Origin of the sequence: Micropruina sp., from assembly GCF_047606665.1 — a bacterium.
In the GTDB taxonomy this organism is placed as follows: Bacteria; Actinomycetota; Actinomycetes; order Propionibacteriales; family Propionibacteriaceae; genus Micropruina.
In genome coordinates this window covers 1-57,671 of record NZ_JASGEF010000010.1, presented here as the reverse complement: position 1 = coordinate 57,671, position 57,671 = coordinate 1, and the positions used below count along the sequence as shown (strand labels likewise).

General features: G+C 69.6%; 51 protein-coding genes and 1 pseudogene (1 of these 52 running past the window's edge). 38 read left to right on the top strand and 14 right to left on the bottom strand.

The features are described from left to right. From QM619_RS02755 to QM619_RS02745, 3 genes are all read right to left on the bottom strand, one after another. Positions 1-1,545: the 5' portion of a CHAT domain-containing protein gene (locus tag QM619_RS02755; RefSeq protein WP_415104073.1), read on the bottom strand. 492 nt of this gene lie to the left of the window's left edge; the window shows 1,545 of its 2,037 coding nt (coding positions 1-1,545); the start codon lies at positions 1,543-1,545; its stop codon lies beyond the left edge, outside the window. A 55-nt stretch (positions 1,546-1,600) separates the two neighbouring features. Then, a complete protein-coding gene (locus QM619_RS02750; RefSeq protein ID WP_415104071.1) occupies positions 1,601-2,101 on the bottom strand; it encodes an Hcp family type VI secretion system effector in 501 nt (166 codons plus the stop codon). A gap of 72 nt (positions 2,102-2,173) precedes the next feature. Then, positions 2,174-3,949 carry a sugar-binding protein gene (locus QM619_RS02745; protein WP_415104069.1) on the bottom strand — a complete coding sequence of 592 codons (1,776 nt, stop codon included), beginning with the start codon at positions 3,947-3,949 and terminating at the stop codon, positions 2,174-2,176. 107 nt (positions 3,950-4,056) lie between these two features. Between QM619_RS02745 and QM619_RS02740 the strand changes: the two genes are divergently transcribed. From QM619_RS02740 to QM619_RS02655, 18 genes are all read left to right on the top strand, one after another. Next, entirely contained in the window at positions 4,057-4,809 is a 753-nt protein-coding gene (locus QM619_RS02740; RefSeq protein WP_415104067.1) for a DUF4255 domain-containing protein, read from the top strand. Next, complete coding sequence (locus QM619_RS02735; protein ID WP_415104065.1) at positions 4,806-6,836, top strand: ATP-binding protein; 2,031 nt, start codon at positions 4,806-4,808, stop codon at positions 6,834-6,836. The genes QM619_RS02740 and QM619_RS02735 overlap by 4 nt, the downstream gene beginning before the upstream one ends. A gap of 123 nt (positions 6,837-6,959) precedes the next feature. After that, complete coding sequence (locus QM619_RS02730; RefSeq protein WP_415104063.1) at positions 6,960-7,706, top strand: DUF4157 domain-containing protein; 747 nt, start codon at positions 6,960-6,962, stop codon at positions 7,704-7,706. A 21-nt stretch (positions 7,707-7,727) separates the two neighbouring features. Further along, positions 7,728-11,756, top strand: a complete 4,029-nt coding sequence (locus tag QM619_RS02725) for a phage tail protein (RefSeq protein ID WP_415104061.1) — start codon at positions 7,728-7,730, stop codon at positions 11,754-11,756. Further along, a complete protein-coding gene (locus tag QM619_RS02720; RefSeq protein WP_415104059.1) occupies positions 11,756-12,106 on the top strand; it encodes a hypothetical protein in 351 nt (116 codons plus the stop codon). The genes QM619_RS02725 and QM619_RS02720 overlap by 1 nt, the downstream gene beginning before the upstream one ends. Positions 12,107-12,234: 128 nt before the next feature. Beyond that, a complete protein-coding gene (locus tag QM619_RS02715; protein ID WP_415104057.1) occupies positions 12,235-13,785 on the top strand; it encodes a phage tail sheath family protein in 1,551 nt (516 codons plus the stop codon). A gap of 29 nt (positions 13,786-13,814) precedes the next feature. After that, positions 13,815-14,258 (top strand): phage tail protein, encoded by a 444-nt coding sequence (locus tag QM619_RS02710; RefSeq protein WP_415104055.1) that lies wholly within the window; start codon positions 13,815-13,817, stop codon positions 14,256-14,258. Further along, the gene (locus tag QM619_RS02705; RefSeq protein WP_415104053.1) at positions 14,258-14,704 is read left to right on the top strand and encodes a hypothetical protein; all 447 of its coding nucleotides are present in this window, start codon (positions 14,258-14,260) and stop codon (positions 14,702-14,704) included. The genes QM619_RS02710 and QM619_RS02705 overlap by 1 nt, the downstream gene beginning before the upstream one ends. Continuing rightward, entirely contained in the window at positions 14,701-14,859 is a 159-nt protein-coding gene (locus QM619_RS02700) for a DUF6760 family protein (RefSeq protein ID WP_415083605.1), read from the top strand. Before QM619_RS02705 ends, QM619_RS02700 begins: the two co-directional genes overlap by 4 nt. An 82-nt stretch (positions 14,860-14,941) precedes the next feature. Continuing rightward, complete coding sequence (locus tag QM619_RS02695; protein ID WP_415104051.1) at positions 14,942-16,768, top strand: hypothetical protein; 1,827 nt, start codon at positions 14,942-14,944, stop codon at positions 16,766-16,768. Positions 16,769-16,773: 5 nt separating this feature from the next. After that, positions 16,774-17,208: a phage tail protein gene (locus QM619_RS02690; protein ID WP_415104049.1), complete on the top strand. Its 435-nt coding sequence runs from the start codon at positions 16,774-16,776 to the stop codon at positions 17,206-17,208. A 21-nt stretch (positions 17,209-17,229) separates the two neighbouring features. After that, positions 17,230-18,045 (top strand): peptidase M23, encoded by an 816-nt coding sequence (locus QM619_RS02685; protein ID WP_415104047.1) that lies wholly within the window; start codon positions 17,230-17,232, stop codon positions 18,043-18,045. Further along, on the top strand, positions 18,042-19,853 hold the full coding sequence (locus QM619_RS02680; protein ID WP_415104045.1) for a VgrG-related protein: 1,812 nt from the start codon (positions 18,042-18,044) through the stop codon (positions 19,851-19,853). Before QM619_RS02685 ends, QM619_RS02680 begins: the two co-directional genes overlap by 4 nt. 31 nt (positions 19,854-19,884) lie before the next feature. Beyond that, positions 19,885-20,166: a PAAR domain-containing protein gene (locus tag QM619_RS02675; protein WP_415104043.1), complete on the top strand. Its 282-nt coding sequence runs from the start codon at positions 19,885-19,887 to the stop codon at positions 20,164-20,166. 1 nt (position 20,167) lies between these two features. Continuing rightward, positions 20,168-20,596, top strand: a complete 429-nt coding sequence (locus QM619_RS02670; RefSeq protein WP_415104041.1) for a GPW/gp25 family protein — start codon at positions 20,168-20,170, stop codon at positions 20,594-20,596. Beyond that, positions 20,596-22,536, top strand: a complete 1,941-nt coding sequence (locus tag QM619_RS02665) for a putative baseplate assembly protein (protein ID WP_415104039.1) — start codon at positions 20,596-20,598, stop codon at positions 22,534-22,536. Before QM619_RS02670 ends, QM619_RS02665 begins: the two co-directional genes overlap by 1 nt. Next, positions 22,536-23,072, top strand: coding sequence for a phage tail protein (locus QM619_RS02660; RefSeq protein ID WP_415104037.1), 537 nt, complete (start codon positions 22,536-22,538; stop codon positions 23,070-23,072). Before QM619_RS02665 ends, QM619_RS02660 begins: the two co-directional genes overlap by 1 nt. A gap of 31 nt (positions 23,073-23,103) precedes the next feature. Further along, positions 23,104-25,635 (top strand): Hsp70 family protein, encoded by a 2,532-nt coding sequence (locus QM619_RS02655; protein WP_415104035.1) that lies wholly within the window; start codon positions 23,104-23,106, stop codon positions 25,633-25,635. 21 nt (positions 25,636-25,656) lie between these two features. Here the strand turns inward: QM619_RS02655 and QM619_RS02650 are convergent, their stop codons facing one another. Continuing rightward, positions 25,657-28,356 carry a BTAD domain-containing putative transcriptional regulator gene (locus QM619_RS02650; protein ID WP_415104033.1) on the bottom strand — a complete coding sequence of 900 codons (2,700 nt, stop codon included), beginning with the start codon at positions 28,354-28,356 and terminating at the stop codon, positions 25,657-25,659. Positions 28,357-28,552: 196 nt separating this feature from the next. On the opposite strand from QM619_RS02650, the gene QM619_RS02645 reads away from it, so the two are divergent. From QM619_RS02645 to QM619_RS02635, 3 genes are all read left to right on the top strand, one after another. After that, complete coding sequence (locus QM619_RS02645; RefSeq protein WP_415104031.1) at positions 28,553-29,176, top strand: helix-turn-helix transcriptional regulator; 624 nt, start codon at positions 28,553-28,555, stop codon at positions 29,174-29,176. Positions 29,177-29,222: 46 nt separating this feature from the next. Next, positions 29,223-30,203: a zinc ribbon domain-containing protein gene (locus QM619_RS02640; protein ID WP_415104029.1), complete on the top strand. Its 981-nt coding sequence runs from the start codon at positions 29,223-29,225 to the stop codon at positions 30,201-30,203. Positions 30,204-30,271: 68 nt separating this feature from the next. Beyond that, complete coding sequence (locus tag QM619_RS02635; RefSeq protein WP_415104027.1) at positions 30,272-31,360, top strand: branched-chain amino acid aminotransferase; 1,089 nt, start codon at positions 30,272-30,274, stop codon at positions 31,358-31,360. Here the strand turns inward: QM619_RS02635 and QM619_RS02630 are convergent. Then, positions 31,357-32,559, bottom strand: coding sequence for an arginine deiminase (locus QM619_RS02630; RefSeq protein WP_415104025.1), 1,203 nt, complete (start codon positions 32,557-32,559; stop codon positions 31,357-31,359). The two genes, QM619_RS02635 and QM619_RS02630, sit on opposite strands and share 4 nt — an antisense overlap. Positions 32,560-32,592: 33 nt before the next feature. On the opposite strand from QM619_RS02630, the gene QM619_RS02625 reads away from it, so the two are divergent. After that, positions 32,593-33,471, top strand: a complete 879-nt coding sequence (locus tag QM619_RS02625; RefSeq protein WP_415104023.1) for an SDR family oxidoreductase — start codon at positions 32,593-32,595, stop codon at positions 33,469-33,471. Between the two features lie 769 nt (positions 33,472-34,240). Here QM619_RS02625 and typA read toward each other — a convergent pair. Continuing rightward, positions 34,241-36,103 carry a translational GTPase TypA gene (typA, locus tag QM619_RS02620; RefSeq protein ID WP_415104021.1) on the bottom strand — a complete coding sequence of 621 codons (1,863 nt, stop codon included), beginning with the start codon at positions 36,101-36,103 and terminating at the stop codon, positions 34,241-34,243. Between the two features lie 220 nt (positions 36,104-36,323). Between typA and QM619_RS02615 the strand changes: the two genes are divergently transcribed. From QM619_RS02615 to QM619_RS02605, 3 genes are all read left to right on the top strand, one after another. Beyond that, positions 36,324-36,773 carry a hypothetical protein gene (locus QM619_RS02615; RefSeq protein ID WP_415104019.1) on the top strand — a complete coding sequence of 150 codons (450 nt, stop codon included), beginning with the start codon at positions 36,324-36,326 and terminating at the stop codon, positions 36,771-36,773. 114 nt (positions 36,774-36,887) lie between these two features. Further along, positions 36,888-37,121, top strand: a complete 234-nt coding sequence (locus tag QM619_RS02610) for a type II toxin-antitoxin system Phd/YefM family antitoxin (protein ID WP_415104017.1) — start codon at positions 36,888-36,890, stop codon at positions 37,119-37,121. Next, positions 37,118-37,534 (top strand): type II toxin-antitoxin system VapC family toxin, encoded by a 417-nt coding sequence (locus QM619_RS02605; RefSeq protein WP_415104013.1) that lies wholly within the window; start codon positions 37,118-37,120, stop codon positions 37,532-37,534. The genes QM619_RS02610 and QM619_RS02605 overlap by 4 nt, the downstream gene beginning before the upstream one ends. A gap of 452 nt (positions 37,535-37,986) precedes the next feature. Here QM619_RS02605 and QM619_RS02600 read toward each other — a convergent pair whose 3' ends face one another. Further along, a complete protein-coding gene (locus QM619_RS02600) occupies positions 37,987-38,415 on the bottom strand; it encodes a hypothetical protein (protein ID WP_415104011.1) in 429 nt (142 codons plus the stop codon). A 63-nt stretch (positions 38,416-38,478) separates the two neighbouring features. Between QM619_RS02600 and QM619_RS02595 the strand changes: the two genes are divergently transcribed. Beyond that, positions 38,479-40,239: a DEAD/DEAH box helicase gene (locus tag QM619_RS02595; protein WP_415104009.1), complete on the top strand. Its 1,761-nt coding sequence runs from the start codon at positions 38,479-38,481 to the stop codon at positions 40,237-40,239. A 9-nt stretch (positions 40,240-40,248) separates the two neighbouring features. Here the strand turns inward: QM619_RS02595 and QM619_RS02590 are convergent, their stop codons facing one another. The 4 genes and pseudogenes from QM619_RS02590 to QM619_RS02575 all read right to left on the bottom strand — a co-directional run bounded on the left by QM619_RS02590 (position 40,249) and on the right by QM619_RS02575 (position 43,235). Continuing rightward, complete coding sequence (locus QM619_RS02590; RefSeq protein ID WP_415104007.1) at positions 40,249-40,656, bottom strand: hypothetical protein; 408 nt, start codon at positions 40,654-40,656, stop codon at positions 40,249-40,251. 264 nt (positions 40,657-40,920) lie between these two features. Further along, on the bottom strand, positions 40,921-41,214 hold the full coding sequence (locus QM619_RS02585; protein ID WP_415104005.1) for a hypothetical protein: 294 nt from the start codon (positions 41,212-41,214) through the stop codon (positions 40,921-40,923). 170 nt (positions 41,215-41,384) lie between these two features. Beyond that, positions 41,385-41,585, bottom strand: a pseudogene (locus tag QM619_RS02580) (alpha-amylase family glycosyl hydrolase); the annotation flags it as partial. Between the two features lie 90 nt (positions 41,586-41,675). Beyond that, the gene (locus tag QM619_RS02575) at positions 41,676-43,235 is read right to left on the bottom strand and encodes an amino acid permease (RefSeq protein WP_415104003.1); all 1,560 of its coding nucleotides are present in this window, start codon (positions 43,233-43,235) and stop codon (positions 41,676-41,678) included. Between the two features lie 79 nt (positions 43,236-43,314). Here QM619_RS02575 and QM619_RS02570 point away from each other — a divergent pair, with 79 nt between their 5' ends. From QM619_RS02570 to QM619_RS02540, 7 genes are all read left to right on the top strand, one after another. After that, positions 43,315-44,439, top strand: coding sequence for a GTPase family protein (locus tag QM619_RS02570; RefSeq protein WP_415104001.1), 1,125 nt, complete (start codon positions 43,315-43,317; stop codon positions 44,437-44,439). A 35-nt stretch (positions 44,440-44,474) separates the two neighbouring features. After that, positions 44,475-45,839, top strand: coding sequence for an L-serine ammonia-lyase (locus QM619_RS02565; RefSeq protein ID WP_415103999.1), 1,365 nt, complete (start codon positions 44,475-44,477; stop codon positions 45,837-45,839). A 74-nt stretch (positions 45,840-45,913) separates the two neighbouring features. Next, positions 45,914-47,410: a methylmalonyl-CoA carboxytransferase subunit 5S gene (locus QM619_RS02560; protein WP_415103997.1), complete on the top strand. Its 1,497-nt coding sequence runs from the start codon at positions 45,914-45,916 to the stop codon at positions 47,408-47,410. Positions 47,411-47,436: 26 nt separating this feature from the next. Next, a complete protein-coding gene (locus QM619_RS02555) occupies positions 47,437-48,975 on the top strand; it encodes an acyl-CoA carboxylase subunit beta (protein ID WP_415103995.1) in 1,539 nt (512 codons plus the stop codon). Between the two features lie 10 nt (positions 48,976-48,985). Next, positions 48,986-49,246, top strand: coding sequence for a hypothetical protein (locus tag QM619_RS02550; protein ID WP_415103993.1), 261 nt, complete (start codon positions 48,986-48,988; stop codon positions 49,244-49,246). A 17-nt stretch (positions 49,247-49,263) separates the two neighbouring features. Then, the gene (locus QM619_RS02545) at positions 49,264-49,626 is read left to right on the top strand and encodes a biotin/lipoyl-containing protein (RefSeq protein ID WP_415103991.1); all 363 of its coding nucleotides are present in this window, start codon (positions 49,264-49,266) and stop codon (positions 49,624-49,626) included. Between the two features lie 30 nt (positions 49,627-49,656). Beyond that, positions 49,657-49,863 (top strand): hypothetical protein, encoded by a 207-nt coding sequence (locus QM619_RS02540; protein ID WP_415103989.1) that lies wholly within the window; start codon positions 49,657-49,659, stop codon positions 49,861-49,863. A gap of 162 nt (positions 49,864-50,025) precedes the next feature. On the opposite strand, the gene QM619_RS02535 is transcribed toward QM619_RS02540, so the two are convergent. Beyond that, positions 50,026-50,769 carry an SDR family NAD(P)-dependent oxidoreductase gene (locus tag QM619_RS02535; protein ID WP_415103987.1) on the bottom strand — a complete coding sequence of 248 codons (744 nt, stop codon included), beginning with the start codon at positions 50,767-50,769 and terminating at the stop codon, positions 50,026-50,028. Between the two features lie 33 nt (positions 50,770-50,802). Between QM619_RS02535 and QM619_RS02530 the strand changes: the two genes are divergently transcribed. The 3 genes from QM619_RS02530 (at position 50,803) to QM619_RS02520 (ending at position 53,957) form a co-directional block, all read left to right on the top strand. Then, positions 50,803-51,687 carry an NAD(P)-dependent oxidoreductase gene (locus QM619_RS02530; RefSeq protein ID WP_415103985.1) on the top strand — a complete coding sequence of 295 codons (885 nt, stop codon included), beginning with the start codon at positions 50,803-50,805 and terminating at the stop codon, positions 51,685-51,687. Positions 51,688-51,764: 77 nt separating this feature from the next. Next, positions 51,765-52,514 carry a phosphoglyceromutase gene (locus tag QM619_RS02525; protein ID WP_415091828.1) on the top strand — a complete coding sequence of 250 codons (750 nt, stop codon included), beginning with the start codon at positions 51,765-51,767 and terminating at the stop codon, positions 52,512-52,514. A 432-nt stretch (positions 52,515-52,946) separates the two neighbouring features. After that, a complete protein-coding gene (locus QM619_RS02520) occupies positions 52,947-53,957 on the top strand; it encodes a Fic family protein (protein ID WP_415103983.1) in 1,011 nt (336 codons plus the stop codon). A gap of 115 nt (positions 53,958-54,072) precedes the next feature. Here QM619_RS02520 and QM619_RS02515 read toward each other — a convergent pair whose 3' ends face one another. Next, positions 54,073-54,333, bottom strand: coding sequence for a 5-fold beta-flower protein (locus QM619_RS02515; protein WP_415103981.1), 261 nt, complete (start codon positions 54,331-54,333; stop codon positions 54,073-54,075). A gap of 552 nt (positions 54,334-54,885) precedes the next feature. Further along, entirely contained in the window at positions 54,886-55,551 is a 666-nt protein-coding gene (gene phoU / locus QM619_RS02510; protein ID WP_415103979.1) for a phosphate signaling complex protein PhoU, read from the bottom strand. Positions 55,552-55,702: 151 nt separating this feature from the next. Here phoU and QM619_RS02505 point away from each other — a divergent pair, with 151 nt between their 5' ends. Continuing rightward, positions 55,703-56,854, top strand: a complete 1,152-nt coding sequence (locus QM619_RS02505; protein ID WP_415103977.1) for a sensor histidine kinase — start codon at positions 55,703-55,705, stop codon at positions 56,852-56,854. Then, complete coding sequence (locus QM619_RS02500) at positions 56,851-57,528, top strand: response regulator (protein WP_415103975.1); 678 nt, start codon at positions 56,851-56,853, stop codon at positions 57,526-57,528. The genes QM619_RS02505 and QM619_RS02500 overlap by 4 nt, the downstream gene beginning before the upstream one ends. Positions 57,529-57,671 lie beyond the last annotated feature (143 nt).

Here is a 57,671-nt window from a genome sequence, read left to right as displayed (position 1 = left end):
GCCCTTCAGCAGCATGGCGACCTCGGAGTCGATGGCCTTGACCCATACCGACGGCTTGTAGGTGTCGGTCAGTGCCACGCCCTCTTCCTTCGCCTCCTTCAGCGACTTCATTCCCGAACTAGGCCCGAACTCGCCGACCACCACGGCCAGCCCCTTGACCGTCATCGACTCCACCGGGGTGGCGGACGGTCGGCGCACCTTGGACGGCGTCTCCGGGCCGGCCGGACGCCAGCGTCCGACGATCACCTGAGCGCCGAGCAGTTGTGGCGCGGTCGGGTCGACGAGGCTGCGGTCGACGATGTATTCGTCGTCGGTGGCGGCGAGCTCCCAGGGCACCAGCGACTCCTGGGACACCAACAGCACGGTGGGCAGCCGGCCGGCGTCCTTGGCGATCCGCCAGACCTCGGCCAGCAGCGGCCAGAACGGCGGCCCCATGTTGTCGGCGATCTGGGTGGCGATGCCGTCGAGCTTCAACTCGGCGGTCTCGCTGCCGTCGACCTGCGCCATCTCGCGGATGGTGTGCAGCGCGAAGCTCTCGGCGGTCTTCCCCTCGATCCGGGTGATCACCTGCTCGTTGGGCAACTCGACCGGATGGTGGCTGACGAACGACCACAGGAAGGTGCTGTCGTCCTCGCCGCGGCTGATCGACACGGTCAGGTCGATCGGGACGCTCTGGTCGAGGTTCACCGCGACCTCGCCGCCGGACGTCGAGGTCGGCGCCTCGGCGGGGGCATCGGGGGTGACCAGCAGTTCGCGCCAGGCGGTGCCGACCAGCAGGCCGTTGAAGCTGTATTCGACCTCGATCCGGCCCTGCCACGGCCTGCTGACGTCGGGTGCGGTGAGGTGGAAGGTGACGAGATTGGCCGTGACGTCGTCCGGATCGAACGGAAGATCCTGGCGGACCTGGTCGACGGTGAAGCTCTCCGCCTTGATCTGCACCGTCAAGTGGCTGGTGGCCGGGTCGCGGGGGAGGTTCATGATCGCGCCCTGGACGCCGAGCTGCGCCTCTTTCGCTAGCCCGACGACGACCGGGAAGGCGGTCTTCGGGGCCACCGCCTCGGGCACGTCCACGCGCGGGTAGGCCTCGACCGTGGGAGCGGCGAGGGGCGCGGGCGTGAGGGGGGCGGCGGCCGGTGGCGGCGCGGCGGGCGGAGCCATCCGAGACACGTGCGACTCGACGTCGAAATCGACGCCGCGGGTGGGGCCGGCCTGCGGGTTGCTCACCATCCAGCCGACGGCGCGGCCGCCGTCCACCACCAGACCGGACCACTGTCCGCCGGCCACCTCGGGGTCGGTGAGCTGCCGGACCTCGCTGGCACCGTGTTCGTGCAAATCGAGCGATTCGCCCAACGGCATCTCCGGATCGAGGCCGGGTGCCATCACCCGCTCGCGATCCCATTCCTCCAGCGGGTACCAGAGAATGGCGCCGGTGGCGCGCGGGTCGCGGCGGCGCACCACAACCATCTCGGTGGGGCCGACCAGGTCGAGGGCCGCGCGTGCGGCGGCCAGCGTCATGGTGGCATCGAGTACAACGACCGGGTCCATCGACGACTCCTCTCTCGGGCGGATAGAGGCGGCGCAGCCGCGTGGTGATACGCGATCAGCGCGGACGCCAGACGCCTCCGCTGGCCGGGGTGGGCACCGGGGAGCCGACGGACGGCTGGATGGTGGTGACCGGCTCGCCGTCCCGGCCGTCCGGACGCGGCACGCGCACGGTGAAGGCGATGGACGCGAAGCTCAGCCGGAACTCGTCGAGGACGGCGTCCGCGGTGCCGGCGACGGTGTAGCTGCCGACCCGGACGTCGGTGAGCCGCACCTCGACGGCCGCACCCGATTCGCCCTGGCCTCGTTCCTGTGTGAGGACCGCCTCGGGAATCGCCCGGCCGGTCGCGCAGGCCTCGAACAGCCGCGGCGAGGCGCTGCCGGCCGGACAGCTGAGGGTGAGGTCGGTGAAATCGGGACGATTCGTTCGGGCACCGGTGCCGAACGCGCCGCTGGCCTGGCTGCAGCCGAAGCTCCAGCTGTCGATCTCGATGGCGCCTTGTCGGCGGGCCGCCACCGAATCCCCGGGGATGTCCGGGATCGTCAGGTAACTGGGCATCGAAGGCCTCCTACCTAGCTGGGGGCTAGAAGGTAGCGCCTGGCGGCCCGGCACGAAAGGGGGCTGAATTGCCTATTGCTCCTTCAGCGTCAGCCGCTGCCAGTACGCCGGGTAACGCTGTGTGCCGACCCGCTGCGGATTGGTCGAGATCATGGCGGTCTCGCCGTCCTGCGTCCGGTCGCTGATGTTGATGTTCGCGGCCAACTCCAGCCCGTCGCGCGGGGGCACCTGCGCGAACGGCCACACAATCCGGGCCGTCAGCAGGTAACCGCCGCCATCGGGGTCCTTCGCGACGACCGCACGGGTGTCGCCGACCTCGAGGCTCTTGTCGAACGAGGTGTAGCGGGTGTTGGGGCCTTGCACCCCCACCAGCGACTCCGCGATGTACGGGGGCCCGGCGGGAGGCGTCCGGTAGGCGAACATGTAGTAGCGATCGGACGCCCGCAGCGGATCGGTGAGCGATGTCGGCCGGATCAGGCCGAGTTCGACGGTGATCGCGTCGCCGCGCCAGATGGTGGCCGGGTCGGCACCGGGCTGGGTGAGCCGCGAATCGGTGACCTTCGCCATCACGTAGAGCGCGGTGTCGTCCCAACTCAGGTAGGTCTTGGCGGTGACGTTGCTGGTCGTCTTGGCGGTGGCCAGGAACCGCGCGTTCGACTCCGTGGTCCACGGCCAGGTGTTGGTGGTGCCGTCGAGCAGCTGGCTGCCTCTGATCGCGGTCAGCGTCGGCTGGTTCGGGTCCACCAGAGTCGGGGTGGGGGTCGGTGTCTGCGACGCCGGCGGCGGCGGCAGCTTGACGCACACCGGATCTGACCAGGCGGAATCCTTCCCGGCCCTGGTCACCATCAGCTTGAAGCAGACCGTGCGATCCGGATTCGTCGGGGCGAGGCCCGAGACGGTCGCCGAGTTCCGGTCGCCGGTGTATTCCAGAGGGTCGGTCGACACGGTGCCGTCGGGCTCCACCTGCTGCAACCGGTACTTGTCCGCGGACTCCAGCGGCTTCCAGTCCACCCGCGCGCTGGCCGGGTCGGTGGTGGTCCGCACCGTGATGACGGGCTTCGGCGGGGCGCCGCGGGCCGCCAGCGAGGGCGCTGCCGCGGCCGAGGTCGTCACGAACTGCGGCAGGATCTGCGGCGCCAGCAGGGTGAGCACCGAGAGCAGCACCACGACGGCGCTCGTCACCCCCATCCAGCCGGACGGCCGGTGGTTGAAGGCGGCGTCGACGCTCGCGGCCGGCTGGCCGTCGGCCCGGACGCCGTACACCCGGAACGGACGCCGGGCCGGCGTCCGCCATAGGAACGGCTTCTTGGCGATGGCCCGCACCTCGACGACGGACTGGCCGCCGGGCGGCAGCGTCACGCTCGCCGGGCGGATCCGGAAGCCGAGGGTCTCGTCGGGGTCGACGGCGTCCACCCGGAGCTGCAGGGCCGAGTTGCCGGCGTTGGCGAAGGTGACCTGGTGGCGTCCCTGCCAGTAGCCGGACGAGGTGGCTGGGGTGATGCTGGACTGGACGTTCGACACCTCGGCGACCTCGACGACGCCCTCGGCGACCGCGCTGTACTGCGGGTCGAGGGTCGAGCGGGCGATCACGCCGTAGCCGTGGCGTCCGCCGGCGACACCGGCACCGGCGGGCGGCTGGAAGGCGACCGTGACGCTGGCCTGCTGTTTCGGGTACACCGAGACCTCGGCCGGCTCGACCCGGGCCCAGGCCGCCGACGGGCCGAGCACCTGAAGCTGGTAGCCGTCCACGACGCTGCCGGTGTTGGTGATGGAGACCGCGACCCGCGTCTGACCGCCGGGCTGCACAGAGGTCAGTTCGGCGTCCAGGCTGATGAGGGGGTCGGCCACAGGCCGATCCTAATGCGCCATCACGCCGTTCTGGGTGCCTGATGGGGCACAATACGGTGCCCCGCGGCCGGCTCCGCAACAGGGGCCTGGCCCGCGAGACTGGGCGCATGATCCACGAGGTGGACGCGGCGCTCCGCGCGCTGATCGACCGCGAGACCGGGATCCGCGATGTCGAGGTGGTGTTCGACGCCCCGACTCGGGAGTGGGCCGGACGCCGCAACGCGCCCACGGTGGACGTCTACCTGTACGACATCCGGGAAGATCTGCGGCGCCGGGAGCGCGGCGTCCTCAACGAGTACAACGCCGACCAGACCCGGATCGTGGGCCGGCATCTGCCGCCGCGGCACTTCAAACTGTCCTACCTGGTCACCGCCTGGACCCAGCGGCCCGAGGACGAGCATCGGCTGCTGTCCGCGCTGCTCGGCGCGTTCCTGCGCTTCGATGCCCTGCCGGCCGACCTGCTGACCGGACCGCTGGCCGAGATCGGGTTGCCGGTGCCGCTGACCGTGGGGTTGCCGCCGCCCGAGGACCGCGGCTTCGCCGACGTCTGGTCGGCGCTGGGCGGCGAGCTGAAGCCGTCCATCGACGTAGTGGTCAGCGCGCCGGTCGACACCGGGCAGCAGTTCCCGCTCGGGCCGCCGGTGGAGGTGCCGCCGCTGTTCGTGATGAGCGGCAGCAACGGCTTCCCCGGCACCGAGAAGGCGACCCTGTCGATCGAGGGCGGCTCCGACGACGACCTTCCGGAGTCGATGCGGCGTGCCGGGACGCCCTCCCAGCGGGTCGGCGGCGGCACCGGAGCCGACTCGGCGCGGGTGGCGATGCGGAGGCGTCGCGGGCTGACCATCAAGCGGACGCGATGAGCGATTCGCTCGGGCACCTGCTCGGACGCGCGGCCCTGGTGGAGTGGCGGGTCCGGACGCTGATCGACGAGCGGCGGGCCGCCGATCCCAACCCGGACGATGCCTTCCGTGGCCTCTATCTCAGCGACGAGGTGGTCGATCACCTGCTGGACGCCGCCCCCGACCAGCCGGCGCCGGTGGCCACCGACCAGATCGCCGCACTCGACCGGGACGCCGGCCCAGACGTCCGGTTGCTCCGGCTGGCCCGGAACGCCGCTCTGAGCCCGCTCGATGTGGAACTGCTGCTGATCGCCGCGATGCCCGATCTCGACCCGCGGTTCGAACGGCTCTACGGCTACCTGAACGACGACGTCACCCGGCGGCGGGCTTCGGTCGGGCTCGCCCTGCAGCTGGCCGGGGCGTCGGTGCTGTCGGCGCAGGCCCGCGGACGCCTCGAGCCGAGCCGGCCGCTGGTCCGGCACGGGCTGGCGGTGGTCGAGGACCTCGACCGTCCGCTGCTCGGGCGGGCACTGCGGGTGCCGGACCGGGTGATCGCCCACCTGCTCGGCGACGACACCCCGGACGCCGCACTGGTCGGCGTCCTCGGCGACGCCGACGGGCATGCCTCGCCGCTGTCGGGGCAGCTGGCGGGGGCGTTGGCGCGCGGCGTCCGGTTGGTGCATCTGCGGGAACGGCTGATCGGCAGCGGGGTCGCCACGGCGTCCGCCGCATTGGCCGAGGCGGGACGCGGTGCGGTGGTGCTCGACCTGGCCCGGGTGGTCGCCGCTCCCGAGTCGCACGCGGTGATCCGGCTCGCCGTCCGGGAGGCGGTGCTGCGCGACGCCGGCTTGGTGGCCGCGCCGGTGGAGCAGCTGGCGCAGGCGCACCCGGACATCGTCCGCTGGCTGAGCGAGTCGGGCGTCCCGGTGCTGTTGGCCGGGGCGGCCAGTTGGGATCCGCAGTGGTCCAGCGCCAGCCCGTTGACCGCGGAGGCGCCGGTGTTCACCGTCGGCGACCGGCTCGGGTTGTGGGCCGAGCAGCTGGCCGGTGCGGGTGAGGCCGCGGGTGGGCTGGACCCGTCGGCGCTGGCCGGCCATCTCGCGCTGGGGCCGGCGCAGGTGCGGCGGGCGATCGAGGCGGCCGGCATCGCGGCGTCCCTGCGCGACGGGGTGATCACCGCCGACGATCTGCGCCGCGGCGTCCGGGCCCAGAACGCCGCCGGACTGGAACGGCTGGCCCGGCGGATCGAGCCCGAGGTGGGTTGGGACGACCTGGTCGTCGCGCCGCACGTGCGTCGGGCGCTGGCCGATCTGACCGCACGCGCCCGGCACCGGGACACCGTGCTCGCCGAGTGGCGGATGCGTCGCGGTGGAGGTCGCGGACGCGGGGTGACCGCACTCTTCGCCGGCGATTCCGGCACCGGCAAGACGCTGTCGGCCGAGGTGATCGCCGGCGACCTGGGCCTCGATCTGTACACGGTGAACCTGGCCACCGTGGTGGACAAATACGTCGGCGAGACCGAGAAGAACCTGGAACGGATCTTCGCCGAGGCCGGCGGGGTGAACGCTGTGCTGTTCTTCGACGAGGCGGACGCCATCTTCGGCAAGCGCAGCGATGTCAAGGACGCCCACGACCGCTACGCCAACATCGAGAGCGCCTATCTGCTGCAGCGGCTGGAGACCTTCGACGGGCTGGCGGTGCTGGCCACCAACCTGCGGGCGAACATCGATGAGGCGTTCACCCGCCGGCTGGACGCCATCATCGACTTCCCGACGCCCACCGCGGAGTTGCGCCGCGCCTTGTGGCAGCACTGTCTGGCCCCGCCGCTGCCGCTCGCCGAGGACATCGACCTGGACTTCCTCGCCGACGCGTTCGAACTGGCCGGCGGCAACATCCGGTCCGCGGCCACCACCGCCGCCTACCTGGCGGCCGCAGAAGGCACTCCGGTCACCATGCGGCTGGTCGTGGTCGCCGTCGAGCAGGAGTACCGCAAACTCGGCCGGCTGGTGTTGGAGCGCGAGTTCGGACGCTTCTACGCCGGCCTGTAAGGGCCGATCGCGGTGCCCGAAAGGGCAGCCGGATGTGCGCCGGGAGGGCTTCCGCCGGCAATAGTGCGGTGACAGGCTGAGCCAGAGTGCGCCAGGCCACGGCGCACAAAGGGAGGCGTCACCATGCACGATCACCTCACCGATGAGCGCATTGCGACCCTGCGGCCCAAAGGGGCCCGGATCGACGGCGATGCGGAGGCGATGGCCGGCAAAGCTGCCGGACACGGACGCCCCGACGTCCTCGACCCGGACGCCATCTTCGGCCTGCAGCGCTCCGCCGGCAACGGTGCGGTGGTGCAGCTGATGGAGGACGAACGCTCGCCGGTCCACGACGTGGTCAACTCCGGTGGGCGGCCGATGGAACCCGACGTCCGCGAGGACATGGAGGCCCGGCTCGGGCACGACTTCTCCGACGTCCGGATTCACGACGACGCGGCCGCGGCCGATTCGGCGAAGGCGGTCAACGCCCACGCCTACACCGTCGGCTCGAACGTGGTGTTCCAGCGGAACGCCTACGACCCGTCCTCCACCGAGGGCAAGACCACTCTGGCGCACGAGCTGACCCATGTGATCCAGCAGCGCAGCGGGCCGGTGGACGGGACGTCCGCGCCGGGTGGGATCAAGGTGAGCGATCCGTCCGACCGGTTCGAGCGCGAGGCGTCCGCCAACGCCGATCGGGTGATGGCTGGCCCCGCGCCGGTCCAGGCGCTCAGCGCGTCCGCTCCCGCCGTGCAACGGGAGGAGGCGGAAGAAGAAGAGGTCCAGGGCTCGTTCGTCCAGCGCGAGGAAGAGAAGGAAGAGGAGGAGCCGGTCCAGGGTCTCTTCGTGCAGCGGGCCGAGGACGAGGACGACGAAGAAGCCCCGGCCTGAGTTGTCCCCGTGCATGCTCCAGTGACGCAGGATCGGGTCCGCGCACCCGCCGATCAGGCATTGCGACGCGGACAGGCTTCGGCCCGCTCCCGTCCGCGCGCGCCGCTCGGTCCGGCAGCGATCCTCGAGCTGCAGCGAGCCGCCGGCAACGAGGCGATCAACGCGCTGATTCTCGGGCAACTGCGGATGCCCGGCCCGCAGGCCGCTCGGGACATGACGGACGCCCGAACCGAGCTGAACCGGGACGAACCGGCCGTCGACAAGGTGGAGAAGGGTCTGAAGGCGGCCCAGGCGCTGGGCATCCCGGTCGATCTCGACGGGGTGAGGCCGCCGGCGTCGGCGTTGGCCGTGACCAGCAGCGGGTTCGGTCCCGGCACCGTCCCGGCGAAGAAGCCGGTGCCGCCGCCGAAGAAGACCCCGGCGGTCAGCCCGCTCGGCAAGGCCGCCGCGAGACCGGCCGCCGGAGCGAAGAAGAACGCCGCCCCGGCTCCGGCGCCGATGGCGGCCGCGCCCGCGGCGGAACTGGCGCCGCAGACCGTCGTCGATCCGTATCAGCCGCCGGTCGCCCCCACCCTGGTCCGACCCGAGGACGACCCGGCGTTCGTCGCGGTCACCGGACGGGTCGCCACGACCGCGAAGCAGAAGCGGGCGCACGCCCCGGCGTCCGCGAAGGCCAAGGAGGCCCAGGACGCGGCAGTGCCGCCCGCCAACGACATCGGCTCCCAGGCCAAGGCCGCCAAAGCCGACACGATGGACGCCCAACGGCCGGGCAGCTTCGACAAGAAGGCGTTCATCACCGCGGTCAAGGCCGCGATCGAGGCGAAGACCCCCAAGACGCTGGCCCAGGCCGACAAGTACAAGGAGTCGGGCAAGACCGCCGAGGTCAAGGGCGAGATCAAGGGCATGGTCGCCGACGGGAAGGCGGGACAGGCCCACGACATCGCCGACGCGACCGCGGCCCCGCCGGATCAGTCCAAGGCGGTCGCCAAGCCGGTCACCCCGATGGGCGCTGAGCCGGCCGGCAGCGTGACACCGACGCCCGCGGCCGGAGCCGTCCCGAAGCCCGCTCCCGCCGAGCAGCTGAACCTGGCGGCCGGGACGCGTCAGGCCGACGACACCCTCGCCGAGGCGGACGTCTCCGAGAAGCAGCTGGCCGAATCGAACGAGCCGCAATTCACCGAGGCGCTCGCCGACAAGAAGGCCGCCGCGACCCAGGCCGAGGCGGCGCCGGCCGCCTACCGTGCCGAAGAGGCGCAGGTCATCGGCCAGGGCAAGGCCGAGGCGCAGACCGAGACCACCGCCGGCATGCACGGCATGCAGAGCTCGCGGGCCGCCGCGCTGGCCACACTGGTCGCCGACAAGGGCAAGGCGAAGACCAAGGACGAGGCCAAGCGGGCCGAGGTGACCAGCAAGATCGACGGCCTCTTCAACGCCACCGAGGCCGACGTGAAGAAGATCCTCGACGGCATCGATCCGAAGGTCGACAAGGAATTCAACGCCGGTGAGGCGGCGGCGCGCGCGAAATTCGAGAATTACGTCGACGCGAAGATGTCGGCCTACAAGAAGGACCGGTACGGCGGCTGGCTCGGCAAGTTCCGCTGGCTGCGGGACAAGATCAAGGGAATGCCCGCCAAGGTCAACGAGTTCTACGAGGCCGGCCGCGAGCTCTACCTGCAAGAGATGAACCGGACCATCTCGCGGGTCGCCGATATCGTCGGCGCCGACCTGACCGCCGCGAAGACCCGGATCGCCAAGGGCCGGGCCGATATCGCGTCCTATGTGAAATCGCTGCCGAAGGACCTGCAGAAGGTGGGCGCGGACGCGTCCAAAGAGATCGGCGACCGGTTCGCGCAACTGGAGAGCGACGTCGACTCCAAACAGCAGGAGCTGGTCGACACCCTGGCCACCAAGTACGTCGAGGCGCGCAAGGGCCTGGACGAACGGATCGAAGAACTGCAGGCCGAGAACCGAGGCCTGGTCGACAAGGCGATCGGCGCCATCAAAGCCGTGATCAACACCATCCGGGAACTCGTCGCGATGCTCACCGATGTGCTGGCCCGCGCGGCCGGCGTGGTCGGAGACATCGTCAAGGCGCCGGTGAAATTCCTCGGCAACCTGATCGCCGGCATCAAGGGCGGCATCCTCAAATTCAAGGACGACTTCCTCGGTCACCTGCGCCGCGGCCTGATGAGTTGGCTGTTCGGGGCGCTCGCCGAAGGCGGCATCGAGCTGCCCAAGTCGTTCGACATCAAGGGCATCATTGGCTTCCTGGCCTCGATCTTCGGGCTCACCTGGGCGAACATCCGCAACCGGGTGGTGAAGAAGATCGGCGAGAAGGCGATGGGCGCGGTCGAGAAGGGCGTCGAGATCTTCCAGGTGATCGCCGGACCGGAGGGCGTCGGCGGGCTCTGGCAGATGCTGATGGAGAAGCTCGGCAACATCAAAGAGATGATCTTCGACCAGGTGAAGGACTTCGTCCAGGACCGGATCATCTCGGCCGGCATCAGCTGGCTGATCGGGCTGCTGAACCCGGCCGGCGCGTTCATCAAGGCCTGCAAGCTGATCTACGACATCGTGATGTTCTTCGTGAACAACGCCGCCCGGCTGGCCCGCTTCGTCAACACCATTCTCGACTCGATGGCCGAGATCGTCGCCGGCAACATCTCGGCGGTGGTGAACAAGATCAACGACGTGCTCGGCCAGATGGTGCCGATCATCATCGGGTTCATGGCCAGCCTGATCGGGCTCGGCGGCATCGGGCAGAAGATCCGCGAGATCATCCAAAAGCTGCAGAAGCCGGTGAACAAGGCGATCGATTTCGTGATCAAGACCGGCCTGAAACTCGCCGGACCGATCATCCGCGGCATCACCGGCCTCGGCAAGAAGGTCAAGGCCAAGGCGGCCGCCGGCAAGGCCTGGGTGAAGGGGAAGGCCGAGGCGGGCAAGAAGTGGGTGAAGGACAAGGCCCGTGCCGGAGCGGCGAAGGTCAAGGGGAAGTTCGGCCGCGGAGCCGGCCCCGACGTGGCCGGCGGGCTGACACCCGCGGAGGTCAGGCAGCACGAACAGATCGCCGACACGATCGCGGAGGCACTCAACCGGCCTGGACGTGGCCAGGCATACCGAGACGTCCGCAAGGAGAAAGAGGAGCAGGCTAGGGAATTGATCCGGACGCACCAGCCCAAGCTGCGGTCCGGCATCGGGCTCTCGGTGAAGTTCGCCGATCCGACCAAGGATCAGGCCGACAACGACGTGGACTTCGAGGTGGTGATCGCACCCAACACCACCAGGCGAACAGGGGCGACGCCGCTGGACAACCGCTTCTACCCGAACGGCTTTCATCCGACCTCGCGTCCGCTCGACCTACTGTGGTTGGACGCGTCCCCGGCTACGGCGCTCGAGAACGAGCAGCCCGCCGATGTGCCGGTGCGGGTGGCCTTGGCCAAGGACGAATTGCGTCGCCGCTTCAATGCGCGACGGTCGGTCGTCACTGCTATGTTGCTGGTCAATGATGGTCAAGCTCCTCGAGCCTTCGCCAGCGCGGCCGCAGAAGATGCGCTGGGGCTTGAGGGTGGCCACATCGTTGATCGGCATGTGCTCGGGCCGCACCGCACCAGACTCGAACTCGCGGGTCGGATCCTGCTGCCCGGTCCGCAGCAGAACAACCGCTCCAGTGCCTTCCTCACTCCTGCCATGGCCAACGCAGCGATCGCGTCGTGGATGGCGACCACCGTCCAGGGTGCGAACTGGCCGGCCTTCCGCGATCTCATCCTTACCGCCGGGACCTACCAGGAGGCACTGGTGACACCGGGCGCCGCAGGGTGGGGACTGTCCTACCGCCGTGCGCCCGGGGTGGCGGTGCCGATCCAGAATGTGGCCGATCGCCCCTTGTCGCTGGGCGGGGCAGTCGCTCGCGACGCCTATCCCGGCGATCCGGCGGGGCATGGCAACCCGATGACCATTGAAGTGCCGTGCGACCGGATCACCGTTCGGGTGATCGCTCACGGCAGTGCACCCGGAGGCTGGTTCGTGCACAGCGCCTGGCCGGCCTGATGAGCGTCGGTCCTCGGGACCTGGACCAGCTGATCCAGGAGCAGAACGAACGTCGCCAGCGCGATCCCCAAGGCTTCCTGGCCGATGTGCTGGAGGCGGTCTGGCTGGAATCCGACGAGAGCCAGGTGGACGCGCTCTGGAGGCACCACCGAGCCTCCACCCCGTGGTGGACTGAGAATGCACTGCGGGCGTTCGAGGCGGTGCTCGCTGACCCCCCGGCGGAGCTCTGCGCGTGGATCGAGGCGCATGCCGGGCGCGGCGTCGACGACGACGGACGTATGTATGGCGGAGTCACCTGCCACGACTGGCTGGCGTTGCAGTTCGAGCGGGTGAAGTCTCTCCCCATGTGATGTGGGTCTCCCGCTTGGTGCGTTGCCCGCTCGGGCAGATCACGTTGCCCCCGGGTGTGTCCCGGTAGGCGTTCCGTCCCGCGGTCGGCCCGGCGACTCTTCTGTCAGGCCTTAGTAGAGGAGCGAGCATGCCGACCTATCAGTCTCCAGGGGTATACGTCGAGGAAGTGGCAGCGGGCGCCCGTCCGCTTGCCGGAGTGGGAACAGCCGTGGCCGCGTTCGTCGGCCTGGCCGAGTCGGGGCCGTTCAATCGGCCCACGCTGGTCAGCAACTGGACGCAGTTCACCACCACGTTCGGTGGCTTCCTCGCCGGCAGCTACCTGGCCCAATCCGTCTACGGCTACTTCATGAACGGCGGTGGCAACTGTTACATCGTCCGGATCGGCGAAGAGCCGGGGGCCGCGGCCGGACGCGGTGCGCCGGCCAGTCGGACCAAGGCGCTGCCCGGCGCCCCCTTCGCGCAACTCGGACGGCTGCGGGCGGCGGCCATCGACCCTGGCGTCCAGCCCGGTGACCTGACCGTCGAGATCGCGGACGCCGGCGGCGAGACCCCCAGCGACGACATGTTCCGGCTGCTGGTGAAGCGGGGCGGCGAGGTGGTCGAGGAGTTCGACCGGGCCACCCTGGCCAAGGGCAAGCAGAACGTGGTGACGATGGTGAACGCCGCTTCGAAGCTGATCAACCTGGAAGAGACGGCGACCGGACCGGTGGAGCGTCCGGCCAACACCCAGATCAGCCTGGTCGCGCCCCCGGCGCCGCCGCCGGCCCGGCTGAGCGCCGACGACTACGTCGGTGACGTCGCCGAACGCACCGGGTTTGCGGCCCTCGAAGCCGTCGAAGAGGTCACCATGCTGTGCGTCCCCGACCTGATGAGCGCCTACCAGCAGGGCGCCATCGACCTGGACGGGGTGCAGGCCGTGCAGACCGCGATGATCGCGCACTGCGAGCTGATGGGCGACCGGATCGCGATCCTCGACCCGCCGCCCGGATTCAACGCGCAGCAGATCAAGGAATGGCGGGTCGACAAGGCGCGCTACGACTCGATGTACGCGACGCTGTACTGGCCGTGGATCCAGACCATGAATCCGGTCACCGGCACGCTGGGCTATCTGCCGCCGGCGGGTCATATGGCCGGGATCTGGGCGCGCAACGACGCCGAACGCGGCGTCCACAAAGCACCCGCCAACGAGGTGGTCCGCGGTGCCATCGACATCGAGATCAACATCACCCGCAATGAGCACGACCTGCTCAACCCCGAGGGAATCAACTGCGTTCGGGCATTCGCCGGACGCGGCATCCGGGTGTGGGGGGCGCGGACGCTGTCGTCCGACCCGGCGTGGCGCTACCTGAACGTCCGGCGGCTGTTCAACTACCTGGAGGAGTCCATTCTCAACGGCACCAACTGGGTGGTGTTCGAGCCGAACGACCAGGCGCTGTGGGCCAAGATCCGGCGCACCATCGCCGCCTTCCTGGTGCAGGAATGGCGTGTCGGGGCACTCTTCGGCAGCACCCCCGACGAGGCCTTCTACGTGAAATGCGATTCCGAGACCAACCCGAGCGAAGGCATCGACGCCGGCCAGGTGGTCTGCGAGATCGGCGTCGCACCGGTCAAGCCGGCCGAGTTCGTGATCTTCCGGCTGGCCCAATTCTCCGGCGGAACCTCGCTGGTCAGCGAGTAACGACAGCACAGCACGAGAGGTAGACAACAATGGCACTTCCCGATGGCGATAGCAGCGTCGGCCATTCCTTCGGACTGGAATTCGACGGCATCACGATCAAGGCGATCACCGAGGTCAGCGGCCTCAAACTGGAACAGGACGTGGTCGAGTACAAAGAGAACGGGCCGGACGGCAAATTCCAGATCCGGCGGCTGCCGGGGCGTCCGAAGGCACCCGACATCACCCTGACCCGAGGCCTCACCTCGGACAACAGTTTCGAGAAATGGATCAAGGACAGCCGGTTCGGCAAGATGGCCGACGTCCGTCGTGGCGGCGCGATCATCGTCTTCGACTTCGAAGGCAACCCGGTGAAGCGCTACAAGCTCACCAACGCCTGGCCGAAGAGCCTGGAGATCGGCGCGATGAAGGCCGGCGACACCTCGTATCTGTCCGAGAAACTGGTGCTCACCTGCGAGAGCATCGAGGTCGAGTGATGCGACGGGGCGCGCTGGCAGACCTGCTGCCGCGGGGATCGACGGACGACGCCGAGCCGGGCCCGCTCGCCCCGGAGCCGCTGATCACCGAATTTCCGTTCGTGCTGCCGCGCGGCTACGTCGACGGCGCGGGCATGGTGCATCGCGACGGCGTGATGCGGCTGGCGACGGCCCGGGACGAGCTGATCCCGCTGCGCGACGACCGGGTCCGGGAGAACGCCGCCTACCTGACCGTGGTGTTGCTGGCACGGGTCGTCACCCGGATCGGCACGGTCACCGACATTCATGCCGGCGTGATCGAGAACCTGTTCGCTGCCGACCTGGCGTTTCTGCAGGACCTCTACCGGCGGGTGAACACCGAAGGCCACACCCGTGCCGCGGTGACCTGCCCGGCCTGTGAGCACCGTTTCGCGGTCGACGTTTCCGGGGGCCGCCTGGGGGAATAGCGACGTACGCGGCCGACCGGCTCTACGCCGAGGTCGCGTACCTCGCCTACTACCTGCATTGGTCGCGGGACGACCTGCTCGACCTCGAACATGCCGAACGGCAGCGCTTCGTGGCCGAGGTGGCGGCACTGAACACCCGGATCCAGGAGTCCTGAGGAGGTGACGAACATGGCGTGGTGGTCACGGCTGCTGGGACGGCCAGCTGCCGATCCGGGCGCACGGAGGGGTGCCGCGCCGGTGACCCGCCCCCCGACAGGGGAGTGGAACGACGTCCCCCGCCTGCAGCGGGTGCTGGCCGAGCCGATCGCGCCGGTCGCCATCAACGACCGCTTCCGCGACTCGTTGGCGTCCTTCACTGACCCCAGCCTGATGACGCCGATGAGCCATCGGGTCGACCCGACGGTCGGCGGCCTGGTGGACGGCCTGGTCACCACCGGTCAGCGCGGCGGCGGTTACCGGTCGCCGGAGTTGGTCGTGCCTCGGCCCGCGGCGCCGGCCGCACCGGCCATCCAGCGGCGGGTGGCCGACTGGGCAGTGGTGCCGATGGAGTACCCGGACGTGACCGTGGCACCTGAGGCTGTCGCCGAATCGCCGTCCCCGACCGACCCCGCGTCAGATGTCGAATCGCCGCCAGATGTCGGGCAACCGGTGGACGTCGCACAACCAGCGGACGCGGTGCAGCCGGTGGTGAGGGCGAGCGAAGGCTCCATGCCTACTGCTGTGGATCCGCCGGCTGCCATGGATCTGCCGGTGGCCGGGCCGGTCGGCGTCCGATCGGTTCCGGTGCAGCGGTCGGAAGTTGATCATCCGGTGCGTGGTGTTGAACCGGTCGCGATTCAGCGTTCCGCCGCCGCGGCGCCCAGTGCACCGGCCCGTACTGCCGAGCCCACCATCGCTCGGCGTCCGGTCGAAGCGCCGGCGGTCGTTCAGCGGACGCTTCCGGTGGTGCCGACGCCGGCAACTACCCCAGCTCCGACAATCCCGGCGGTGCAGCGCAGCGCCGAGGTCGGGTTCACCGAGGTGCCGCTGGTCCTTGCCGAGCCCAGCGAGCCGTCGATCGGCGAGGCCGTGCCTGAGGCCGAGCCGGTAGCAATGCCCATTGCTGCGAGTGGTCCCACAGAGGTGCTGAAAGGGATCTCGACAAGCTCGATCAGCGATGTTCCAGTGGGGCGGTCGGGGATCTCGACAAGCTCGATCAACGAGGCCCCGGTAGCGCCGTCCGAGGTCTCGAGAGGTGTTCAGGTCGAGTTGCCGGTCAGTCGTTCGGTGGTGTCATCTGGGATCTCCACAAGCTCGATTAGCGATGTCCCGGTGGCGCCGCACGGGGTCTCGGCAGGTGCTCAGGTCGAGCTTCCGGTCAGTCGTTCAGCCGTGTCGTCGGGGATCTCGACAGGCTCGATCAGTGACGTCCCGGTCATGCCGGTGGGGATCTCGACAGGCTCGATCGGCGATGTTCCGGTGGGGCTGTCGGGGATCTCGACAAGCTCGATCAGCGAGAGGACGACGGCGCAGGTCGCGCCGCCGATCGTCGCTGTGCAACGTCGATCGGCCTCCACGATCTCGACGCCTGCCGCCTCGACGCCTGCCGTCTCGGCACTTCCCGTGCCGGCGTTCTCGGAACCGGCTGTCCCGGACGCCGTGCAGCGGGTGAGCGCCGCGCCGGCGACGGTGTCGCCGCAACCGCCGCTGACGTTGGTCCGCCCGGCGAGCGTCCGGACGCCGGGTGAAGGCCAGCGACTCGGCGAAGGGATGTCCTTCGTCAGCATGTTCGCCGATTTCGCCGACCAGTCGCCGATGGAGGCCAGCGTCCAACGCGAGACCACCGAGGACGCCCCAGCAGCCGCCGAACCGGCACCGGCCGAGTCCGCACCGCCGGACGCCGCGGCTTCCGCCGCTGCCCCGGCAGCCGCGGCCGCGGCGGTGGGGGCGGCGTCCGGTGCGGCAGGCGGCAATGTCGACGAGCTGGCCCGGCGGCTGTACGAGCCACTCGCCGCCCGGCTGCGCGAGGAGCTGTGGCTCGACCGGGAACGGGCCGGGTGGCTGACTGACGTGGCAGGAGGGTGAGGGACGTGGCGGAGAACAAGGATCCGGCGGTCAGCGTGTGCTTCAGCGTGACCATCGACGACAACGAGATCGGGGCCTTCAACAGCTGCGAGGGACTCGGCCTCGAAGTCGTCATCGAGCAGCGCGAAGAAGGCGGCAACAACGGCTTCGTCTGGCAGCTGCCGACGCGGGTCAAGTACAGCAATGTGAAGCTCAGCCGTCCGGTCTGCCGCGACAGCGCCAAGCTGACCGCCTGGCTGTGCAGCTTTGCGTCCGGCGTCCGGCGGCAGACCGCGACCATCACCGCGATGACCGGCGACCGCGAAGTGGTCGCGGTGTGGGCGCTGGACGGCGTCATCCCGGTCCGCTGGTCCGGCCCCAGCCTCAACCCGGACAGCCCGAAGGTCGCGATGGAGACCGTCGAGTTGGCCCACCACGGCTTCCTGCCCAAGGGCGCCTGAGCGCGGACGGGAGGAGACGACATGGCCGGTCAGTCCATCGTGCTGCAGACTTCGGCAGCGATGGCCGACGTCGCCCTGCCCGGCGACAAGGCGGCCGGCGGAGGCGTCCCGGTCAAGGGCCGACCCAAGATGCACAAGGCCCAGCTGACCATCTACGACCCCGGCCACGGCGGATCGGCCGGCGCCAAGCGCGGCGTCGTGCCGTTCCAGTTCAACCCCAAAGAGGTCACCATCAGCAAGGCGGCCAAATGGGAGCGCAAGCCGGCCAAGGGGGCGTCCAAGGCGGGCCCGCCGGAGTTCACCGGCTCGGAGCCGGCCAAGATGACCCTGGAGATGTTCTTCGACGCCACCGCGGCGCAGGACGGCTCGGTGGTCAAAGCCGTCGAACTGCTGATGTCCTGCTGTGTGCCCACCCCGGAGAGCGTCGCGAACAAGAAGCCGTCGCCGCCGCTGGTGGTGCTGCATTGGGGATCGACCGCCAGCTTCCCCGCCTTCATCACCTCGGTGAGCGCCAAGCTGACCCTGTTCAGCGCCGACGGCACCCCGATCCGGGCGGCCTGCGCGGTGCAGCTCGAAGAGATGCCGGGCGAGGAGTTCCGCCGGCAGAACCCGACCTCGGGCAGCTACGACGTCCGCCGGGTGCATCGGACGGTGGCCGGCGACACCCTCGCCTCGGTCGCCTTCGCCGAATACGGCGACCCGGCGGCCTGGCGGGCGCTGGCCCGGTTCAACACCATCGACGACCCGCTGCGGGTGCCGGCCGGCACGGTGCTGCTGCTGCCCAGCCCCGAGGAGCTCGCCCAGACGCCGACGGACAGATGGCCGGGGGACCGATGAGCAGCATCACCAGCACCTGCCTGATCGAATTGGACGGCAAACCGCTCCCTGCCGAGACGGTGCCGCTGCTGATGGCCGCCTACGTCGACGACAGCCAGGAGCTCCCGGACGCCTTCGTGCTGCGCTTCCGCGACCCGAACCGCGAAGTGCTCGGCCAGCTCGGCGTCAAGGTCGGATCGGCGGCGAAGGTCAGCGTCCAGGTCGCCGACCAGCCCCAGCCGGCCCTGCTGATCCAGGGCGAGGTGACCGCGCTGGAGGCCGAGTTCGACCAGGGCGGCACCTTCACCGTGATCCGCGGCTACGACCAGCTGCACCGCTTCTTCCGCGGACGGGTGACCGCCAGCTACCTGCAGGCCACGGCGTCCGACATCGCCACCACCATCGCGCAGCGGGCCGGGCTGCGGATCGGCGAGGTCACCTCGACCACCACCGTCTACGACCACTACAGCCAGGCCGGCCAGACCGACTGGGCCGTGTTGTCGACCCTGGCCAGGGCGAACAACCTCGAAGTTTCGGTCCACGACGGGGTGTTCGGTTTCACCAAGCCGGCCCAGGCCAGCGAAGCCCCGGCCGCCGAAGGCACCGCCTCGAGCCAGCCGCTGGTGCTGACCACGGGCAAGGATCTGCTCCGGTTCCGGGCCGTGCTGACCTCGGCCGGGCAGGTCGACACCGTCGAGGTGCGCGGCTGGGACGTCGCCACCAAGCAGGCGCTGAAGGCGTCCCAGCCGGCCGAGACGAAACGGATCGAACTGCCCACGGTGACCCCCGGACAGCTGGCCAAAGCGTTCGGCGGGCCGAGCCACGTCGCCACCGACATTCCCTACCGGACCCAGGCCGAGGTGGACGAGGCCGTCCGGGTGCTCGCCGACGAACTCGGCAGCTCGTTCGCCGAGTTCGAGGGGACGGCTCGCGGACGCCCCGAGCTGCGGGCCGGCGCGGCCGTCTCGGTCGACGGGCTGGGCGCCCCGTTCGACGGCAAGTACACGATCACCACCTCGCGGCACCGGTTCGACCCGCAGACCGGGTACACGACGTCCTTCGCGGTGACCGGACGCCGCGACCGCACCCTGCTCGGGCTGACCGCCGGCGGCACCCGCCGGGCCCCCGCCGGAATCAGCATCGGCCAGGTCTCGGACGCCAATGACCCCCAGCACGCCGGCCGGGTCCGGCTCACCTTCCCGTGGCTGTCGGACGACTACGTCAGCGACTGGGCGCGCACCGTCCAGGCCGGCGCCGGCAAAGACCGGGGCGGCGAGTTCCTGCCCGAGGTGGGCGACGAGGTGCTGGTCGCCTTCGAGCAGGGCGACGTGAACCGTCCGGTGGTGCTCGGCGGCCTGTTCAACGGCGTCGACACCATGCCGCGCGGCCCGGTCGACCTGATCGACGGCGGCACCGGACAGGTCAACCGGCGCTCGCTGGTCTCGCGCAAGGGCCACCGGCTCGACCTGCTGGACGCCTCCGGCAACGAAGGCATCCGGGCCGCCACCACCGACGACAAGCTGACCCTGGTGATGGACCACGGCGGCACCACCATCACCGTGCACGCCGACGGCAAGGTCAAGATCGAAGGCACACAGGGCATCACCATCGATTCCGCGAGCGCCGACCTCGACCTGAAGGGCAACAAGATCACGCTGGCCGCGACGTCCGGGGTCAGCGTGGACGGCGGTGGCGGCGCGGTCGACGTCAAGGCCGGCTCCACGCTCAGCCTGACCGGGGTCAGTGCCAAGCTCGAAGGAAGCGGCACCACCGAGGTGAAGGGGGGCTCGCTGTGCAACATCCAGGCCGGGCTGATCAAGCTCAACTGACCACGCGCCGCCGCCGAGAGGGGAAGGGCTGATGCCCGCGGCGGCACGGGTGGGTGACGCCACCGGTCACCCCGGGGTGATCGGGCCACCGGGGGTGCCCACGGTGCTGATCGCCGGCATGCCGGCCGCCACGGTGGGGACGCCGCACGTCTGCAGCTTCCCCCCGCCGGGGGTGCATCCGCCGTCCGCGATCGCCCCGCCGGGCTGTCCGACGGTGCTGATCGGCGGCATGCCGGCGGCCCGGATGGGCGACCTGGCGGCCTGCGGCGCCCCGATCGTCGTAGGCGCCCCCACCGTCCTGATCGGAGGATGAGATGACCACACCGCACACCGAGATCGACTTCGTCGGGGCCGGCTGGAATTATCCGCTTGGCACGGACGCCACCGGCGGCATCGCGCTGGTCACACGGGAGCGCGAGATCGAGCAGGCGATCCGGCTGATCCTCGGCACCGCGGTCGGCGAGCGGCCGATGCGCCCCGAGTTCGGCTGCCGGATTCACGACCACGTCTTCAACACGCCGTCCTCGGCCACGTCCGGGCAGATCGCCTACGACGTCCGTCAGGCGCTGGACCGCTGGGAGCCTCGGATCGAGGTGCTGGACGTCGGCATCGGGTTCGACGCGATGGCGTCCGGCGTGCTGTACATCGACATCCGCTACACCATCCGCAGCCTGAACGACCCCCGCAACCTGGTCTTCCCCTTCTACGTCATTCCCGCGCAGCCGGAGAACGGAGCCGTCTGATGTTGCCCGCACCGAACCTCGACGATCGCGGCTTCCAAGACCTGGTGGACGACGCCAAGCGGCTGGTGCAGCAGCGCTGCCCGACCTGGACCGACCACAACGTCTCCGATCCGGGCGTCACCCTGATCGAGGCTGTCGCCCAGATGGTCGACCAGCTGATCTACCGGCTCAACCGGGTGCCGGACCGCAACTACATCAAATTCCTGGAGCTGATCGGGGTCGAGCTGCGTCCCCCGGCCGCCGCCCGCGGGACGGCGACGTTCTGGCTGGCCGCGCCGCAACCGCAACCGGTCACCGTCCGGGCCGAGAGCCGGGTGGCCACTCCGCGCACCGACGTCTCCGAGCCGGTCACCTTCAGCACCACCCGCGGCCTGACGATCATTCCCTGCGCGTTCGGCCGGGCCGCCACCCAACCGGCGAAGGGGACGCCGACCGACACCACCGACGCGCTGGGCCGCAGCGGATTCCAGGCGTTCAGCGCCGCGCCGACGGTGGGCGACGCGCTGCTGATCGGGCTGACCGACGCCGTGCCGTCCTGCGCGGTGCTGCTCCGATTCGACTGCACCGTGTCCGGACGCGGGGTCGACCCGCGCCGTCCGCCGCTGGTCTGGGAGGCCTGGACCGACGAAGGCTGGGTGGTCTGCGAGGTCGGCAGCGATGACACCGGTGGCCTGAACAAGCCCGGTGATGTGGTGCTGCATGTGCCGGACGGTCATGGCGCCTCGGTGATCGCCCGCGAACGAGCCGGCTGGCTGCGCTGCCGGCTGATCGAGGCCGGGAAAGACCAGCCGACCTACGTGGAGCCGCCGACCATCCTCGGCGTCACCGCGCACACCGTCGGCGGGACCGCACCGACCATCCATGCCGAGGTGGTGCACGGCGAGGTGCTGGGCCGCTCCGACGGCACGCCCGCCCAGCGGTTCGCGCTGCAACGGCGTCCGGTGGTGGCCTCGGACGCCCCGCTGACCCTGACCGTCCAGGCCGGGGACGCCACGCAGGAGTGGACCGAGGTGCCGCATTTCGCCCAGTCCGGGCCGGACGACCGGCATTTCCGGATCGATGCCTTCGCCGGCGAGGTCGAATTCGGCCCGGCGCTGCGCTCCGCCGACGGCGGGCTGCGGCACTACGGGGCGGTGCCGCCGACCGGCGCCGTCGTCCGGATCGAGTCGTACCGGACCGGCGGGGGCCAGGCCGGCAACGTCGCCCGCGGCCAGGTCCGAGTGCTGAAGACCAGCATCCCTTACGTCTCACGGGTGGAGAACCGCGACCCGGCGATCGGCGGGGCGGACGCCGAGACGCTGGCCGACGCGAAGGCCCGCGGGCCGCTGCTGCTGCGCTCCCGCGGCCGGGCGGTCACCGTCGCCGACTTCGAAGAGCTGGCCCGCGACGCCGCCCCGGACGCGGCTCGGGTGGCATGCGTTCCGGAGACCGGGGTGGTGGGCGGCGTCCGGCTGCTGGTGGTGCCGCACGTCGCCGGCGACGACCTGGGCCGGATCGAACGGCCCGACCTCGACCCGCCCTGGCAGATCCTGGAACGCATCTCGCAGAACCTCGACGAGCGCCGACTGGTCGGGACGCGGCTGCTGGTGCAGCCGCCCGACTACGTCTGGCTGACCGCGGTGGTGCAGCTCAGCGCCCGCTCCCGGTTCGATCCCGGCGAGCTGCGGACCGAGGTGCTGCAGGCGCTCTACCGGCTGTACGACCCGCTCAGCGGCGGTCCGGACGGCAAGGGCTGGCCGTTCGGACGGGCCGTGCAGGCGCACGAGGTGCATGCCACCCTGGCCCGGATCCCGGGCGTCGACATGTCCCGCGAGGTGAGCGTGTCGCTCTATCCGGTGGACGCCGACACCGAAACCCGCGGGGCCGCGGTGACCCGGCTCGACCTGCCCGAGACCGGGCTGGTCTACTCGTTCGACCATCAGGTGCGGGTGGTGTCCTGATGCGCGGCACGATCGACGCCCTGGCCAGCCCGCATCCGCTGGCCGACACGCTGCCCACCATGCTGCGCGAGGACCCGTTCGCGCGCAGCCTGTGCGCCGGATTCGACGAGCTGCTCGCCCCGGTCATTCTCGATCTGGACACCTTCGTCGCCCACATCGACCCGGCCACCGCACCCGACGACATGCTGGTCTGGCTGGCCCAATGGCTCGGCCTGGGCATCGACGTCGATGTCGATCCGACGCCGCAGCGCGGCGAGCTCCAGGTCGCCGGCGCGGTCAACGCGGCCCGCGGAACCCGGCGCAGCATTCAGTTGGCGGTGTCCAGCGTGTTCGGGGTGGACGTCGACGTCACCGAATCGGGCGGTGCCCGCTGGTCGCCGACGCCGGGCGGCGACCTGCCCGGACAACCCGAGCCGGGGATCACCGTGACCGTCGCGTCGCCGAAAGGCGTCGCCATCGATGGCGATCGGCTCATGGCAGTGATCAGATCGGTGACGCCGGCGCATATTCCGCCTACCGTGGTGGTCCAGCCGTGAGCCAGGCCGGCACCGGCGGAGAGGTTCGACGATGACGTACCGCCTGGGTGTCGATCTCGGGACGACCACGCTGGCTGCCGCCGTGCGCCGGGACGGCGGACCGGCCGAACTGGTGCGTCTCGGCGAGCCCGGCCCGCAGGCGTCCGTCGCCCAGCTGCGCGACCCCGCACTGGGCACCGACCAGGCCGTCGCGGCGCTGCTCCGGTTGGCACGGGACCGGGCCGCGGCCCAGTTCGACGGGCCGCCGGACGAGATCGTGCTGGCCGTCCCTGGCTGGTGGGGGGACGCCGAGCGGGCCTCGTTCGACGCCGCCCTGGATCTGGCCGACCTCGGCGCGGCCCGGCGGATCGACCAGGCCGAGGCGGCCGCGCTCAGCTATGCCGCCCAGGTGATCGTGCCCGAGGGTGCCCGGCTTGCCGTCTTCGACCTCGGCGGCGGCTCGTGTTCCGCCAGCGTGCTGGAACGGGACGCCTCCGGCTTCACGGTGCTGGCTGCCGCCGGCGCGGCGCACCCCTGCGGGAACGATTTCGACGAGGCGGTCTCCCGGCTGGTGCTCGGCGCGCTGGGCGATCGGGGCCGCGAGTTGGCCGAGGCGGACGTCCGGCAGGCCTGTCAGGCGGCCCGCGAGGCGGTGTCGACCGCTCCGCGGGTCGAGGTGACGCTGCGGGGCGGGGTACCGCCGGCTCCGCTGGCGCGCACCGAGGTCGAGGGGCTGGTCCGCGGACCGATTCGGGACGGCATCGCGATGATCGCCGCAGCGCTGCGGGAGGCCGGACTTATCGCCAAGGACCTCACGGCGATCGTCGCGGTCGGCGGCTGCAGCAGCACCCCGCTGGTCCGGACGATGCTGGCGCGGGACTATTCGGTGCCGGTCGAGCTCTGTGCCCGGCCCGATCTGGAGGTGGCGCTCGGATCGGTCGGCGACGCCGCAAGCTGCCGGACGGAGGCACCACCGCCGCCACCACCACCACCGCCACCACCGCCGCCTCCACCGGTGGTGCCCGTGACGCCTCCGCCCGTGCCCATGCCTGCACCACCGCCTCCGGGTGCCGCGGCACCGCCGCCGTCGCCGTTCGCGCCGCCAGCGTCGGCGTTCGCACCACCGCCGGTCGGGGCGCCGCCTGTTCCGGCGCCGGCGGCATCCCAGCAGTGGTCCCCGCCGCCGGTGGTCCCGCCGCCCGTCGCCGAGCCGCGGCGTGCGGCACCGCCACCCGCTGCACCACCGCCACCTCCGGCGTGGAGCGGGCCGGGTTCGGCGTCCACCGGCGCGGCTCCTTCTGCCCAGACCCCGCCTCGTCAAGCGGCACCGCCGGTGGTTCCACCGCCTCCTGCGCCGCCGCCACCTCCTCCCACACCGCAGCCGTCCGCGCCGCCGGCGTGGCACGGCCAGCCGGCCCCGAGTTGGCAGCAGCCGGCGGCAGGCGCGGCGGGTGTGCCACCGCAATCGCCGGTGCCGCCGGCCCCGGCCGCCGGGTCCGGTAAGAGCCGGACGCCGATGGTCGTCGCCGCGGTCGCGATCGTGGTGGTCGCCGCAGTCGCGGCGTTCTTCCTGTTCCCGCGCGGAAACACCACCGGCCCGTCGGCGAGTTCCCCGCCCGCGACGTCCGCGCCGGTATCGACACCGACGATGTCCGTGCCGCTCAGTGGGCCCCAGCGCACTCTCGCCGAGTTCCCCCGCGGTCCGGAGTTGTCCGAGCGGACGGCGCTGGTGCCGATCAGGATCGCGGGCTCCGGCCGGGAGGCCCTGTTCGCGGTGGACATCGACAGCGGCGCGGTGTCCGGCCCGTTCGGCGCGACCAGCGGCGCCCTCACCAACCCGATGATGCAGGCCGGCCGCGACACCGTCCTCTACATCAACGGCGGCACGCTGCGGGTGATGGCCACCGACGGCAGCGACGACCACCAGCTCTGGCCGCAATTGCCGAAGGGGTGCGCCGAGGTGCGGCACGCGTCCTGGAACCGGCTCGATCCGACCACGCTGCTGATCAGCTGCCAGTCCACCGGATCCGGGATGGCGCTGATGGCGGTCGACCTGGACGGAAAGGTGCTCCGGACGCTGCGGACCGCCACCACGATCGGCGACTTCAGTGTCTCGCCGGACGGGCAGACCGTCGTCTACTGGTCGAGCAGCGAGGCGAAGGCGTCCGGCGGGCAGCTGTTCCTGATGCCCTTCGATCGGGACAAATCGGCCAAGCCCACCCAGCTGACCACCGGGTCGAGCATCAACGCGCACCCGGTGTGGTCACCGGACGGCACGATGCTCTCGTTCAGCCGCCGAGCGCCCGCGACCGGCGCTACCAAGGCCAATTGGGACGTCTACACGATGAAACCCGTAGCCAAAGCCACACCGTCGAAGGTGGCCACCGGTCCGGCGAACGAATTCAAGGCGGTCTGGTCGCCGGACAGCATGGAACTCCTGGTGATCTCCGACCGGACGTCGAAGAGCAATGGCAACCCCGGAAAGACCAACGACCTGTGGCTGTTCGGCCGCGACGGCACGGTGGACCGGTCGCTGGGGCTGAAGGCGGAGCGGATCACTCGGCCGTTCTGGAGCCTGCGCTGACCCTGGGCTGATCCCGGCCGGCTATCGGGTCAGTCCGAGTTCGGCCAGTGCCCAGGCCTGCTTCTGCTGGGCCAGCGCGGCCGCGGAATGGTTGCCGAGCCGGAGGTTGCTCTCGGCGATCAGGCTCCATGACGAGTCCTGGTAGGGGTCGAGGTCGATGGCTCGGTGTGCGTGCTCCAGCGCGGTCCGCGGATCGCCGGTCGCCAAGGCGTCCGAGGCTGCTGCGGACGCCGCCGTGGTGGCCAGCCGGCGCAGCCGGTCGCGTTCGTCGACCACCCATTCGGCTGGACCGGCCTCGGGCAGCAAGTCGCCGTTGTAGAGAGCGAGCGCCGCCGTCCGCAGCCGCAGCGCGGTGGCCCGGTCGCCGCTGGCCGCGGCGTCCGCCACCAGCCGTTCGAACGACCGGAGCCGGTCGTCGGCGCCCGCGATCCGCAACGCGTAGGCGTCGCCCTCGCGCACCAGCGCCTCCCGGTCCAGCCCGGCCGCCTCCAGGCACAGCCGGATGCTGGAGACCGACACCTGCAGACAATGGACACCGGAGGCCAGCGACGAGCCCGGCCACAGCTGCTCCAGCAGATGCTCGCGATGCAACGGACGCCGGTGGTGCAGCGCCAGCAGCATCAACAGCGACCGGGCGCGGGGCCGCAGCGCCACATGGTCGACGGGGCGGCCGTCCACGCTCAGCCGGAAGCCGCCGAGGCAGCTGAGCACCACTCGCGGCCCCTCGTCGCGACGGTCGGACGCCGTGACAGTCGGCGGTGCCGGTGTGACCACAGCTGTCGCGACCAGCCCTGAGCAGAGCAGGCGGGTCCAGGCCCGCAGCGCCGGGGCAGCCATCCGGTCGGCGACCTCGCCGGCATGCGCCAGCGCGGTCGCCGCGGCCTCGGGACGTCCGGCGCGGGCGAACCCGGCACCCAGTGCGATCGCGACCATCGCCTCGGTCCACGGCTCGGCGCCGCCGCGGTAGGAGTCGATCAGCTCGTGCGCGGACGCCGTCCACTCCTCCGGCGCCGAGGCGATCAGGGCGGCCAGCTGGACGCCGCGAGCGATCCGTGCCAACCAAGGCCAGCCCTCCAGATCGGCCTCGAGCAGCACGGCCTCGACGCCCCCGGCGTCCGGCTCGCCGTCGCCGACCAGGCACAGGAATTGCCGCATCAGGCGCCCGGCGAGGAGTTCCCAGCCCTCGTCGGCCCCCACCCGATCGAGCGCGGACGCCGCCTCGTCGAGGCGTCCGGCGATCAGCTGGTGCACGGCCTGGGCCAGCGGCGTGCTCACCGCGGCACGGGCCCAGCGGGTCACCGCCCGCAACTCGACCGACACCGGCGACAACCCGCCCGCCGCCGTGGCCGGGGGAGGTGCCGCGTTCGGCAGCCACAACTCCAGCGACCGGCGTTCGCGCCGTGACCGCTCGATGAACGGCCGGTCGTCGAGCAGCAGCTCCGCCCGCCGATACGCGGCGACCGCCTCGCCCAACTGGCCGCGCCGGGCCAGCAGCCGGGCCCCGGCGATCGCCAGGCAGGGGTCGTCGTCCGGGACGCCAGGCAGCGCCAGCAGCCCGGTCACCGCGTCGCCGTCGGTCGCCGGCGGGACGGGGGTGAGCAGCCGGGCCACCGCGCCCCAGTCTTCGGCGCGGGCGTAGGCGTGCACGGCGGCGCCGATCCGGGCGTCCCGTTCCAGCAGCTCGGCACTGCGCCGGTAGAGCTCCCGCGCGCCCGAGGCGCCCAGCCGGTCGACCAGCAGCACCTCCAGCTGGGTCTGCAGCACGTGGTGGTATCGGTAGGTGACGCCGCCGTCGGTGGAGGTGGTGAAGAACTGCTCGTCTTCGAGCGCGGCCAGCACGCTGGCGCTGCCGCAGGTGGCCAGCAGGTCGTCGCACAGGCGTCCGGTGAGCACACCCAGGGTGGCGGTGCGGAGCAGGAATTCGAGGCGTTCGGGGTCGATGCCGTCGAGCACGTTGCGGGCCAGGTACGAACGGATCAGCCGCGACCGGCCGCCCAGTTCGCCGATCGCCCGCTCCCGTTCGGTGCGTCCGTAACGGGCTGTGGCCAGGTGGAACAGATGCAGCCCGGCTGCCCAGCCGCCGGTCCGGCGGGTCAGCGCGGCCGCGCCCTCGGGGGACAGCGGCGCGTCGTAGACGGTGCGGAAGAGCTGCTCGACCTCCCACGACCGGAACCGCAGGTCGTCGCCGTCCAGTTCCCGGAGCTCGCCCGAGACGACCAGCCGGGCGGTGTCGATCGACGGCGGACGCCGGCTGCCCAGCACGATGCCGAGCTCGCGCGGACGCATCAGCAGCAGCGTCTCCAGGGCTCGTTCGGCCGGCGTCCCGGCGATCTCCTGCAGGTCGTCGACGAACAGCAGCCCGCGGCGCGGTCCGGCGTCGTCCAACGCCCGGATCACGTCGTCGATCATCCCGCCGGCCGCCGCCAGCGCCAACGCGGGATCGTCCAGCGCGACCGCCAGCGCATGGCCGAGATAGCGGGTGACGGACGCCGCGTCGCCGTCCTCGCGGCCGGCCCGATACCAGCCGACCCGGCCGGCGCCGGAGGCGAATTGGCTCAACAGGGTGGTCTTGCCGGAACCCGGCGGCCCGATCACCAGGGTGGACGCCGCATCGCCCGGTGCGCCCGTCCGGACCGAGGCCGCCACCGAATCCAGCCGGTCGCGGACCAGGCCGCGCGCGTCCGGACGCCGGACCTTTTCCAGGAAAACTACAGGTTCCACGCGGACCTACCGGGGGTTGTCGCTCCACAAGGCTTGCTGAGGTATGGAACGGAACAGTTCGTGCCGCGAGTGTAAGTCGCATTTCTCGGCCGGTGACAGGCCCGCCGGATGCGCAATTCTGCCACCACTGCCAGTTGTTGAGTCGTTGTTGAGGTGACGGTGAGGCGATCGTGAACGGGTTCGGCACACTGACCGCATGTCCATTGCCAGGATTCCCATCTTCATTCATGCCCGCGATCCCATTTCGCAGGCCGGGGTCAGCGCCCAGCTGCGGATGCGTCCCGAGATGCTGGTCGTCGACTCACCCGCGCAGGCCGCGGTGGCGGTGGTGGTGGCCGATGTCGTCGACGACGACACCACCCGCGACCTGCGCATGCTGGTCAAGGACCAGCGTCCCCGGCTGGTGCTGATCGTGGCCACCGTCGACGACGCCGCCCTGGTCGCCGCGGCCGAAGCCGGCGTCGTCGGTCTGCTACGGCGCTGCGACGCCAGCCCGGACGCGGTGGCACGGGTGGTGAACAAGGCCGCCGCCGGCGACGGCGAGGTGCCGGCGGATCTGCTCGGCCGGCTGCTGGAACAGGTCGGACGGCTGCAGCGGCAGGTGCTGGCCCCCCGCGGGCTGACCTTCACCGGCCTCACCCCGCGAGAGACCGAGGTGGTCCGGCTGGTCGCCGACGGGCTGGACACCAGTGAGATCGCGGTGCGGATGTCGTACAGCGAGCGCACGGTGAAGAATGTCCTGCACGATCTGACCACCCGGCTCCAGCTGCGCAACCGCACGCATGCCGTCGCCTATGCCGTCCGTGAAGGACTGATCTGATTCCCAACTACGGGCGATAGAGTGGCGGCGCACACATGGATGGGAGGTGGACGGCATCGAACTCATCTGTGAAAACTGCGGGGCCGCAAACCGGCAGGGCGCTGAATTCTGTCAGAACTGCAAGGCGTTCCTGGCGTGGGATCGTGCGTCCTCCGCCGCCTCCCCGGCGTCCGCTGCGTCCGCGCCGCCGGCCCAGACGCAGCTGCCGGTGCAGCAGCCGCAGACCGTCCCGGTCGCTCCGCCGACCCGGGTCGAGCCGACGCCGAGTGCCGCCGGGCAGCCGTCCTGGCCCCGGTACTGCACCTGGTGCGGCGCCGGGAACCCGAACGGACGCCATCTGTGCCGCCGCTGCGGCCTGTTGTTCGACCAGGCCGATCCGTGGAGCGGCCCGCCCGCCTCGCCGTCCGGTCCGGCGCCGACCGGTCCCGCGCCGTCCGGTGGCTCGGCCGGGTACGACAAGGCGGTCCCCGGCTGGTACCGGGGCCGGATGGCGACCGCCGGCGCCGGAATCGCGGCACTGATCGTGCTGGTCGGCTTCGCCGCCGCCTCGTCCCCGAAGATCGCCCAGGCCTGGGACGACGCGCACCGCACCTACCAGGCGGTGCCGGTGGCCTCGGCGAGCGTCGCGGCCGCGATCGGCGCGGACAAGAAGGCCAAGCCGGCCACCCTGATCGATGGCACCTTCGAGGCATTGACGCTGCCCTGGGACGAGAAGAAGGCGTCATGCGCCGGATGGATCACCCTGCAGCTCGCGAAACCCACCCGAATCGCCCAAGTCACGATCTATCCCGGCCTCGACAAGGACAATCCGCAACGCGACTTCGAGCGTCGCCCCAGCAAGATCGGCGTCCAGGTGGGCGACGGGAATTGCGTGGAGGCCGACGTGACGAATGACGAATGGCTGACCGTCGCCACCGACGACACCCGCGAGGTCAGCACGGTCAAGGTCGGAATCCTGGCCGCACCGGCCAACGACAACGCGAAATCGCAGGTAAGCCTGACCGAGATCGTCCTGTTCACCCGGTGAGGCCGGACGTCGGGTCGCGGTGTGGGATGCCGGCAGCGGCCCACTTCCGGCCGCATTAATCTGCGGCCATGACGACGTTCGCCCTGACCCGCACCGATCACCCGACCCCTGCCGACGAGCGGGACGCGATCGTGGCGAAGCCGGTGTTCGGGGCCTACTTCGCCGACCATATGGCGCTGGCCATCTGGACCGAGGGCGTCGGCTGGCACGATCGGGAGATCGTCGCCCGGCGTCCGTTCGAACTGCACCCCGGTGCGGCCACCTTCCATTACGGCCAGGAGATCTTCGAGGGGCTGAAGGCTTACCGGCAGCCGGACGGCGGGGTCGCCCTGTTCCGTCCCGAGAAGAACGCCGCCCGGTTCGCGGCCTCGGCGCGCCGGCTCGCGATGGCGCCCCTGCACGAGACCGACTTCGTCGCCGCGGTCACCGAACTGGTCGACCTGGACCGAGACTGGGTGCCCTCGCCGGAGGGTGAGCAGAGCCTGTACATCCGGCCGTTCGAGATCGCCAGCGAGACGCTGATCGGCGTCCGGGCCGCCAAAGAGTACACCTTCTGCGTGATCGCCACCCCGGTGGGGCCGTACTACCCCGAACCGGTCAGCCTGTGGGCGACCCCCAACTACACCCGTGCCGCCGAGGGCGGCACCGGCGCGGCCAAATGCGGCGGCAACTACGCGGCCAGCCTGGCTGCCGCCGACGAGGCCGCCGCGCACGGCTGCCAGCAGGTGATCTGGCTGGACGGCGCGGAGCACCGCTGGGTCGAGGAGTGCGGCACGATGAACATCATGTTCGTCACCGCCGCCGGCGAACTGGTCACCCCGGCATTGACCGGCACCATCCTGGACGGTGTTACCCGCGACTCGATCCTGGCCCTCGCGCCCGAGCACGGGCTGCGTCCGGTGGAACGCCGGATCGCCATCGACGAGGTCTTCGACGGCGTCGCCGACGGCAGCATCACCGAGGTGTTGGCCTGCGGCACGGCGGCCGTGGTCACCCCGGTGGTCGGCTTCGCGGCACCCGGCGTCAACGGCGCCGATCGCCGCCTCACCGTCGGCGACGGGACGCCGGGCTCGATCAGCCAGGCCATCCGGGCGCATCTGCTCGACGTCCAGTACGGCCTGGCCGAGGACCGCCACGGCTGGCTGCGCCGGGTCTAGAGCGCGTCCCGGCTGATCGGGCAGGACATGCAGCGGGGGCCGCCGCGTCCGGAACCCAGCTCGGAGCCGGCGATGGCCACCACTTCGATGCCGGCCGCGGTCAGCCGCTCGTTGGTCTCGGTGTTGCGCTCGTAGGCGATGGCGACCTTGGGCTCGATGGCCAGGGTGTTGTTGCCGTCGTCCCACTGCTCGCGCTCGGCGGTCACCGGATCGAGGCCGGTGTCGATCAGCCGAAGCCGCTCGATCCCCATCGCGCTGGCGGCGGCGTCCAGGAACGGACGCAGCGGCTCGACCCGGACGCCGCCCTCGGCGTCCGGCTTCAGGGTGGCGGCGGCCAGCCGGTGCGCGACGTTGGGGTACATCACCATGGCGTCGGTGTCGACCATGGTGCAGATGGTGTCGAGGTGCATGGTGGCCCGGTCCTGGTCGATCGGCACCGCCAGCACGGTGTGCGCCAGGCCGTGGGCGAACGCCGTCCGGGCCAGCCGTTCGGCGCCGGCCGGACGGGTGCGCTCGCCGACGCCGACGGCCAGAACGCCTTCGGCCAGCGCCAGCACGTCGCCACCCTCGAGGAACTCCTTGTCCCAGCCATGGATCCGTTCGGTGCCGGCGAACCTGGGATGGAACTGGTAGATCAGCTCGGTCAGCTGGGTCTCCCGCTGCCGAGCCGGCATCGCCAGCGACGTGACGGTGACCCGGTCGCCGACCCAGACGCTGGAGTCGCGGGTGAACAGCAGGTTTGGCAGCGGGTCGATCAGGAACTCGTCCGGGGCGTGCAGTGCCGCGACAAGGCTGCCGGTGCCGGACACCTCGTCGTTGCGCAACCCGGCCATCAAGATCTCGGCCAACTCGTCCGGACCCTGATCGCTCAACAGGTCGGTCAGGTAGCGGCGCAGGGTGTCGCCCAGCCGCAGATCGCGCATGGTGTGCGCGATGGCGGCCGCGCGCGCGTCCGCTTCGGCGAGGGTCTCGATCAGCAGCCGGCTCAGGTAGAGCACCTCGACCCCGCGGCTGCGCAGCGCGTCGGCGAAGGCGTCGTGCTCTTCCTGCGCGCGATCCACCCAGGGCAGCCCGTCGAACAGCAGTGCGTCGTTGTTGCGTGGGGTCAGCCGGCGCAACTCGTTGCCCGGACGATGCAGCATGACGGTGCGCAGCCGTCCTACCTCGGATCGGACGCCGTGCGGGAAGTGTTCAGCCATGGTGCCTCACCCTACCGGTGCAGGATGGGGACCATGACGCGACGTGTGGCGGTGGTCGGTGGCTCCGGACGGCTGGGAGCGCGGGTGGTCCGGGCGCTCGGTGAGCAGGGAGCGTCCGCGGTGTCGCTATCGCGCCGGACCGGTTTCGATCTGAGTCGTTCCGGGCCGGACGATCTGGCTCGTGCCCTGGACGGCAGCGACGCGGTGATCGACTGCTCGGACGCCGCCGACCGGAGCGTGGCGACCTTCGAGGCGTCCGCGGGCAGGTTGGCGGTGGCTGCCGGACGGGCCGATGTGCGCCAGCTGGTGGCGGTGTCTATCGTCGGCATCGACCGGCCGGGACTGGCCCGGATGGGCTACTACCAGGGCAAGCTGGCGCAGGAACGGGCGTTGCGCGCGGCGGCGTTGCCGGTGGGCATCGTCCGCACGACGCAGTGGTACACGTTCGCCGATCAGGTCTATGCCGGCGTCGGTCTCGGACGGTTCGGCCGGGTCGGTGTGGCACCGACGATGCGGATGCAACCGGTGTCCACCGACGCGGTCGCCGCCCGGCTGGCCCGAGCAGCGCTCGAAGGGCTTCCGGACGGCCGGGTCGAACTGGCCGGACCCCAACCGATGAGTCTGGCTGAGCTGGTCCGGCGGCTCTGGCGCGCCCGCGGGGTTCGGGTCCGCGTGATCCAGCTGACCATCCCGGGCGGACGCGGCTTCGGCATCCCCGGCTTCGCCGACGGCAGCCTGTTGCCCGGCCCGGACGCCGAAATCGACCCGACCACGGTCGAGGAATGGGCCCGGACGGAGCACCTCAGCCGGCCAGCGGGGATCCAGCAGTTGGGTGAGCCGGGTCAGGACGCTTGGGGGAGCGTCCGGGACACGGCTCTCCGCAATTTTGGTTCAGATGGACGCGCGGGATGAGGGCCACAGCGGCGTCCGGGAACTCCCGTGGTCCGCATCGTTGATCGCGTGGTCGTTGGCGCGGGCATCCTCATCCGGGCGGTGCTTGGGTGTCGTCTGGGGTTCGCCGATCTCACCATCGGTGCCCGCTTTCACCTTCGGTGACGGCTTTCGTGTTATTTCATGACAGTGGTCACCGATCCGGCCAGTCGTCACCGATGGTGAGATCCGCGGGTGGTCGACGCCCAGGGATCGGGGAACGGACCGCGTCCCCGGCACTTCAACTTCAAAGGGACAGCGACACCTCCACCCAGTCATCACAGCCGCCGCGCGGTGCTGGGTGGGAGCATCTGCCCGCCACGGGCCAAGGCAGAGGGAAATCTGGGCTGGTCTTGAGGTTCTGCTCACTGGCCGTTGAGCATGGCGCGGCAGAGTTCTACTCGTGCCGGGGGGGCCACCCGCCATGGAGCAGGAACTGGGGGGAGCTGCTCATAGTGGCGAGACGGATGGAGCTGGGTCAGGACGCTTGGGGGAGCGTCCAGGACCCGGCTCTCCGCAATTTGGTTCGCCAATTTGGTTCGCCGATCTCACCATCGGTGTCTGCTTTCACCTTCGGTGACGGCTTTCGTGTTATTTCATGACAGTGGTCACCGATCCGGCCAGTCGTCACCGATGGTGAGATCGGCCCGGGGGGGGGACGGGCGGGGGCTCGGGTCGGCACGCACCTAAAAGGGAACGGCGGCACCACCGTCACCCATCCAGCGCCGCGGCACTGGATGGGGATGGCTGCCTACGCCTTCTTGGCTCGGTTGCGGGCCTTGGCGCGCTCGCTGGCGTCCAGGATCACCTTGCGCATCCGGACGTGGGACGGGGTGACCTCGAGGCATTCGTCGCCGCGGCAGAACTCCAGCGCCTGTTCGAGCGAGTGCACCCGCGGCGGGATCAGCCGCTCCAGCTCCTCGCCGGTGGAGGAGCGCACGTTGGTGAGCTTCTTCTCCTTGGTGGGGTTGACGTCCATGTCCTCGTTGCGCGGGTTCTCGCCGACGATCATGCCCTGGTAGACCTCGTCGGACGGAGCCACGAACAGCACGCCGCGCTCCTGCAGGTTGAACAGTGCGTAGGAGGTGACCGCGCCGGTCCGGTCGGCGACCAGCGAGCCGGTGGAGCGGGTGACGATCTCGCCGGCCCACGGCTCGTAGCCCTCGAAGACGTGGTGCATGATCCCGGTGCCGCGGGTCTGGGTGAGGAACTCGGTGCGGAAGCCGATCAGGCCGCGGGCCGGGATGGCGTACTCCATCCGCACCCAGCCGGTGCCGTGGTTGATCATCTGCTCCATCCGGGAGCGCCGGGTGCCCATCAGCTGGGCCACCGTGCCGACGTGCTCCTCCGGGATGTCGACGGTGAGCCGCTCGAACGGCTCGTGCACCTTGCCGTCCACCACCCGGGTCAGCACCTGCGGCTTGCCGACGGTCAGCTCGAAGCCCTCGCGGCGCATCATCTCGACCAGCACGGCCAGCTGCAACTCACCGCGGCCCTGCACCTCCCAGGTGTCCGGACGCTCGGTCGGCAGCACCCTGATCGACACGTTGCCGATCAGTTCGGCGTCCAGCCGGGCCTTCAGCAGGCGCGCGGTGAGCTTGCTGCCCGACCGGCCGGCCAGCGGCGAGGTGTTGATGCCGATGGTCATCGAGATGGACGGCTCGTCGACGTGGATCAGCGGCAGCGGCTGCGGATTTTCCGGATCGGAGAGGGTTTCGCCGATCATGATGTCGGGAATGCCGGCGATCGCCACGATATCACCCGGCCCGGCCTGCTCGGCCGGCTGGCGCTCCAAGGCATGGGTCATCAGCAGCTCGGACAGCTTCACCGTGGTGATGCTGCCGTCGGCCTTGCACCAGGCCACGTTCTGGCCGCGACGCAGCGTCCCGTTGATCACCCGGCACAGCGCCAGCCGGCCCAGGTAAGGGGAGGCGTCCAGGTTGGTGACGTGCGCCTGCAGCGACGCGCCCTCGGTGTAGGTGGGCGCCGGAATCGACTCCATGATCACCTGGAACAGCGGTTCCAGGTTCTCCGAATCGGGCATGCCGCCGTCCGCGGGCTGAGTGAGCGAGGCGCGTCCGGCCTTGGCGGCGCAGTAGACCACCGGGAAGTCGAGCTTGTCGGCCTCGTCGTCGTCCAGCAGGTCGAGGAAGAGCTCGTACACCTCGTCGGTGACCTCGCTGATCCGGGCGTCGGCGCGGTCGACCTTGTTGATCACCACCACGATCGGCAGATGCTTGGCCAGCGCCTTGCGCAGCACGAACCGGGTCTGCGGCAGCGGGCCCTCGGAGGCGTCCACCAGCAGCAGGACGCCGTCGACCATCTCCAGGCCCCGCTCCACCTCGCCGCCGAAGTCGGCGTGACCAGGGGTGTCGATGATGTTGATGGTCACCGTGGAACCGTCGGCGAGGACGTGATCGACGGCGGTGTTCTTGGCGAGGATGGTGATGCCCTTCTCCCGCTCCAGATCCATCGAGTCCATGACGCGCTTCTCGACATCCTGGTTGGCGCGGAAGGCGCCGGACTGCCACAGCATCGCGTCCACCAAGGTGGTCTTCCCGTGGTCGACGTGGGCGATGATGGCGACATTGCGCAGGTCGGCGCGGACGGTCATGCAGGGGCCTTTCGGTCGGGCAACCGGACGATTCTACGGGTTGCGGCCGGACGCCGCTCGCGGGCCGGGTCCGCCGAGACCGGCCGGGGTCGCGCAGCCAGCCGCAATCCGATGCATCAACGGGCCACCTTCTCCATCCGTCAGCCAAAGGGGTCCATCCCGGATCCGGGTCGCAGGTGGCACCTCGCGACCACCAAAGCTTGGAGTAGGTATCTCGACTATGCGCACGACTTTGAATGTCCTGCGGATCGCCGTCGTCACCTGCATCGTGGCGCTCTGCACGCTGGTCCCGTCGGCGCCGGCCGCCAACGCGGCCCAGCAGTGCATCGGGACGACGACGAATGGACACGGCGGTCCGAACGCCTACTCCGGTGACTGCGTGTTCATGCGCGTGTACACCGCCTACGACGGCCGGATCATCGTCCAGTACTGGGGCAATCAGAACTACGACTTCTATCAGCTTCGCTGGTCGCGTCCAGGACGAGCAGAGTCGCAGGGCAGGGTGCCTGGCAGCGGCGAGGGCGGCGGTTGGTGGGGACTGAGGAACGCTTGGTGGGGTACTCCGTACACCTTCAAGGTGCAGGCCTGTCGCAGCAGCTTCTTCGGATCCAACTGCACGTCATGGGATCAGGTCACCTACTACCGGGACGCGCGTGAGGTCTGGGCATAGCGGTCCGTCACCTTGGATCGGACGCCGGGATCCGCGCCTCGCGCACGGGTCCCGGCGTGGGTCGTCCGATGTTCGGATCTGTTAACCGGGTCTGAATTGTTCTATTCTGACTGCATGAAGACCGTCAGCACCACCGAGGCCAAGACAAAGCTCAACGCGCTGCTGGTCGAGGTGGCGGCAGGCGAGAGCATCACGATCACCAGCCGCGGACGTCCGATCGCCGTCCTGTCGAAGGTCGAGCCGCCAGCGCGCACTTTCGGGCAGTTCGCCGGATTGATCACGATCGGCGACGACTTCGATACGGCCATGACTCCGGAAGAACTTGCCGACTGGGGAGAAAGCGAGTGAGCGGCAGAGATCCCCGGACCCTATTGCTGGACACCTGCACACTGCTCGATCTGACGATCGTGCCGACTCGAATCGCGCCGGCCGTGCTGGCGGAATTAGGCGACGGATCGGTTGAGTTGTTGGTCTCTGCTGTAACCGCTTGGGAGATTGCGATTAAAGTACGGCAGGGAAAACTGCTCGGCGGAGAACGCTTACTGGATTCGTGGGATCAGACTCTTCACGACCTGCGAGCCACGCCGCTCGGGATCGACCACACTGATGCCGTCCGGGCCGGCGGCCTGCCGTGGGCGCACCGCGACCCCTTCGACCGGATGCTCGTCGCGCAGGCGACTCGACACAATGTTCCGCTCGTCACGCGCGACCGGTTGATCCTCGACGCCGCGGTGTCCGCGACGATCGATACGCGGGCGTAGAGCCGGACTTAACCTTCACTCATGTAGCCTACATTGATGTAGGTTAACTTTATCTTCCCTTGTCAGGCGGGAACGAGTCGGCTCCGCGGTCTGAGGCAGCCTGGCGGATCCGCTGTGCCGGGCAGCGTCTACCCGGCGATGCCGATCATCGACCGGGCGTACCACGAGGACCAATGGACGTCCGAGGATTTGTGATCGAGGATCATCAGATACATGCTCGAATACTGCTCGTCATCGCCCTTGTCCATCGGCCAGGTGTAGGTGACCAGACACCCTCGCGCGCCGTAGGGAACGAATTCCTTGAAGAAGTCGGTGCCCTTGGTGGTGAAAGTCCTGCCGCACGCACCGACGGTGATCGAACCCTTCCGCTTGGCCTTCTTGTTGGCCTTCAGAATACCTTTCCAGTCGGACGCCAGCTGTTTCGCGATCTTGCTGCTGGTGTACTTCTTGGCCTAGGTGACCTTGCCCGCCTTCGTCAGCTTCACCACCTTTGCCGCGGTGCCCTTGACGTCGCTGTAGATCTTCGTGGACGTGCGGACGACCTTCTTCTTGGCGTCCCAGGTGAAGGTGAGCTTCGCGCCCGCGCTGCCCCACAGTTCGTTGTCGCCGGCGAGCGGAACCGCGATGAGGTGGGCCGTGACCACTCCCTTCGTGCTGATCGACTGGGATTGCACCGCTTGGCGTCCGGCCGTCACTCCGATCGACGCGGTATCGAAATGGCCGATGATCGCGCCGGCCGAGGAATAGAACACCAGGTGATCGGGCCAACCGATGCCACCCTGCGAGCACCAGAACGCGGCAGCCGCCTCCAGGCCCCCGCCTCGGACGATCTGACCCAGTTCGGTGCCTCGGCGCACCCGTCCCCTCTCAGTGTCGGTCAAGTCGCGGCACGCGACCACCCCCGGTGTCGGCGTCCGCTAGCTCTGAGCTAAGGTCGCTCATCTATGTGTCCAGCTGCCCAGAGTCACTCGGCCATCGACCGGCTTTCCCCGGCGTTCCCGCAGCGGGCGCCCTGGGGCACGTCGGCGAAGCTGCGAGCGTGGCAGGCCGAGGCGCTGCAGCGGTATCTGGACGCGGCACCCACCGATTTCCTCGCCGTCGCCACGCCCGGCGCCGGCAAGACCACGTTCGCGCTGCGGGTGGCGTCCGAGCTGTTGCATGACCGGACCGTCAAGAAGCTGATCGTGGTCGCACCCACCGAGCACCTCAAGGTGCAGTGGGCGGACGCCGCCGCGAAGGTCGGCATGCAGCTCGATCCGGGGCTGGCCGGACGCCGGCGCGGCCGGTCCAGGCAGTTCGACGGGGTGGCCGTCACCTACGCCGGGGTGGCCGCCGGGATGCTCAGCTACGAGGCGATGGTGGCCCGCGACGACACCCTGGTGATCCTCGACGAGGTGCATCACGCCGGCGACTCGCTCTCTTGGGGTGAGGCGGTCGCGGAGGCGTTCCGGCTTGCCAAGCGGCGATTGGCGTTGACCGGGACGCCGTTTCGCAGCGACGCCAACCCGATCCCGTTCGTCGCCTACGACGAGCAGCCCGGTGGCGCTCGGGTGTCTCGCGCCGACTACACCTATGGCTACGCCGAGGCGCTGCGTGACCACGTCGTCCGGCCGGTGGTGTTCATGAATTACGGCGGACCGATGCGCTGGCGCACCAAATCGGGCGAGACGCTCGCGGCCAACCTCGGCGAGCTGCTCACCAAGGACGTCACGGCGCAGGCCTGGCGCACCGCGCTCGACCCGAAAGGGGAGTGGATCTCGGCCGTGCTCGCCGCTGCCGACCGGCGGCTCACCGAGGTCCGCCGTCACGTGCCGGACGCCGGCGGACTGGTGATCGCGTCCAGCCAGACGCAGGCAAGGGCCTACGCGAAGGTGCTGGCTTCGCTGACCGAGGAGAAGCCGACCGTGGTGCTCTCCGACGATCCCGGTTCGAGCAAGCGGATCGAGGCCTTCGCCGACAGCGCCGACCGCTGGATGGTGGCGGTCCGGATGGTGTCCGAGGGGGTCGACGTCCCGCGGCTGGCGGTCGGCGTGTATGCGACTGCGACCTCGACGCCGCTGTTCTTCGCGCAGGCGGTGGGACGCTTCGTCCGGGCCCGGCGGCGCGGCGAACTGGCCACGGTCTTCCTGCCGACGGTGCCGATCATCCTGGCTCATGCGTCGACGTTGGAGCGGCAGCGCGATCACGTCCTCGGCCCGCCGGCCGGCAAGGAGCTCTGGGAGGAGTCGGACGCCGAACTCGCCGCCGCCAACCGCACCGAGAACGCCTCCGACGACCTGGAGGGGAGCTTCGAGGCGCTCACCTCGGAGGCCACTTTCGACCATGTGCTGTTCGACTCGCAGCAGTTCGGCATGCATGCCGTCCCGACCTCCGACGACGAGGCCGACTACCTCGGCCTGCCGGGACTGCTGGAGGCCGATCAAATCGGCCATCTGCTGCGGGAGCGGCAACGGCGTCAGGTGAATCGCCACGATCGGGCCGACAAGCGCGAGAAGGTCCCGACCGAGGTCTCGCTGCATCGCGCGCTCGAAGCCAAGCGCAAGGAACTCAACACCCTGGTCGCGCAATACGCCCGCGCCACCGGACGTCCGCACAGTCACGTGCATGCCGAACTGCGCCGGCAATGCGGCGGTCCGCCGCTGGCCCGCGCCACCACCGAACAGGTGGACGAGCGGATCGCGATGATTCGCCGCTGGCGGTCGTAGTCGGGCTCGCTACAGCCCGAAGGCGGCGACGATCTCGGACGCAAGCTCATCAGGCGGGCGGCCCTCGACGTCCAGCCGCAGATCGCAGGGCAGATGGGGCAGTTCCTTCGCGTAGCGATCATGATCCCGGCGCAGGAAGTCGGGCTGCTTGCTCAGCACGCGGGCCGGCTCGCCTTGCGCCCGTCGCAACGAACGATCGAAGTCCGCGGTGAGCACCACGTGCCGGACGTGCCTGCCGTCCGGAACCTGCGCCAGGACCAGATCGACCTCATGCCGCGTCGACGTGCCTTCGTCGATCACCAGGTCGACATTCGTCCGCAGCCAGGCACCCACCAACTCGGCGTGCACGCGATGCGCCAACTCCCAGTCGGGCAACGTCGGCAGCGCCATCTCGGCGACGGTGTCCAGGTCGGTCAAGCCACATTGAGTCCGCGACCGCGCAATTTCTCGGCCAACGCGGACGCCAATGTGCTCTTCCCGCTCGCGATCGGCCCCGAGATGACGACGAGCGCCGGACGCCGCGGCCGCGGAGCGCCGGAACCTGTACGCAGGCGTCCTGTTCGCGCGGGTTGATCACCACCAGATGCGAATCGCCGCGCAGGTAGACGAACGGGTAGCCGTCGGCCACCACCGTCCGTGAGGTGCCGGTGCGCAATGCTGGCACGGCGCGTCGCAGCGCGATCAGGTCACGGACGGTGCTGAGCACCGAGCCGGGGACGCCGGTCTGTGCCGCAACGGTCGGACGGTCGGCCGCCGGATCCTGCGGCAGAGGCGACGCGATCCGGCCTCGGCCAGCCGCGACTCCCACAGCCCGAGGAGCCGGCGCAACGCGGCGACGCCGTCCGCCTCGGCCACCTCGGGGTCGAAGTAGCTCGGCTCGGACTCGTCCTGCCAGGGCAGGACGCGCGAGAAGGCCATGTCGACCCGGAAGCCGGCGACGCCGCGGTCGAGCCAGAAAGCGATGATCTCGCGCAACGCCGCACGGTTGCGGCGCGGCCCAGGGGCGTCCGGCAGCTGCCGCCAGGGTTCGGCCGGGTCGAGCCGCGCATAGCCGAAGTTGAGCGCGGCTGCTCGGGGAAGAAGTTCTTCAGATACCAGCCGGGCCGGCGTCCGGTGCCGGGCACGAAGGCCTCACCTGGGACGTCCGCCCACACGTAGCGGTCGTCGTCCGGGTCGTTGCTGGACGCCACGAACCAGGGGTGGTCGATCGAGGTGTGTCCGGCGACCAGGTCGAGCAGCACCCGGATGCCGCGGGTCCTGGCAGCCTCGATCAACGCGATCATGTCGTCGATGGTGCCGTAGCGGGGCGCGATGGTGAGGTAGTCGGAGACGTCGTGGCCGGCGTCCCGGAACGGCGAGCTCTCGCCCCGCGATCAGGTCGGCCAGGGCGTCGACCGCGCGTGCGGCCAGTTCGTTCTGCCAGCATGTCGAAATCGTCATCGACCCAGACCCGGCCGTCGGCGTCCGCCGGCCTTCCGATCAGGCTGAACAGCGCCCCGCTCTCCGTCGTGCGGCAGGGTCTTGCCGGTCGCCAGCCGGGCGTTGCGATAGCCGTAGACGGCGTAGATCGCGAAGCCCACCGCCATCCAGATCAGGAACCGCAGCCAGGTCTCCAACGACAGGTTGAGGGTCAGGTAGAAGCAGATCAGTGCCGAGACGATCGGCAGCACCGGCGAGAACGGCACCTTGAATGCGCGCGGCAGATCGGGACGCCGGCGGCGCAGCAACACCACCGAGATCGACACCAGGATGAATGCCGAGAGCGTCCCGATGTTCACCATCTCTTCCAGCATGCCGATCGGGGTGAGGCCTGCGAACAGGGCGCAGGCGACGGTGACGACGATCGAGACCCGCCACGGCGTCCGGAACTTCGGGTGCACCTTCGCCAGGCCCATCGGCAGCAGGTTGTCGCGCGACATGGCGAAGATGATCCGGGTGGCGCCGATCATCAAGGTCAGCACGACGGTGGTGAGGCCGGCCACCGCACCGGCCGAGATCAGAGTGGCCATCCAGCCCTGTCCGTGATGGGCGAAGGCGTTGGCCAGCGCGGCGCTCGGATCGATGTCGGCGTAGTTGACCATGCCCACCACGACCAGCGACACCGCGCCGTACAGGATGGTGCAGATGGTCAGCGAGGCGATGATGCCGACCGGCAGGTCCTTCTGCGGGTTGCGGGCCTCCTCGGCGGTGGTGGCGACGACGTCGAAACCGATGTAGGCGAAGAAGACCAGGGCAGCACCGGCGAAGACACCACCCCAGCCGAACACGGCCGGCGCACTGCCGGTCACCCACTGGATCAGCGGCTGGGTCCAGCTGAAGCCCTTGGCGGCGACCGGTGCGGCGTCCGGAATGAACGGCGTGTAGTTGGCCGGATTGATGAACATCAGTCCGCCGACGATGACGAACAAGACGATGAACAGCTTGACGCCGACCAGCACCAGGTTCACCCGCATGGACTCCTTGATGCCCACGGTGATCAGCACACCGAGGCCGACCACCAGCAGCACCGCCATCAGATCGATGCCCTTGGTCAGGCCGAACGGGCTGGCGCCATAGGCCAGGAAATCGGGCAGCACGACGCCGAATTTGCCGAGCAGCACGCCGAGATAGGCGCTCCAGCCCTGGGCCACCACGCTGGCGCCCAGGAACATCTCCAGGATCAGGTCCCAGCCAATGATCCAGGCGAAGACCTCGCCGAGCGAGGCGTAGCTGAAGGTGTAGGCAGACCCGGAGACCGGGACGGTCGAGGCGAACTCGGCGTAACACATGGCGGCCAGCGCGCAGCAGACGGCGGCGACCACGAAGCTGAGCACGATCGCCGGTCCGGTCATCTCGTGCGCGACGCGTCCGGTCAGGGTGAAGATGCCGGCGCCGATCACCACCCCGACCCCGAAGACGGTGAGGTCGAGTGCGGTCAGCGATTTCTTGAGCTGGTACTCCGGCTCGTCGGTGTCGGCGATCGACTGCTCGATCGACTTGGTGCGGAAAACACTCATCGGACTACCTCCTGGTGGGTTCTCGGCGAAGCAAGACCACAAGCTACTGCCACACGCCGCCCGGCCCTACCCTGGACGCGTGACGCAGTGGTTCACCGACGCCTTCCGCGCCGAGTTCGACAAACAGGCCGAGCAGATCGGCCGGTTCAACCTGGCGATCTTCGGCAAGACCGGGGTCGGCAAGTCCACCCTGATCAACGCCATCTTCGGACGTCCGGTCGCCGCCACCGGGATCGGCGATCCGGTCACTCGGGACAGCCACCTCTACCTGGACACCCGTGGCACCCTCGGGCTGATCGACACCCGCGGCCTGGAGATCGGACGCGACGACGCCGAACTGATCAAAGAGGTCACCAAGTACGTCAAGCAGATGCGCAGCAAACCGGTCGCGGAACAGATCCACGTGGCCTGGTACTGCGTGCGCGGTATGGACCGCCGCTTCGAAGAGGTCGAGGCGACCTTCATCCGCACCCTGCACGAACTCGGCATCCCGGTGTTGGTGGTCTTCACACAGGTGCCGATGCGCGAGGGCCAGTGCCACCCGGACGCCGTCGAGCTGGCTCGGCAGATCGAGGCCAAGCAGCTGCCGATCGTCGGCGGCCGTCCGTTCATGACCTACGCGATGAGGGACCAGTTCACCGGTCAGCCGCCTTACGGCTTGATGGACGTCCTACAGGCGACCTTTCACGTTGTTCCTGAGGCTGTTCACGGAGCTCTCGCAGCGGCCCAGACGATCGATCTGGCGGCGAAAGCCAAAGCTGCCCAGCGACACATCGGCGCGACGGTAGCCGCGGCCGGCGCGGCGGCAGCGGTGCCGATCCCGTTCTCGTCCGCGGCGCTTCTGGTGCCGTTGCAGCTCGGCATGATGGCGCGGATCGCGCACCTCTACCAGCTGCCGTTCGACAAGGCCGCTCTGCTGGCGGTCGCCTCCACCACGGTGGCCACCACGCTGGGCCGGTCCGCGGCAGCCAACGCGCTCAAATTCCTGCCCGGCGCCGGCAGCGTCGCGGGCGGGGTGATCAACGCCTCGGTGGCGTCCGGCTTCACTATGGCGATGGGCCAGGCCTGGCTGACCGTGTGCCAGCGGGCCTCCGGCGGACAACTGCCGAAGCTGGACGGCGTAGTCGACAGCAAGGCGGTCCGGGAACTGTTCGAGGCAGAATTCCACCGCCGGATGCCGACCATCCGCCGCCGGGAGGGGTGAGTCGGCACCGCCTGGAATCGGCCTACAGTTGTGGGGTGCCGCTCAGCTTCTTCGACCTGTTCAGCATCGGGATCGGCCCGTCCTCGTCGCATACCGTGGGTCCGATCCGGGCGGCTCGCCGGGTGCTGGTCGATCTGGATTCCGCCGGGCTGCTGAGCGAGGTGGTCCGGGTTCGCGCCGACCTGTACGGGTCGCTGGGCTCCACCGGACGCGGCCACCACAGCGACCGCGCCGTGCAGCTGGGCCTGCTCGGCGAACAGCCGGAGACCGTCGACCCGGCGCTGGTCGAGCCCACGCTGCGCGCGGTCCGGGCCGATTGCCGGATCGCCCTGCTCGGCCGCCACTCGATCGCCTTCGATCCGATCGACGACATCGTCCTGCACCGCCGGCAGACGCTGCCGGAACACCCCAACGGCATGCGGTTCCGCTGCTACGGCGCCGGCGATCGGGTGCTCGCCGACCGGGTGCTGTTCTCGATCGGCGGCGGTTTCGTGGTGGACGCCGACGAACTGCGCGACCCGCCGCCGGCTGCCGACGCGGCCGAGCCCTACCCGTTCACCACCGCGGCCCAACTGCTGGCCGCCTGCGAGGCGTCCGGACTCACCATCGAACAGGTCGTGCTCGCCAACGAGACGGTCACCCGCACCCCCGACCAGGTGCGGGACGGCGTGCTGCAGATCTGGGGCGTGATGCAGGAGTGCGTCCGCAACGGATTCGGCACCGACGGACGCCTGCCCGGCGGCCTGAACGTGCTGCGCCGGGCACCGTTGCTCTACCGGCAGCTGCTGCACGACAAGCCGGACGCCCTGACCGGCATGGACTGGATCACCGCCTACGCGCTGGCCGTCAACGAAGAGAACGCCGCCGGCGGCCGGGTGGTCACCGCCCCCACCAACGGTGCGGCCGGGGTGATCCCGGCCGTGCTGCACTACTACCGCGAGCACATCCCCGGCGCCGACGACGACGGCGTCGTCCGCTTTCTGCTCACCGCCACCGCGATCGGCGCCATCATCAAGACCACGGCGTCCATCTCGGGTGCCGAGGTCGGTTGTCAGGGCGAGGTCGGCTCGGCTTGCGCGATGGCCGCCGCGGGCATGGCGGCGGTGATGGGCGGCAGCCCGCGGCAGATCGAGAACGCCGCCGAGATCGGCATGGAGCACAACCTCGGGCTGACCTGCGACCCGGTCGGCGGGCTGGTCCAGGTGCCCTGCATTGAGCGGAACGCGATCGCCGCGGTGAAAGCGGTGGCCGCGGCGCGCACCGCGATGCACTTCGACGGCACCCATCTGGTGTCGCTGGACACCGTGATCAAGACCATGCGCGACACCGGCGCCGACATGATGAGCAAGTACAAGGAGACCTCGCTCGGCGGGCTCGCCGTCAACGTCACCGAGTGCTGAGACCAGACGTCCCAGCGGGCAGGATTTCGTCGATCTACGACACGCGGTAGTAGATCGGTGGAACGATTGGCCCCATGAGTCAGCGAACCATTGGCGTGACCGAGGTCGCTCTCCGGGACGCCCACCAGTCTCTGATGGCGACCCGGATGGCGCTGGAAGACATGGTGGACGCCTGCGCCGACATCGACGCGGCCGGCTATTGGAGCGTCGAATGCTGGGGCGGGGCCACCTACGACGCGTGCATCCGATTCCTCAACGAAGATCCCTGGGTGCGGCTGCGGACCTTCCGCGATCTGCTGCCGAACAGCCGGCTGCAGATGCTGCTGCGCGGCCAGAACCTGCTCGGCTACCGGCACTACGAGGACGACGTCGTCCGGCGGTTTGTCGACAAATCGGCCGAGAATGGCATGGACGTCTTCCGGGTCTTCGACGCCCTGAACGACCCGCGCAATATGGAGGTCGCGATGCGGGCGGTGACGGCGACCGGCAAGCACGCCCAGGGCACCATCTGCTACACCATCTCGCCGCTGCACACCGTCGAGGGCTACGTACAGTTCGCCGGCCAGCTGCTCGACATGGGTGCGCAGTCGCTGGCGTTGAAAGACATGGCCGCGCTGCTGCAGCCCCAGCCTGCCTACGACATCATCCGCGGCATCAAAGAGACCTACGGCGGGGACACCCAGGTCAACGTGCACTGCCACGCCACCACCGGCGTCACCCTGGTCACCCTGATGAAGGCGATCGAGGCCGGCGCCGACGTGGTCGACACCGCGATCAGCTCGATGTCGCTGGGCCCCGGCCACAACCCGACCGAATCGCTGGTCGCCATGCTCGAGGGCACCCCCTACACGACGAACCTCGACCCGGAGCGGCTCATCCGGATCCGTGACCATTTCGCACAGATCCGGCCCAAGTACGCCGCGTTCGAGTCGGCCACCCTGGTCGACACCGACATCTTCTCCAGTCAGATCCCCGGCGGCATGCTCTCCAACATGGAGAGCCAGCTGAAGGCTCAGGGCGCCGGCGACAAGATCAAAGAGGTGATGGCGGCGGTCCCGCTGGTCAAGGCCGACGCCGGACACCCGCCGCTGGTCACCCCGTCCAGTCAGATCGTCGGCACACAGGCGGTGTTCAACGTGCTGATGGGCAAATACAAGGTGATGACCGGCGAGTTCGCCGACCTGGTGCTCGGCTACTACGGCGAATGCATTGGCGAACGGAACCCCGAGGTGGTCGAGATCGCCCGCAGACAGGCCAAGAAGGAGCCGATCGCCGTCCGTCCGGCCGACCTGCTGGCGCCCGAATGGGACGAGCTGGTCGCCCAGGCCGGAAAGCTGGACGGCTTCGACGGTAGCGACGAGGACGTCCTCACGTATGCCATGTTCCCCGGCGTCGCGCCCGGATTCCTGAGCGCCCGCGCCGAGGGCCCGAAGAACGTCGGGAAGACGGCGGCGCAGCTCAAGGCCGAGGCGGACGCCAAAGCCGACTCCGGCACCGCGGTGACCGGGCCGATCACCTACAAGGTCAGCATGGGCGGCCGCGACCACCGCGTGACCGTCGAGAGGGCGTGACGAAACAGATGCCAAGAACCAAGGACATGAAGAATCGGGTCGACGAGCTGCAGGAGTTGCGGATGGCCACTCGCGCCGGCGGCGGCCAGAAACGCGTCGACAAGCAGCATGCGTCCGGCAAGCTGACCGCACGGGAGCGGATCGACGCGCTGATCGACCCCGACACCTTCCAGGAGATCGGCCTGTTCCGCCGCAACCGGACGGTGGCCTTCGGCATGGACACCGCCGACATGCCCGCCGACGGCGTGGTGACCGGCACCGGGGCGGTGCTGGGGCGTCCGGTGCACATCGCCAGCCAGGACTTCACCGTGGCCGGCGGCTCGGCCGGCGAGACCCATTCCAAGAAGGTCGTCGAGATGATGGAGTCCGCGCTGAAATGCGGCACGCCCTTCGTCTTCATCAACGATTCCGGCGGCGCCCGCGTCCAAGAGGGCATCGATTCGCTGTCCGGCTACGGGCAGGTCTTCTACGCCAATGTGCTGCTCTCGGGTGCGGTGCCGCAGATCTCGATCATCGCCGGCCCGTGCGCCGGTGGCGCCGCTTACAGTCCGGCGCTGACCGACTTCATCATCCAGACCCGCAAGGCCCACATGTTCATCACCGGGCCGAACGTGATCGAACAGGTCACCGGTGAGAAGGTCAGTCAGGACGCCTTGGGCGGCGCGGACGCTCACATGGCGGTCTCCGGGGTGAACCACTTCGTCGCCGACGACGACGAGCAGGCCATTCTGATCGCCAAGAAGCTGCTGAGTTTCCTGCCGCAGAACAACACCGAGGACCCGCCGCTCGTCGATCCCGATCCCTACGTCGAATACGACCCGACGCTGCACGACATCGTGCCCGCCGAGGGCACCAAGGGCTACGACGTCCGCGACGTGATCGGCAAGGTGGTCGACCACGGCGACTTCCTCGAGGTGCAGGCCGGCTACGCCCAGAACCTGGTGGTCGGCTTCGCCCGGATCAACGGCCGCAGCGTCGGCGTGGTCGCCAACCAGCCCAGCGTGATGGCCGGTGTGCTCGACATCAACGCCTCCGACAAGGGGTCGCGGTTCGTCCGGTTCTGCAACGCGTTCAACATTCCGATCGTGACCTTCGTGGACGTCCCCGGCTTCCTGCCCGGCGTCGCACAAGAGCACGGCGGCATCATCCGGCACGGCGCCAAGATGCTGTACGCCTACGCGGCGGCGACCGTGCCGAAGGTGACCGTGGTGCTGCGCAAGGCCTACGGCGGCGCCTACATCGCCATGTCGGCCAAGGATCTCGGCTCTGACCAGGTCTTCGCCTGGCCGACCGCCGAGATCGCGGTGATGGGTGCCGAGGGTGCCGCGTCGGTGGTGTTCCGGCGTGAGATCGCCGCCGCCGACGATCCGGACGCCCGGCGCGCCGAACTGGTCGAGGAGTATCGCACCACCTTCTCCACGCCGTTCGTGGCCGCCTCGCGGGGACTGGTGGACGACGTCATCGACCCCGGCGACACCCGCCGCAAGGTGGCCATGGCGCTCGAACTGCTGATCGCCAAACGGCAGCTGCGGCCGGCCAAGAAGCACGGCCTCGGCCCGGTGTGAGGCAGGAGCGATGACGAATCAGGACGCCGAGCTGCTCGAACTGGTCAAGAAGCTGACCGACCGGGTCGACGCACTTGAGGTCGAGATCAAGGAACTGCGCGTGCTGAACGCCGAGGTTCCCGAGGAGACCATGGTGGCGATCGCCGCCGCCGTGGCCGCCTACCTGGGGCATCGGGCCAAGCGCCGGCAGGCCCACTTCACCACGTCGGCTATCTGGCAGAGCGGCACCCGCCGCCGGCAGCATGCCCACGATCCGCTGCATCTGCGTTGAGCCTGAGGAACGAAGACATGAAACTGAAGGTCACTGTCAATGGCATCGCCTACGACATCGAGGTCGACGTCGAGGAGCAGGAACGCCCCACGCTCGGCTCGGTGGTCATCGGTGCCGGCGGGGCCGCCCAGCCGACCCGCGCCACGGCGTCGGTGCAGGCGGCGTCCGCGAACGCGGTGGTCGCGCCGCTGTCCGGTGCGGTCGCCCGCGTCCTGGTCGCCGAGGGTGATGAGATCGCCGAGGGCCAGGTGCTGCTGGTGCTGGAGGCGATGAAGATGGAGACCGAGATCACCGCCCCGCATGCCGGGACGGTGGCCGCCATCCTGGTCGGCGAACGCGACGCGGTGCAGGGCGGACAGGCGCTGATCGAGCTAGCCTGAGGCCTCACCCGAGCGCCGAGGAGACAGCCGATGCCGAAACCCCGATGGGGCTGGTTCGCGATCGCCGTGTTGGCGTTCGTCTCCGGAATCTGGATGGTCAGCGCCGGGTATGCGACGGTGAACAACAGCAGCGGCCCTCCCGGCGGCCTCTGGGTCGGGCTGCTCGGGCTGCTCGCGGTCTGGTCGTTCGGGAAGGCATTCTTCAACTTCCGCGTCCCGCCGCGCGACAAGAGCTGACCCCGCCGATCGCGGGCTCGTGCTCGTCATCCCGTGTGTGCGTTCCGTCAGTCCGTCATCCCGTGCTTGCCACGGGATCTCCGGGACGCCTGCTGCACCAGCGCGGAGATCCCGGCGTCCGCCGGGATGACGGGGGAACCCGTCACGGGATGAAGGGGACGGTCACTCGCTGACCCGGAACACCTTGTGGTTGGCGGCTTGGGCACGCGGCCGGATCACCATCCGGTCGATGTTCACGTGGGCCGGACGGGTCGCCATCCAGCTGATGGCGTCCGCGATGTCGTCGGCCACCAGTGGGCCGGGGACGCCGGCGTACACGGCGTCCGCACGGGCCTGGTCGCCGCCGAACCGGGTCAGTGAGAACTCGGGGGTGTGCACCATGCCGGGGGAGATCTCGCAGACCCGGACCGGCCGGTCGAAGAGCTCCAGCCGCAGCGAACCGGCCAGCGCGCGTTCGGCCGACTTCACCCCGCAGTAGCCGGCACCGCCCTCGTAGGGCGCTTCGGCGGCGGTCGAGGTGACGAAGATCACCGTGCCGGCTGCGGCGTCCAGGGCAGGCAGCAACGCACGGGTGACCCGGGCGGCGCCGAGCACGTTGACGTCGTACATCCGCTGCCAGGCGTCGATCTCGGCATCGCTGACCGGGTTCTGCCCGAACGCGCCGCCGGCGTTGTTCACCAGCAGGTCGAGCCGGTCACCGACCCGCTCGGCGAGGCGGGCGACGTCCGCGGCGTCCGTCACATCGCAGCGGACGGCCACCCCGCCGATCTCCGCGGCCAGCGCCTCGATCCGCTCCGCCCGGCGGGCCGCGCAGATCACTCGGTAGCCCTGCGCCGCCAGTGCTCGTGCCGTCGCCTCACCGATCCCGCTGCTCGCCCCGGTGACCACTGCCGTTCTGTCTGCCATGCGGTCGATTCTGCCAGTGGCTACGGTGTCCGGATGGCACAGGTGGCGATGATCGGGTTGGGACGGATGGGGTTCGGGATGGCCGGACGGCTGCTGGAGGCCGGCCACGACCTGGTGGTGGCCAACCGGACGCCGCACCGCGCGGTGCCGCTGCTGGCGCGTGGGGCACGGCTCGCGGCCAGCCCGGCCGAGGCGGTCCGCGATGCCGATGCCGTGGTGGTCATGGTCAGCGACGATGCGGCCTCGGAGACGGTGTGGCTGGGTGAGGACGGCGTGCTGGCCGGATCGCCGCGTACCGGAGCGTTCGCGATCGAGTGCTCGACGCTCTCCCACGAATGGGTGCTGAGGCTTGCCGCTGAGGTGAGCGCCGCCGGGCTGCGCTACCTGGACGCCCCGGTCACCGGCCTCCCGGACGCCGCCGCGCAAGGCCGGCTGACACTGCTGGTCGGGGCCGCGCGGGACGATCTGGACGCCGCCGGCCCGATCCTGGAACCGCTGGCCGAACGGGTGGTGCACTTCGGCGCGGTCGGCACCGGCACCGCCTACAAGCTGATCGTCAACCTCATGGGTGCCGTCCAGATCGCCGGCGCCGCCGAAGGACTCGCGCTCGCCGAGCGGGCCGGCCTCGACCCTGCCCTGTTCGCCGACACCGTGGCTACCGGCCAGCCGGCGAGCCCGCAGGTCGTCCGCAACCTCCGCCGGATGGTGGCCGGCGATCACGACCGGGACGTCACGTTCTCGGCCGCGCTGCGCCGCAAGGACACCGACTACGCCGTCCGGTTCGCCCGGCAGCTGGCGGTCGGAGCGCCGCTCGGATCTGTCGCGTTGACCGGGCTGGAACGGCTGCTGACCGACGGCCGGGGGAGCCTCAACGAGAGTGCGGTGATCGAGGTGGCTCGCGACCGGCGTCCGTCATGACCGCGGCTGTCCCAGCGGCCGGATCGAATCGTCCGCACGCCTGCCCGGGCGCGGGGCGTCCCCGCTAGGCTCCCCCCATGAGTGCGAACCTGATCCTGCTCCGCCACGGCGAGAGCGAATGGAATGCCCTGAACCAGTTCACCGGTTGGGTCGATGTCGACATCAACGAGAAGGGCATCGGCGAGGCCAAGCGTGGCGGTGAACTGCTGAAGAGCAGCGGCCTGCTACCCGACGTGCTGCACACCTCGCTGCAGTTGCGGGCGATCCATACCGCCGAGCTGGCGCTGCACAACTGCGACCGGACCTGGATCCCGGTGCGGCGCAGCTGGCGGCTCAACGAGCGGCACTACGGCGATCTTCAGGGCAAGAACAAGGCCGAGACCCTGGCCCAGTACGGCGAGGAGCAGTTCATGCTCTGGCGCCGCTCCTACGACACCCCGCCGCCGCCGATCGCCGACGACAACCCGAACACCCAGTTCGACGACCCGCGGTACGCCTTCCTGCCGCCCGAGGCCCGGCCCCAGACCGAATGCCTCAAGGACGTCGTGATCCGGATGCTGCCGTACTGGTACGACTCGATCGTCCCCGACCTGCGCGCCGGCAAGACCGTGCTGATCACCGCCCACGGCAACTCGCTGCGCGCCCTGGTGAAGCACCTCGACAACATCTCCGACGACGCCATTGCCGGCCTGAACATCCCCACCGGCATCCCGCTGCACTACGAGCTGGACGACGACCTCCGTCCGGTCACCACCGGCGGCACCTACCTCGACCCGGACGCCGCCAAGGCCGCCATCGAAGCGGTCAAGAACCAAGGGAAGAAGTAAGTTCGTCCTGCCGTGGTCGCCTCTGGCTAGGGGTGACGCGTTGTCGGGGCGCGTCCGCTTGCGACGGTCGCATCGTCCGCTGGCGCGTCCGATGCTTTGTAGCGTCTCTGCGCGGACGCGCCCCGACAACGCTCACTCGTCCTTGGCGCGACCACGGCAGTAGCGCGTCGGGGTCCGGATCGGATGCCTGGGCTGTGTTTGGCTGAGTAGGTAGTGCACCTTGCGATCGCCGGTGGCCGAGCAGCGCACAATCGTGCGGTCGATCGCGCACACCAGCTGCCCACGGTGTCCCTCGAATGGTGCGGATCCGAGGATGGGCAACCCCAGAGCTAAGTTGATTAGATCATTTAGCTGCTCCAGGGGTGTATCAACTATGTTGCCTGTTGATACAATCAGCAGGCACGCGACTCGATGTATCAACTAGGAGGCCCGGTGCCCCGCGGACGACCATCGAGGGCGACCGTCTATCTGCGCCTCGAGAACGGCATCGCCGAACTCAACGACAGACTCGGTGGGCTCCCGTCCCCCAAGGAGGCGGAGTTCATCTGGTCCGACATCTGGCACCTCGAAGCCCATCACTCGACCGCGTTGGAGGGCAACACCCTCGTCCTTCGTGAGGTCGAGGCACTGCTGGAGCAGGGTCGGGCTGTCGGTGCGAAGCCACTCAAGGAGTATCTGGAGGTCCAGGGCTACGGATCGGCTGCCCGCTGGGTCTATCGCCAGGCGCTCGAACCAGGAGACTGGCATGGCGGTGAGCTCCTCACTGTCTTCGAGGTCCGGCAGGTGCATGCCAGGGCGATGGCTCCCGTGTGGGAGGTCGCTCCACACCCCGAGGCCACCGATCGAGAGGCCCCAGGCATGTTCCGGGAGCACGACATCCATCCGTTCGATGACGGCATGAAGCCACCGGCCTGGCCGCTGGTTCCCGCGATGGTGACCGGCTGGGTGGAATCCGTGAACGGCATCGCGGAACGGCTTCGCTCCCGCACCGGCAGCACACCGTGGCCCGAACGATTGGCCGCTTTGCACCAGGGCTTCGAGCAGATTCATCCGTTTATCGACGGCAACGGCCGCACCGGCCGGCTTCTGCTCAATCTGATTCTCGTCCGCCTCGGATATCCGCCCGTGATCATCCTGAAGCGGGAGCGACCGCGATACCTGAACGCCCTACAACGCGCCGACACCGGTGACTACGGCCCCCTCGGAGAACTGCTCGCCCGAGCGATGTACGACAACCTCAACCGATTCGTCGTGCCCAACGTCGCCGGACCAGCCCGGCTCGTCCCGCTGGCCGCGCTGGTCGACAAAGAGTTCAGCCTCGCCGCGCTCCGGCAGGCGGCACAGCGCGGACGCCTCGACGCCGTCCACGGCCCGGACGGCGTGTGGCGCAGCACCCGGAAGGCCGTGCAGGAATACAAGAGGAACAAGGGCAAGCGCGTATAGCTGATTTCGAAGCGCTCAGCCGCCATCGAAAAGTCTCTCAAGTGAGCTATGCATATGGTGCCACACCGGCCTGAGGACGAAAACCTGGATCGATGCACTCTCGCGGTGGCAACGACTAGCGAGCGTTCAGGAGCAATAGCGCCGCCGCCCCGCCTCGGCGAGCGTCGAAGCCTTCGACTTCCGCTACCTTCGAGTAGGACGAGTCGCGCACCGTTCCGCTGCGGTCCACTTCTCCCACCTTTGAGTAGGAGGAGTTGCGTACTGTTCCGTTGCTGTCTACCTCGCCCACCTTTGAGTAAGACGAGTCGCGCACCGTCCCATTGTCATCGATCTCACCGATCTTCGAGTACGAACTGTTTCGAATGATCGAAGCCATTGGTTACCCTTCCTGCCAGCTTGTCACTGGTTCTGACTCTAACGATTCGCCGTTACACCGGTCAACAGTATTGTCGCAAATCGTTCTGCGACCACGGCAGGAGTGCGTCGGGGTTCGGAATTATCGTCATCCCGGACTTGATCCGGGATCCCACCGCTCGAGCACGTCCGGCCGGAGATCCCGGCGTCCGCCCGGGATGACGCAAGGCTCCGTCGGTCGCTTGTCGGCAAGGCCCCGTCGGCCGGGCTCATCAATACCTGAGTTCGCCCAGCTGATTCCCACCCGCTCAACCAGCCATAAGAAAGTCCCTTCAAGTGAGCGACGCGGCACCGACGTCTACTCGATGGTGAGAACCGGACCGGCGCCTGAGCGCACCAGGGAAGGTTGGCTCGCTTTGGCCAAGAGCGGTGGGTAAGGGACTCTGTGCAGAGACACTACAAAGCATCGGACGCGCCGGCGGACGATGCGACCGTCGCAAACAGGGTCCCTTACCCACCGCGACCCAAAGCCACGAACTGAGCCGAAAGCGAGGCAGAGCGGCGAAGAAGGCGCTCAGGCGACGGTCCAGTTCTCGCCTTCGGGATGGGTGCCGGTGACGACGTAGATCACCCGTCCCGCCATGATGACGGCGTGGTCGGCGATACGTTCGTAGTAGCGGCCGAGCAGGGCGACGTCCACGGCCGCCTCGACCGAATAGGGCCATTCGGTGCCGAGCAGGATGCGGAACTGGCTCTTGCGCAGTTCGTCCATCTCCTCGTCCGAGTCGGCGAGCTTGGCGGCGTCGTGGGCGTTGCGGCTGTTGAGGGCGCGGCCGGCGGTCGCCACCATCTCCTCGGCGACCCGCCCCATCAGCTCGAAGTTGGGCACCATGCCGTCCGGGACGGCATGGGTCGGGTAGCGCAGTCGGGCGATCTTTGCGACGTGGCAGGCCAGGTCGCCCATCCGGGCCAGGTCGGCCACCATCCGCATCGCGGCGACGATGGTGCGCAGTTCGCCGGCCACCGGCGCCTGCCGGGCCAGCAGCACGAAGCAACGGGCTTCCAGGTCGTCGTGTTGGCTGTCCAGCAGCGCGTCGTCGCTGATCACCTGTTCGGCGATCGCGAGGTCGGCCTCCAGTAACGCCTTGGTGCTGAGCCGCACGGCGGTCCGGACCAATTCGGTCATGCCGACCAGATCCGTCACCACGCTGTCCAGGTCCTCGCGGTAGCTTTCTCGCATCTCTCCTCTTCCACCCTTCGGTGTCCGGCCCGCCCACCCTATGCCTGACCCATGGCGCCGGGCGACACGGAGGTGAACAGTCGGTGAACTCTGCACCGGGCCGTTCCGGGTGGCCCGATCTCGGCCGCCGAAATGCCCTTATGATCGCCAAGTGAGCCCGCTCGTCGCCAGCGCCCTCGGGGCCGTCGTCGGCGTCCTCGCCACCCTGCTCGGCCTGGTCGTCTGGCGCACCCGGCAGCAGGTGGCCGATTCCGGGCCGGCGCCGCTGCTGTCACCCGCTCTGAGCACCACGATCCGGCACCTTCGCGGCGCGGCCGCGGTGATCGGCCCGCACGACGAGATCCTCGCCGAGTCGCTGAGCGCCGCGTCGTCCGGGGTGGTCCGAGGCAACCGGCTGGCTCAGCCTGAGATGCTCGAACTCGTCCGCGAGGCCCGCCGCGAGACCGAGCCCGGCGTGCTCAACGTGGACGTCCCGGTCGGGCCGGGCCTGCCCAACCGACGGTTGGCCGTCCGGGTCTCGCCGCTCGGCGACGGCCTGGTGCTGCTGGTCGCGGACGACCGGTCCGAGGCGCTGCGGATCGACGAGACCCGCCGCGACTTCGTCGCCAACGTCACCCACGAGTTGAAGACCCCGATCGGCGCGCTGTCGCTGCTGGCCGAGGCGATCGCCGACGCCGCCGACGACCCGGACGCCGTCCGGCACTTCGCCGGTCGGATGTCCACCGAGGCGGCGCGGCTGAACGAACTGATCTCGCAGACCATCGCCTTGTCGCGGCTGCAGTCGAGCGATCCGCTGCTGGCCGCCGTCCCGATCGAGGTGGACGAGGTCGTCGACGTCGTGCTCGACCAGTTCCGTGAGCAGGCCGGCAGTCGGCGGATCACCCTGAGCCAACAGCGGTGCGCCGGCGCCACCGTCCGCGGCGACCGCGAACAGCTCGAGGCGGCGCTGCGCAACCTGGTGCAGAACGCCATCGCCTATTCCGAGGTCGGTGCGCGGGTGGCGGTGACCACCCGCCGGGTCCACGACGTGGCCGGCGACTGGGTCGAGGTCAGCGTCTCCGACAACGGCATCGGCATCTCCGAGGCCGACCAGGCACGGGTGTTCGAACGTTTCTTCCGGGTCGACTACGGCCGCAGCCGGGCGCACGGCGGCACCGGACTGGGCTTGTCGATCGTGAAGCACATCGCCGCCGCCCACGGCGGGACGGTGAACCTGTGGAGCCGCCTCGGGCAGGGCTCCACCTTCACCGTCCGGCTTCCCGCCAGCAATGCAGAAACCGATTCCGAAGGGGGCGCCGCATGACCAGGGTGCTGTTGATCGAGGACGAGGACGCCTACCGCGAAACCCTCGGCTATCTGCTCCGCAAGGAGGGCTTCGACGTGGTCGAGGCGGCCGACGGCACGATCGGCCTGGCCGAATTCGACCGCGGCGGGGCTGACATCGTGCTGCTCGACCTGATGATGCCCGGCCTGCCCGGCACGGAGGTGTGCCGTCGGCTGCGGGCACGCAGCTCGGTGCCGGTGATCATGGTGTCGGCGCGCGACGACGAGGTCGACAAGGTGGTCGGGCTCGAGCTGGGCGCCGACGACTACGTCACCAAACCGTTCAGCCATCGCGAACTGGTGGCCCGGATCCGCGCGGTGCTGCGCCGCGGCCAGGAGATCGAGCTGGAGCCCGACGTGCTGGAGGTCGCCGGCGTCCGGATGGACGTGGAGCGGCACCAGGTGTGGGTGCGCGGCGCGCCGGTCAAGCTGGCGCTGAAGGAATTCGAGCTGCTGGAGATCCTGCTGCGCAACGCCGGACGGGTGATGACCCGCGGCCAGCTGATCGACCGGATCTGGGGCGCCGACTACGTGGGCGACACCAAGACGTTGGACGTCCACGTGAAGCGGCTGCGGGCCAAGATCGAAGCCGATCCGGCTGAGCCGACACTGCTCGTCACCGTGCGCGGTCTGGGCTACAAATTCGAGGCCTGACGCTGTCAGTCGCGCCCTGGGGAATCCCGCCGGACGACATCGCCTGTCTTACGACACATCGCCTGCGTAGCAACGCAGGCGATGTGTCGTAGTGCGGGCGATGTGTCTTTGGGTTCTACTTCTTGATCTTGCCGGTCTTCTTG

Excerpts from the sequence above, each read along its gene's own strand:
- QM619_RS02750 (WP_415104071.1), bottom strand. The coding sequence starts at position 2,101 with ATGCCCAGTTACCTGACGATCCCGGACATCCCCGGGGATTCGGTGGCG.
- QM619_RS02740 (WP_415104067.1), top strand. The coding sequence starts at position 4,057 with ATGATCCACGAGGTGGACGCGGCGCTCCGCGCGCTGATCGACCGCGAG.
- QM619_RS02735 (WP_415104065.1), top strand. The coding sequence starts at position 4,806 with ATGAGCGATTCGCTCGGGCACCTGCTCGGACGCGCGGCCCTGGTGGAG.
- QM619_RS02730 (WP_415104063.1), top strand. The coding sequence starts at position 6,960 with ATGCACGATCACCTCACCGATGAGCGCATTGCGACCCTGCGGCCCAAA.
- QM619_RS02720 (WP_415104059.1), top strand. The coding sequence starts at position 11,756 with ATGAGCGTCGGTCCTCGGGACCTGGACCAGCTGATCCAGGAGCAGAAC.
- QM619_RS02715 (WP_415104057.1), top strand. The coding sequence starts at position 12,235 with ATGCCGACCTATCAGTCTCCAGGGGTATACGTCGAGGAAGTGGCAGCG.
- QM619_RS02710 (WP_415104055.1), top strand. The coding sequence starts at position 13,815 with ATGGCACTTCCCGATGGCGATAGCAGCGTCGGCCATTCCTTCGGACTG.
- QM619_RS02705 (WP_415104053.1), top strand. The coding sequence starts at position 14,258 with ATGCGACGGGGCGCGCTGGCAGACCTGCTGCCGCGGGGATCGACGGAC.
- QM619_RS02685 (WP_415104047.1), top strand. The coding sequence starts at position 17,230 with ATGGCCGGTCAGTCCATCGTGCTGCAGACTTCGGCAGCGATGGCCGAC.
- QM619_RS02680 (WP_415104045.1), top strand. The coding sequence starts at position 18,042 with ATGAGCAGCATCACCAGCACCTGCCTGATCGAATTGGACGGCAAACCG.
- QM619_RS02675 (WP_415104043.1), top strand. The coding sequence starts at position 19,885 with ATGCCCGCGGCGGCACGGGTGGGTGACGCCACCGGTCACCCCGGGGTG.
- QM619_RS02670 (WP_415104041.1), top strand. The coding sequence starts at position 20,168 with ATGACCACACCGCACACCGAGATCGACTTCGTCGGGGCCGGCTGGAAT.
- QM619_RS02665 (WP_415104039.1), top strand. The coding sequence starts at position 20,596 with ATGTTGCCCGCACCGAACCTCGACGATCGCGGCTTCCAAGACCTGGTG.
- QM619_RS02660 (WP_415104037.1), top strand. The coding sequence starts at position 22,536 with ATGCGCGGCACGATCGACGCCCTGGCCAGCCCGCATCCGCTGGCCGAC.
- QM619_RS02655 (WP_415104035.1), top strand. The coding sequence starts at position 23,104 with ATGACGTACCGCCTGGGTGTCGATCTCGGGACGACCACGCTGGCTGCC.
- QM619_RS02645 (WP_415104031.1), top strand. The coding sequence starts at position 28,553 with ATGTCCATTGCCAGGATTCCCATCTTCATTCATGCCCGCGATCCCATT.
- QM619_RS02635 (WP_415104027.1), top strand. The coding sequence starts at position 30,272 with ATGACGACGTTCGCCCTGACCCGCACCGATCACCCGACCCCTGCCGAC.
- QM619_RS02630 (WP_415104025.1), bottom strand. The coding sequence starts at position 32,559 with ATGGCTGAACACTTCCCGCACGGCGTCCGATCCGAGGTAGGACGGCTG.
- QM619_RS02625 (WP_415104023.1), top strand. The coding sequence starts at position 32,593 with ATGACGCGACGTGTGGCGGTGGTCGGTGGCTCCGGACGGCTGGGAGCG.
- typA (WP_415104021.1), bottom strand. The coding sequence starts at position 36,103 with ATGACCGTCCGCGCCGACCTGCGCAATGTCGCCATCATCGCCCACGTC.
- QM619_RS02615 (WP_415104019.1), top strand. The coding sequence starts at position 36,324 with ATGCGCACGACTTTGAATGTCCTGCGGATCGCCGTCGTCACCTGCATC.
- QM619_RS02610 (WP_415104017.1), top strand. The coding sequence starts at position 36,888 with ATGAAGACCGTCAGCACCACCGAGGCCAAGACAAAGCTCAACGCGCTG.
- QM619_RS02595 (WP_415104009.1), top strand. The coding sequence starts at position 38,479 with ATGTGTCCAGCTGCCCAGAGTCACTCGGCCATCGACCGGCTTTCCCCG.
- QM619_RS02575 (WP_415104003.1), bottom strand. The coding sequence starts at position 43,235 with ATGAGTGTTTTCCGCACCAAGTCGATCGAGCAGTCGATCGCCGACACC.
- QM619_RS02560 (WP_415103997.1), top strand. The coding sequence starts at position 45,914 with ATGAGTCAGCGAACCATTGGCGTGACCGAGGTCGCTCTCCGGGACGCC.
- QM619_RS02555 (WP_415103995.1), top strand. The coding sequence starts at position 47,437 with ATGAAGAATCGGGTCGACGAGCTGCAGGAGTTGCGGATGGCCACTCGC.
- QM619_RS02550 (WP_415103993.1), top strand. The coding sequence starts at position 48,986 with ATGACGAATCAGGACGCCGAGCTGCTCGAACTGGTCAAGAAGCTGACC.
- QM619_RS02545 (WP_415103991.1), top strand. The coding sequence starts at position 49,264 with ATGAAACTGAAGGTCACTGTCAATGGCATCGCCTACGACATCGAGGTC.
- QM619_RS02540 (WP_415103989.1), top strand. The coding sequence starts at position 49,657 with ATGCCGAAACCCCGATGGGGCTGGTTCGCGATCGCCGTGTTGGCGTTC.
- QM619_RS02535 (WP_415103987.1), bottom strand. The coding sequence starts at position 50,769 with ATGGCAGACAGAACGGCAGTGGTCACCGGGGCGAGCAGCGGGATCGGT.
- QM619_RS02530 (WP_415103985.1), top strand. The coding sequence starts at position 50,803 with ATGGCACAGGTGGCGATGATCGGGTTGGGACGGATGGGGTTCGGGATG.
- QM619_RS02525 (WP_415091828.1), top strand. The coding sequence starts at position 51,765 with ATGAGTGCGAACCTGATCCTGCTCCGCCACGGCGAGAGCGAATGGAAT.
- QM619_RS02515 (WP_415103981.1), bottom strand. The coding sequence starts at position 54,333 with ATGGCTTCGATCATTCGAAACAGTTCGTACTCGAAGATCGGTGAGATC.
- phoU (WP_415103979.1), bottom strand. The coding sequence starts at position 55,551 with ATGCGAGAAAGCTACCGCGAGGACCTGGACAGCGTGGTGACGGATCTG.
- QM619_RS02500 (WP_415103975.1), top strand. The coding sequence starts at position 56,851 with ATGACCAGGGTGCTGTTGATCGAGGACGAGGACGCCTACCGCGAAACC.